The 54,433-nt window shown below is 63.1% G+C and carries 59 protein-coding genes and 1 pseudogene (1 of these 60 cut by a window edge); 26 read left to right on the plus strand and 34 right to left on the minus strand.

The genetic code is table 11. The annotated features are described in order from the left end of the window. Both AC1DX4_RS07400 and ubiA read left to right on the plus strand, forming a co-directional pair. Window positions 1–634: the 3' portion of a LysR family transcriptional regulator gene (locus tag AC1DX4_RS07400; RefSeq protein WP_477219681.1), read on the plus strand. Its footprint begins 278 nt before the window's first position; only the last 634 of its 912 coding nucleotides appear in the window; its start codon lies off the left edge, out of view; it ends in the stop codon at window positions 632–634. 68 nt (window positions 635–702) lie between these two features. After that, window positions 703–1,686, plus strand: coding sequence for a 4-hydroxybenzoate octaprenyltransferase (gene ubiA / locus AC1DX4_RS07405; RefSeq protein ID WP_477219794.1), 984 nt, complete (start codon window positions 703–705; stop codon window positions 1,684–1,686). A gap of 97 nt (window positions 1,687–1,783) precedes the next feature. Here the strand turns inward: ubiA and AC1DX4_RS07410 are convergent, their stop codons facing one another. The 3 genes from AC1DX4_RS07410 to AC1DX4_RS07420 all read right to left on the minus strand — a co-directional run bounded on the left by AC1DX4_RS07410 (window position 1,784) and on the right by AC1DX4_RS07420 (window position 4,949). Next, window positions 1,784–2,350: a DUF6101 family protein gene (locus tag AC1DX4_RS07410; RefSeq protein ID WP_027041425.1), complete on the minus strand. Its 567-nt coding sequence runs from the start codon at window positions 2,348–2,350 to the stop codon at window positions 1,784–1,786. A 184-nt stretch (window positions 2,351–2,534) separates the two neighbouring features. Beyond that, window positions 2,535–3,965: an FAD-binding oxidoreductase gene (locus tag AC1DX4_RS07415; RefSeq protein ID WP_477219682.1), complete on the minus strand. Its 1,431-nt coding sequence runs from the start codon at window positions 3,963–3,965 to the stop codon at window positions 2,535–2,537. Between the two features lie 9 nt (window positions 3,966–3,974). Further along, the gene (locus AC1DX4_RS07420; protein WP_477219683.1) at window positions 3,975–4,949 is read right to left on the minus strand and encodes an L-threonylcarbamoyladenylate synthase; all 975 of its coding nucleotides are present in this window, start codon (window positions 4,947–4,949) and stop codon (window positions 3,975–3,977) included. A 177-nt stretch (window positions 4,950–5,126) separates the two neighbouring features. Between AC1DX4_RS07420 and AC1DX4_RS07425 the strand changes: the two genes are divergently transcribed. Together AC1DX4_RS07425 and AC1DX4_RS07430 are read left to right on the plus strand one after the other, a co-directional pair. Next, a complete protein-coding gene (locus AC1DX4_RS07425; protein ID WP_477219684.1) occupies window positions 5,127–5,570 on the plus strand; it encodes a hypothetical protein in 444 nt (147 codons plus the stop codon). A 197-nt stretch (window positions 5,571–5,767) separates the two neighbouring features. After that, a complete protein-coding gene (locus AC1DX4_RS07430; protein WP_477219685.1) occupies window positions 5,768–6,157 on the plus strand; it encodes a hypothetical protein in 390 nt (129 codons plus the stop codon). Between the two features lie 78 nt (window positions 6,158–6,235). Here the strand turns inward: AC1DX4_RS07430 and AC1DX4_RS07435 are convergent, their stop codons facing one another. Next, complete coding sequence (locus tag AC1DX4_RS07435) at window positions 6,236–6,589, minus strand: ATPase (protein ID WP_477219686.1); 354 nt, start codon at window positions 6,587–6,589, stop codon at window positions 6,236–6,238. A 110-nt stretch (window positions 6,590–6,699) separates the two neighbouring features. Continuing rightward, window positions 6,700–9,078, minus strand: a complete 2,379-nt coding sequence (gene glyS, locus AC1DX4_RS07440) for a glycine--tRNA ligase subunit beta (protein WP_477219687.1) — start codon at window positions 9,076–9,078, stop codon at window positions 6,700–6,702. A 191-nt stretch (window positions 9,079–9,269) separates the two neighbouring features. Between glyS and AC1DX4_RS07445 the strand changes: the two genes are divergently transcribed. Further along, a complete protein-coding gene (locus AC1DX4_RS07445; RefSeq protein ID WP_477219688.1) occupies window positions 9,270–9,446 on the plus strand; it encodes a hypothetical protein in 177 nt (58 codons plus the stop codon). A 3-nt stretch (window positions 9,447–9,449) separates the two neighbouring features. Here AC1DX4_RS07445 and AC1DX4_RS07450 read toward each other — a convergent pair whose 3' ends face one another. Then, window positions 9,450–10,370, minus strand: coding sequence for a glycine--tRNA ligase subunit alpha (locus tag AC1DX4_RS07450; protein ID WP_171878178.1), 921 nt, complete (start codon window positions 10,368–10,370; stop codon window positions 9,450–9,452). Between the two features lie 287 nt (window positions 10,371–10,657). Here AC1DX4_RS07450 and AC1DX4_RS07455 point away from each other — a divergent pair, with 287 nt between their 5' ends. Continuing rightward, window positions 10,658–11,119, plus strand: a complete 462-nt coding sequence (locus AC1DX4_RS07455; protein ID WP_477219689.1) for an N-acetyltransferase family protein — start codon at window positions 10,658–10,660, stop codon at window positions 11,117–11,119. Window positions 11,120–11,188: 69 nt separating this feature from the next. Here the strand turns inward: AC1DX4_RS07455 and AC1DX4_RS07460 are convergent, their stop codons facing one another. From AC1DX4_RS07460 to AC1DX4_RS07480, 5 genes are all read right to left on the minus strand, one after another. Beyond that, on the minus strand, window positions 11,189–12,964 hold the full coding sequence (locus AC1DX4_RS07460) for a tetratricopeptide repeat protein (RefSeq protein ID WP_477219690.1): 1,776 nt from the start codon (window positions 12,962–12,964) through the stop codon (window positions 11,189–11,191). Between the two features lie 183 nt (window positions 12,965–13,147). Continuing rightward, window positions 13,148–13,585 (minus strand): DUF1284 domain-containing protein, encoded by a 438-nt coding sequence (locus tag AC1DX4_RS07465; RefSeq protein WP_477219691.1) that lies wholly within the window; start codon window positions 13,583–13,585, stop codon window positions 13,148–13,150. Next, entirely contained in the window at window positions 13,582–14,175 is a 594-nt protein-coding gene (locus tag AC1DX4_RS07470; RefSeq protein WP_477219692.1) for a biotin transporter BioY, read from the minus strand. Before AC1DX4_RS07470 ends, AC1DX4_RS07465 begins: the two co-directional genes overlap by 4 nt. A 176-nt stretch (window positions 14,176–14,351) precedes the next feature. Then, a complete protein-coding gene (locus tag AC1DX4_RS07475; RefSeq protein ID WP_477219693.1) occupies window positions 14,352–15,020 on the minus strand; it encodes a GntR family transcriptional regulator in 669 nt (222 codons plus the stop codon). 105 nt (window positions 15,021–15,125) lie between these two features. Then, on the minus strand, window positions 15,126–16,142 hold the full coding sequence (locus AC1DX4_RS07480) for a polyprenyl synthetase family protein (RefSeq protein ID WP_172231524.1): 1,017 nt from the start codon (window positions 16,140–16,142) through the stop codon (window positions 15,126–15,128). Between the two features lie 204 nt (window positions 16,143–16,346). Here AC1DX4_RS07480 and AC1DX4_RS07485 point away from each other — a divergent pair, with 204 nt between their 5' ends. The 6 genes from AC1DX4_RS07485 (at window position 16,347) to moaB (ending at window position 20,095) form a co-directional block, all read left to right on the plus strand. Beyond that, on the plus strand, window positions 16,347–16,571 hold the full coding sequence (locus tag AC1DX4_RS07485; protein WP_027041409.1) for a putative signal transducing protein: 225 nt from the start codon (window positions 16,347–16,349) through the stop codon (window positions 16,569–16,571). Continuing rightward, window positions 16,571–17,371 (plus strand): tRNA1(Val) (adenine(37)-N6)-methyltransferase, encoded by an 801-nt coding sequence (locus AC1DX4_RS07490; RefSeq protein WP_477219694.1) that lies wholly within the window; start codon window positions 16,571–16,573, stop codon window positions 17,369–17,371. Before AC1DX4_RS07485 ends, AC1DX4_RS07490 begins: the two co-directional genes overlap by 1 nt. Before the next feature lie 79 nt (window positions 17,372–17,450). Next, window positions 17,451–18,311 (plus strand): S49 family peptidase, encoded by an 861-nt coding sequence (locus AC1DX4_RS07495; protein ID WP_477219695.1) that lies wholly within the window; start codon window positions 17,451–17,453, stop codon window positions 18,309–18,311. Window positions 18,312–18,451: 140 nt separating this feature from the next. Continuing rightward, window positions 18,452–18,637, plus strand: a complete 186-nt coding sequence (locus AC1DX4_RS07500) for a membrane protein (protein ID WP_027041406.1) — start codon at window positions 18,452–18,454, stop codon at window positions 18,635–18,637. A 5-nt stretch (window positions 18,638–18,642) separates the two neighbouring features. After that, window positions 18,643–19,563 (plus strand): 4-(cytidine 5'-diphospho)-2-C-methyl-D-erythritol kinase, encoded by a 921-nt coding sequence (locus AC1DX4_RS07505; RefSeq protein ID WP_477219795.1) that lies wholly within the window; start codon window positions 18,643–18,645, stop codon window positions 19,561–19,563. Beyond that, window positions 19,550–20,095, plus strand: a complete 546-nt coding sequence (gene moaB / locus AC1DX4_RS07510) for a molybdenum cofactor biosynthesis protein B (protein WP_477219696.1) — start codon at window positions 19,550–19,552, stop codon at window positions 20,093–20,095. The genes AC1DX4_RS07505 and moaB overlap by 14 nt, the downstream gene beginning before the upstream one ends. 3 nt (window positions 20,096–20,098) lie before the next feature. On the opposite strand, the gene AC1DX4_RS07515 is transcribed toward moaB, so the two are convergent. Then, complete coding sequence (locus tag AC1DX4_RS07515; protein ID WP_477219796.1) at window positions 20,099–21,073, minus strand: hypothetical protein; 975 nt, start codon at window positions 21,071–21,073, stop codon at window positions 20,099–20,101. A gap of 146 nt (window positions 21,074–21,219) precedes the next feature. Beyond that, the gene (locus tag AC1DX4_RS07520) at window positions 21,220–21,747 is read right to left on the minus strand and encodes a glycosyltransferase (RefSeq protein ID WP_477219697.1); all 528 of its coding nucleotides are present in this window, start codon (window positions 21,745–21,747) and stop codon (window positions 21,220–21,222) included. Window positions 21,748–21,897: 150 nt separating this feature from the next. Here AC1DX4_RS07520 and AC1DX4_RS07525 point away from each other — a divergent pair, with 150 nt between their 5' ends. Then, window positions 21,898–23,052, plus strand: coding sequence for a PA0069 family radical SAM protein (locus AC1DX4_RS07525; protein WP_477219797.1), 1,155 nt, complete (start codon window positions 21,898–21,900; stop codon window positions 23,050–23,052). A gap of 151 nt (window positions 23,053–23,203) precedes the next feature. After that, on the plus strand, window positions 23,204–23,899 hold the full coding sequence (locus AC1DX4_RS07530; protein WP_477219698.1) for a ribonuclease HII: 696 nt from the start codon (window positions 23,204–23,206) through the stop codon (window positions 23,897–23,899). Window positions 23,900–23,993: 94 nt separating this feature from the next. Here AC1DX4_RS07530 and AC1DX4_RS07535 read toward each other — a convergent pair whose 3' ends face one another. The 6 genes from AC1DX4_RS07535 to AC1DX4_RS07560 all read right to left on the minus strand — a co-directional run bounded on the left by AC1DX4_RS07535 (window position 23,994) and on the right by AC1DX4_RS07560 (window position 28,157). Continuing rightward, the gene (locus tag AC1DX4_RS07535) at window positions 23,994–24,485 is read right to left on the minus strand and encodes a F0F1 ATP synthase subunit B (protein WP_477219699.1); all 492 of its coding nucleotides are present in this window, start codon (window positions 24,483–24,485) and stop codon (window positions 23,994–23,996) included. Window positions 24,486–24,495: 10 nt separating this feature from the next. Then, a complete protein-coding gene (locus tag AC1DX4_RS07540) occupies window positions 24,496–25,095 on the minus strand; it encodes a F0F1 ATP synthase subunit B (protein ID WP_477219700.1) in 600 nt (199 codons plus the stop codon). A 62-nt stretch (window positions 25,096–25,157) separates the two neighbouring features. Beyond that, window positions 25,158–25,382 carry a F0F1 ATP synthase subunit C gene (locus tag AC1DX4_RS07545; RefSeq protein ID WP_013896722.1) on the minus strand — a complete coding sequence of 75 codons (225 nt, stop codon included), beginning with the start codon at window positions 25,380–25,382 and terminating at the stop codon, window positions 25,158–25,160. 84 nt (window positions 25,383–25,466) lie between these two features. Then, entirely contained in the window at window positions 25,467–26,225 is a 759-nt protein-coding gene (locus AC1DX4_RS07550) for a F0F1 ATP synthase subunit A (protein ID WP_477219701.1), read from the minus strand. Between the two features lie 84 nt (window positions 26,226–26,309). Further along, window positions 26,310–26,717, minus strand: coding sequence for an AtpZ/AtpI family protein (locus AC1DX4_RS07555; protein WP_477219702.1), 408 nt, complete (start codon window positions 26,715–26,717; stop codon window positions 26,310–26,312). A 255-nt stretch (window positions 26,718–26,972) separates the two neighbouring features. Then, a complete protein-coding gene (locus AC1DX4_RS07560) occupies window positions 26,973–28,157 on the minus strand; it encodes a cell wall hydrolase (protein WP_477219703.1) in 1,185 nt (394 codons plus the stop codon). Between the two features lie 289 nt (window positions 28,158–28,446). Between AC1DX4_RS07560 and AC1DX4_RS07565 the strand changes: the two are divergent. Both AC1DX4_RS07565 and AC1DX4_RS07570 read left to right on the plus strand, forming a co-directional pair. Next, window positions 28,447–28,902: pseudogene (locus tag AC1DX4_RS07565) on the plus strand (acyltransferase family protein); the annotation flags it as partial. Between the two features lie 22 nt (window positions 28,903–28,924). Further along, the gene (locus AC1DX4_RS07570; RefSeq protein WP_477219802.1) at window positions 28,925–29,371 is read left to right on the plus strand and encodes a hypothetical protein; all 447 of its coding nucleotides are present in this window, start codon (window positions 28,925–28,927) and stop codon (window positions 29,369–29,371) included. 208 nt (window positions 29,372–29,579) lie between these two features. Here the strand turns inward: AC1DX4_RS07570 and AC1DX4_RS07575 are convergent, their stop codons facing one another. Beyond that, window positions 29,580–30,929 (minus strand): MFS transporter, encoded by a 1,350-nt coding sequence (locus AC1DX4_RS07575; protein ID WP_477219704.1) that lies wholly within the window; start codon window positions 30,927–30,929, stop codon window positions 29,580–29,582. 120 nt (window positions 30,930–31,049) lie between these two features. Here AC1DX4_RS07575 and AC1DX4_RS07580 point away from each other — a divergent pair, with 120 nt between their 5' ends. Then, window positions 31,050–31,970 (plus strand): LysR substrate-binding domain-containing protein, encoded by a 921-nt coding sequence (locus AC1DX4_RS07580; RefSeq protein ID WP_477219705.1) that lies wholly within the window; start codon window positions 31,050–31,052, stop codon window positions 31,968–31,970. Window positions 31,971–31,999: 29 nt separating this feature from the next. Here AC1DX4_RS07580 and der read toward each other — a convergent pair whose 3' ends face one another. Together der and AC1DX4_RS07590 are read right to left on the minus strand one after the other, a co-directional pair. Further along, window positions 32,000–33,439, minus strand: a complete 1,440-nt coding sequence (gene der, locus AC1DX4_RS07585; protein WP_477219706.1) for a ribosome biogenesis GTPase Der — start codon at window positions 33,437–33,439, stop codon at window positions 32,000–32,002. 63 nt (window positions 33,440–33,502) lie between these two features. After that, window positions 33,503–34,168: a tetratricopeptide repeat protein gene (locus AC1DX4_RS07590; protein ID WP_477219707.1), complete on the minus strand. Its 666-nt coding sequence runs from the start codon at window positions 34,166–34,168 to the stop codon at window positions 33,503–33,505. A 240-nt stretch (window positions 34,169–34,408) separates the two neighbouring features. Between AC1DX4_RS07590 and AC1DX4_RS07595 the strand changes: the two genes are divergently transcribed. Further along, window positions 34,409–35,416 carry a polysaccharide deacetylase family protein gene (locus tag AC1DX4_RS07595; protein WP_477219708.1) on the plus strand — a complete coding sequence of 336 codons (1,008 nt, stop codon included), beginning with the start codon at window positions 34,409–34,411 and terminating at the stop codon, window positions 35,414–35,416. A gap of 30 nt (window positions 35,417–35,446) precedes the next feature. Here the strand turns inward: AC1DX4_RS07595 and sbmA are convergent, their stop codons facing one another. The 3 genes from sbmA to AC1DX4_RS07610 all read right to left on the minus strand — a co-directional run bounded on the left by sbmA (window position 35,447) and on the right by AC1DX4_RS07610 (window position 38,320). After that, window positions 35,447–36,706, minus strand: coding sequence for a peptide antibiotic transporter SbmA (gene sbmA, locus AC1DX4_RS07600; protein ID WP_477219709.1), 1,260 nt, complete (start codon window positions 36,704–36,706; stop codon window positions 35,447–35,449). Between the two features lie 114 nt (window positions 36,707–36,820). Further along, window positions 36,821–37,978, minus strand: coding sequence for a YbfB/YjiJ family MFS transporter (locus AC1DX4_RS07605; protein WP_477219710.1), 1,158 nt, complete (start codon window positions 37,976–37,978; stop codon window positions 36,821–36,823). Window positions 37,979–38,095: 117 nt separating this feature from the next. Further along, window positions 38,096–38,320 carry a hypothetical protein gene (locus tag AC1DX4_RS07610; RefSeq protein WP_477219711.1) on the minus strand — a complete coding sequence of 75 codons (225 nt, stop codon included), beginning with the start codon at window positions 38,318–38,320 and terminating at the stop codon, window positions 38,096–38,098. 96 nt (window positions 38,321–38,416) lie between these two features. Between AC1DX4_RS07610 and AC1DX4_RS07615 the strand changes: the two genes are divergently transcribed. The 3 genes from AC1DX4_RS07615 to AC1DX4_RS07625 all read left to right on the plus strand — a co-directional run bounded on the left by AC1DX4_RS07615 (window position 38,417) and on the right by AC1DX4_RS07625 (window position 41,047). Further along, window positions 38,417–39,331 carry a LysR substrate-binding domain-containing protein gene (locus AC1DX4_RS07615; RefSeq protein WP_477219712.1) on the plus strand — a complete coding sequence of 305 codons (915 nt, stop codon included), beginning with the start codon at window positions 38,417–38,419 and terminating at the stop codon, window positions 39,329–39,331. 82 nt (window positions 39,332–39,413) lie between these two features. Beyond that, a complete protein-coding gene (locus tag AC1DX4_RS07620) occupies window positions 39,414–40,670 on the plus strand; it encodes an aminopeptidase (RefSeq protein ID WP_477219713.1) in 1,257 nt (418 codons plus the stop codon). Window positions 40,671–40,693: 23 nt separating this feature from the next. Next, window positions 40,694–41,047 carry a DUF488 domain-containing protein gene (locus tag AC1DX4_RS07625; protein WP_477219714.1) on the plus strand — a complete coding sequence of 118 codons (354 nt, stop codon included), beginning with the start codon at window positions 40,694–40,696 and terminating at the stop codon, window positions 41,045–41,047. 224 nt (window positions 41,048–41,271) lie between these two features. Here AC1DX4_RS07625 and AC1DX4_RS07630 read toward each other — a convergent pair whose 3' ends face one another. Beyond that, a complete protein-coding gene (locus AC1DX4_RS07630) occupies window positions 41,272–41,625 on the minus strand; it encodes an ArsC family reductase (RefSeq protein WP_477219715.1) in 354 nt (117 codons plus the stop codon). Between the two features lie 168 nt (window positions 41,626–41,793). Between AC1DX4_RS07630 and AC1DX4_RS07635 the strand changes: the two genes are divergently transcribed. Further along, on the plus strand, window positions 41,794–42,150 hold the full coding sequence (locus AC1DX4_RS07635; protein ID WP_477219716.1) for an ArsR/SmtB family transcription factor: 357 nt from the start codon (window positions 41,794–41,796) through the stop codon (window positions 42,148–42,150). Next, window positions 42,147–42,626: an SRPBCC family protein gene (locus AC1DX4_RS07640; RefSeq protein WP_477219717.1), complete on the plus strand. Its 480-nt coding sequence runs from the start codon at window positions 42,147–42,149 to the stop codon at window positions 42,624–42,626. Before AC1DX4_RS07635 ends, AC1DX4_RS07640 begins: the two co-directional genes overlap by 4 nt. A gap of 93 nt (window positions 42,627–42,719) precedes the next feature. Here the strand turns inward: AC1DX4_RS07640 and AC1DX4_RS07645 are convergent, their stop codons facing one another. From AC1DX4_RS07645 to AC1DX4_RS07680, 8 genes are all read right to left on the minus strand, one after another. Then, window positions 42,720–43,073 (minus strand): SnoaL-like domain-containing protein, encoded by a 354-nt coding sequence (locus AC1DX4_RS07645; RefSeq protein WP_477219718.1) that lies wholly within the window; start codon window positions 43,071–43,073, stop codon window positions 42,720–42,722. A 113-nt stretch (window positions 43,074–43,186) separates the two neighbouring features. Next, window positions 43,187–43,870 carry a 2'-5' RNA ligase family protein gene (locus AC1DX4_RS07650; RefSeq protein WP_477219719.1) on the minus strand — a complete coding sequence of 228 codons (684 nt, stop codon included), beginning with the start codon at window positions 43,868–43,870 and terminating at the stop codon, window positions 43,187–43,189. Between the two features lie 19 nt (window positions 43,871–43,889). Next, window positions 43,890–45,317 carry an aldehyde dehydrogenase family protein gene (locus AC1DX4_RS07655; protein ID WP_477219720.1) on the minus strand — a complete coding sequence of 476 codons (1,428 nt, stop codon included), beginning with the start codon at window positions 45,315–45,317 and terminating at the stop codon, window positions 43,890–43,892. Between the two features lie 39 nt (window positions 45,318–45,356). Further along, window positions 45,357–46,442, minus strand: a complete 1,086-nt coding sequence (locus tag AC1DX4_RS07660; RefSeq protein WP_477219721.1) for an ABC transporter ATP-binding protein — start codon at window positions 46,440–46,442, stop codon at window positions 45,357–45,359. Beyond that, entirely contained in the window at window positions 46,432–47,040 is a 609-nt protein-coding gene (locus tag AC1DX4_RS07665) for a cupin domain-containing protein (protein WP_477219722.1), read from the minus strand. Before AC1DX4_RS07665 ends, AC1DX4_RS07660 begins: the two co-directional genes overlap by 11 nt. A 211-nt stretch (window positions 47,041–47,251) precedes the next feature. Further along, window positions 47,252–48,319 carry an ABC transporter substrate-binding protein gene (locus AC1DX4_RS07670; protein ID WP_477219723.1) on the minus strand — a complete coding sequence of 356 codons (1,068 nt, stop codon included), beginning with the start codon at window positions 48,317–48,319 and terminating at the stop codon, window positions 47,252–47,254. 25 nt (window positions 48,320–48,344) lie between these two features. Further along, window positions 48,345–49,166 carry an ABC transporter permease gene (locus AC1DX4_RS07675; RefSeq protein ID WP_477219724.1) on the minus strand — a complete coding sequence of 274 codons (822 nt, stop codon included), beginning with the start codon at window positions 49,164–49,166 and terminating at the stop codon, window positions 48,345–48,347. Beyond that, window positions 49,163–50,047, minus strand: a complete 885-nt coding sequence (locus AC1DX4_RS07680) for an ABC transporter permease (protein WP_477219725.1) — start codon at window positions 50,045–50,047, stop codon at window positions 49,163–49,165. Before AC1DX4_RS07680 ends, AC1DX4_RS07675 begins: the two co-directional genes overlap by 4 nt. Before the next feature lie 351 nt (window positions 50,048–50,398). Here AC1DX4_RS07680 and AC1DX4_RS07685 point away from each other — a divergent pair, with 351 nt between their 5' ends. The 3 genes from AC1DX4_RS07685 to AC1DX4_RS07695 all read left to right on the plus strand — a co-directional run bounded on the left by AC1DX4_RS07685 (window position 50,399) and on the right by AC1DX4_RS07695 (window position 54,208). After that, window positions 50,399–51,550, plus strand: a complete 1,152-nt coding sequence (locus AC1DX4_RS07685; RefSeq protein ID WP_477219726.1) for a fumarylacetoacetate hydrolase family protein — start codon at window positions 50,399–50,401, stop codon at window positions 51,548–51,550. 103 nt (window positions 51,551–51,653) lie between these two features. Then, window positions 51,654–53,183 (plus strand): sugar ABC transporter ATP-binding protein, encoded by a 1,530-nt coding sequence (locus tag AC1DX4_RS07690; protein WP_477219727.1) that lies wholly within the window; start codon window positions 51,654–51,656, stop codon window positions 53,181–53,183. Next, window positions 53,180–54,208, plus strand: a complete 1,029-nt coding sequence (locus tag AC1DX4_RS07695) for an ABC transporter permease (RefSeq protein ID WP_477219728.1) — start codon at window positions 53,180–53,182, stop codon at window positions 54,206–54,208. Before AC1DX4_RS07690 ends, AC1DX4_RS07695 begins: the two co-directional genes overlap by 4 nt. Window positions 54,209–54,433 lie beyond the last annotated feature (225 nt).

The raw sequence follows: 54,433 nt of genomic DNA on the forward strand, positions 1-54,433 counted from the left end.
CGAACTGGTGCTGGGGTGCTTCGAGGATCTGGCGCCATTCTTCGCACCGGCGCTGCTCCGCGCCTTTTCCGAACGCTATCCCGCGGTGAAAGTCGTCGTTCGCGACGAGACGTTCGAGACGCTTGGGCGGCGGCTTGGCGATGCGGCAATAGATCTCGGCCTCACCTATGATCTCAGCTTGCCGACACATTTCGCGCGCATCCTGCTGCACGAACTTCGCCCGCATGCGCTGTTGCCGGCAAGCCATGCGCTGGCGGACCAACCATCGGTCAGCCTGGCGGACCTCGCCGCCTATCCGCTGATCACGACGGATCAGCCGCACAGCTGGCAGCACATGCTCGACCTGTTCCGCAGCCGCGGCCTCTCGCCGGTCGCCGACAGGGCGACAAGTTCGTTCGAACTTCAGCGCAGCATGGTGGCGAACGGTTTTGGCGTCGCGGTCAGCTACACCCGCCCGCATGGCGACCGCAGCTATGACGGCCTGCCCCTGATCTGCAAGCCATTGTCGGACCCGCTGCCGATGCAACGGATCATCCTCACCTACGACACGCATCAGCGCGTGTCGAACGCGGCACTGGCATTCGTCGAGACGGCGAAAGACTGGTTTTCCAAGCGCGACATCTTCACCGCGTGACGGGTTGACGGTCACCGCTCATCCGCTTGCCGCTTGACGGTTTCCGCGGCTGCTGCCACTCCATGGGCATGGAACCGATCCAGTCGAAAGCCGCCCAGGGCCGTGTTGCCGATGCGCCGAACGGCCATTGGGTCTACCGCGTGCTGCCACGCTCGATCTGGCCCTATGCGCAGCTTGCGCGATGGGACAGGCCGATCGGCTGGCAATTGCTTTTGTGGCCATGCTGGTGGTCGGCCGCACTCGCCGCGAGCGCCTATCCGCGCCCCGGCGACCCGCTGCTCTCGCTGCTGCCGGCGCCATGGTATCTCGTGCTGTTCCTGGTCGGCGCCATCGCCATGCGCGGCGCCGGCTGCACCTACAACGACATCGTCGACGAGGGCATCGACAACCAGGTCGAACGCACCCGCTCACGGCCGCTGCCGTCAGGCCAGACCACGCGCCGGCGGGCCTGGCTGTTTCTTGTGCTGCAAGCCCTGGTCGGCCTTGCCGTGCTCCTGCAGTTCAACAGCTTCGCCATTCTGCTCGGCATCTGCTCGCTGGCGATCGTCGCCATCTATCCATTCATGAAGCGGATAACCAACTGGCCGCAATTGTTTCTCGGCCTTGCCTTTTCCTGGGGCGCGCTGATGGGATGGGCGGTCGAGTTCGGCGATCTCGATGGCCCCGCCGTGATGCTCTACATCGGCTCGATCCTGTGGGTGATCGGCTACGACACGATCTATGCGCATCAGGATAAGGAAGATGACGCCATTGTCGGCGTGCGCTCTACGGCACGGCTGTTCGGCGACAACACCAAAGCGTGGCTGGCCGGGCTTTATGGCGGCACGCTGATCTGCTTCGCCATCGCCTTCGCGTCGGCGCAGGCGCCGGTGGTGGCGCTCGCCGGACTGATCGCCGCCGGCGCCCATATGGCCCGGCAGATCGCGGTTCTGGATATCAACGATCCCGACCAATGCCTGCGGCTGTTCCGGTCGAACAACCAGGTCGGCTGGCTGATCTTCCTTGGCCTGCTTGGCGGCGCATTGTGGGTGGCGCTGAAGCCGCTGGTCTAGCGGCCCTTTTTCCACGCCCTGGCCCTTCGCAGGCTCAGGGCGTTCGAAGCTCGAAAAGCCAAGCAATTGGCTTTTCGTTCGCTACGCGAACAGTTTCTCACTCCCTTGAAATGATCTCCTGGCCGTCGATGACCAGCCTGAGACCGAGGTTGCCGGCCCTGCGGCGGGCGAGGAAGCGAGGACGGCGTGTGTTGGAAACACGGCCCTTGCGGCGATCCTGCGGCGGCAGCGTCTTGATGGCGGCGCCAAGCGATTCTTCCAGGGTGCGGGCAACGCCGTCCGATTCAATGAGGAGCATCGGCAGACGGTAGGCATCGGCCCAGGCGCGCCAGTCGGCGGCGACGTCTTCGAGATCGTCTGCCACCAGCAACGGCACCGACAGCATCGGATCGTTGTGCAGGAGTTCCAGGGTCACCGTGACATTGCCATCCGGATCCTCCATTGCGCGGGCGGCAACGCCGCGGAACGCATTGGCAGGCAGTGCGATGATCGCCGGCACGCCGCTCATCTCGAGCAGGCGACGGATCACGGCGCCGCGGTGGTCGATGGTGAACGTCACGTCGCCATAGTCGTCGCGCGTGGCGTAGCTAACCACCTGCGGCAGGCGGAATGGGTCGAGGCGCATGTTGCGTCCCGCCCAGACTGGCTTCAGTCCAGTGTTCATAGAGTGCCTTCCTGTCTGTCTCCTGAGAGCCGGTGTCCGGTTCTCTCCGGGCCAGTTTTCCCGGCCTCGTTATGGGGAAACAGTAGCGCGGGCTCCTTACCGCCGCGCTTAAGAAAGTCGGTTAAATTTTGCTGATCTCAGGGATGGTTATCGGAATGCCACCGACCACAAGATGTTGAAAGGATCAGATAACCTTACCGGGATTCATGATGCCGGCCGGATCGAAGGCCGCTTTTACCCTGCGCATCAGATCGATGGCCATTGGCGGCGCGGTGGCGATCAGTTCGTCGCGCTTCAACTGGCCGATACCGTGCTCGGCCGAGATCGATCCATGGAAGGACCGCACGACATCGTGCACGGCCTTGTTCATGGGATGATAGAGGGCGAGAAACGCCTCGTCGTCGCCGTCGACGGGCCGCGAGATGTTATAATGGAGATTGCCATCGCCCATATGGCCGAAGCAGACCACGCGGGCGCCGGGGCAGACCCCTTCCACCACGCCGGCCGCCTTGTCGATGAACTCCGGGATCGCGGCTGTCGGCACCGAGATGTCGTGCTTGATCGAAGCGCCCTCGGGCTTCTGGCACTCGGGCAGCGTCTCGCGGAAATTCCAGAAAGCGTCGCCCTGGGCAAGGCTTGCCGAGACTACTGCGTCGCTGATGATACCTTGCTCGAGCGCTTCGCCCAGAATCTCCTCGATCAGCGCCCTGCCGTCTTCCTCGGAACGTCCTGAAGAGACCTGCATCAGCACATACCATGGCCAATCATCGGCCAGCGGCCGCGTGATGCCTTGGCCATGCTTCAGCGTGAAGTCGTAAGGCCTTTTACCGATCAGCTCGAAAGCGGTGAGCGAGGCGCCGGCCCGGTCCATCGCCAAGGTAAAGAGCGACAGCGCCGCCTTGGGCGACGACATGCCGGCAAAAGCGACCTCCCTGCCCTTCGGCCTCGGGAAGAGCTTCAAGACAGCGGCGGTGATGATGCCGAGCGTGCCTTCGGCACCGACGAACAGATTCTTCAAATCGTAGCCGGTGTTGTCCTTCTTCAGCTTGCGCAGATCGTCGAACACCTCGCCGGTCGGCAGCACCACTTCGACGCCGAGGCAGAGTTCGCGCGCATTGCCATAGGCAAGCACGCCGGTGCCGCCGGCATTGGAAGAAAGGTTGCCGCCGATCTGGCAGGAGCCTTGCGCGGCGAGCGTCAGCGGAAACAGCCGGTCGGCGGCATCAGCCGCCTCCTGCAGCGTCTGCAGGATGACGCCGGCCTCGACCGTCACCGTGTTGGACAGGACATCGATCTCGCGAATACGGTTCAGCCGCGACAAGGACAGGATGACCTCGCGGCCGGATCTGTCCGGCACCTGGGCGCCGACCAGACCGGTGTTGCCGCTTTGCGGCACGATGGGCGTTCCGGTCTCGGTCGCCAGCCGCATGATCCGGCTGACCTCGTCGACACTGCCCGGCCGCAGCACCAGCGATGTCGCGCCGTGCCAGAGTCCGCGCCGTTCGATGAGATAAGGCGCGATGTCCTGCTGGTCGCGCAGCGCGTATTTTTCCCCGACGATCGCCGCGAAACGGTCGATCAGAGCGGGGTCGAGTGTCTTTGGAATTTCGGTCATGTGGGAAAACTACGGTGTGGGCTCAGTGTTGTCACGAGGGGCGGCGGCACGCGAGAGCCGGTCGTTGATGGCCTCGCCAAGCCCATCGAAGGGAATTTTCTCGACCGCGATGGTGCGCGCGCCGCTGCCATCGAGATCCTGCATATAGGCGAAAAGATTGCTCGCGGCTTCGCGCAGATCGCCAGATACCGACAAATTGCGAAAGGCAGCCGCATGGTGCCAGCCTTCAGCCCGCTGGCCGCCGAAGCCGAGCAACGCTTCGTCCTTGCCAACCGTACCGGCATTGAGCCGCATCGCGGCACCTGGCGCATAGTGCGAGGCAAGCATGCCCGGCGCCTCGACCCCCGCCCCTCCGCCGCGCAACAGAGCCATGCCGATGGCCGCTTCGATCTCCTCGGCGGCAATGCCGCCGGGCCGGAGCAGGCGCAGTCCTTCGCCTTCGGCCTTGACGATGGTCGATTCCAGTCCGACCGGCGTCGCGCCGCCATCCACCACCAGCTTGATGCGGGCGCCGAGATCGGCCGCCACCGCTTGCGCCGTCGTCGCGCTGATCTTGCCGGATGAATTGGCGCTGGGTGCGGCAAGCGGACGGCCGAGTTTTGCTATGAGGTCGCCGCCAAAACCCCTCGGCATGCGCAAGGCGATCGTATCGAGCCCGGCGGTGACCAGCGGATGAATGCCGTTGCCTAACCGCTGCGGCAGCACCAGCGTCAGAGGACCCGGCCAGAAGGCCAGCGCCAGTTTCCTCGACAGCGGATCAAAGACAGCGATGCGCTCGGCCATGTCCATGTCGGCGACATGGGCGATCAGCGGGTTGAAGCGCGGCCGACCCTTGGCTTCGAAAATGCGCGCCACGCCGATGCCATTGGTGGCGTCGCCGGCAAGCCCGTAGACGGTTTCCGTCGGGATAGCGACGACATCGCCGTCCTGGAGCAGTGCCAGCGCCCGCTCCAACGCGTCGCCAACGGCAAGTATCTCAGCCACTCTCGTCACCTCGCAGATGGCGGCTGCGTAGTACGATGGCGGCTGTTGGGCAAGCCGGCTGTTCGGCAAGAGAGGGTCTTGGCGATTTATCAATTCCTAAAATGCTATGTTTCCGCGAAAGCCGGTATCAATTCCGGTCCGCTACCATCCGGGCTTGGGCAAAGGGGAGTGGTCATCGTGTCTGTGCGTATCTTGCTGGGGATCACCCTGGCGGCGTTGAGTGGCGGAGCTCAGGCCTCGTCCCTCATCTTTCCCGGCCCGCCGGCCGAGACGCCCTCCATCCTCATGCTGAAGGCAGCCGATATCAAGGCAAGCGATGTGTTGTCCGTCGTTGCGCTCGGTGAGCCGGACGTTACCTATGAGAAGGTGGCGGCAATCCCCAACGCGCCTGAGCCACGGCACGGTTTCATGCCAGGCCCGATGATCATTCGTGGCGGCGTCGTCGGCGGCGACTTCTCGACACCGACGCAAGGCAAGGCACCGGCCGCGGCCACCACCGCTGCTCCTGCTCCAGCCCAGGCGACCGCCTCGGCGGCTCCGGCGCCGGGCACACAGAAGAAGCCGGCCGCGCCGGCACCTGCACCGACAGCGCCCGTTCCCGGGGTCGGCAAGGTCAAGTAGCGGTCAGCGAACGGACGGACTGGCCAGATCGTTGACAGCTTGACGGCGCCCGGCGCACCATTGTCGCGCGAGCTCGTCCTGGCCTATCTGGCTGCTCAACTCTGCCGCCTGAATTTGGCCAAGCGATTCGGGCAAAGGCGATTCAGGCAAAGGGGCGGCTCTGGCAAACGGGTTTCGTCGTTCAAAGGGGGGTGATCATGAGAATATCCAAGACCGTTACCGTCGCCGGGCTTCTGCTGGCGTCGTTGCTGGGCGCCAGTGCTGCGCAAGCCGATGACATGCTGGGATCCTATGTCGCGCGCATTTCCGATCGCGATCATCAGGCGAGCGACGGCTATGCGCTGGACAGCGCCGCGCAGATGGTGCGGCAGGACCGCGCCAACTGGCACAAGTTCCATCGCCGCGACAGCGACGATGAGGCGGATGCCTGGTTCAGGACCAACGACCAGCGCGCCGATCTGCAGCGCATGCTGGAGCGTCCCGGCGCGATGAGTTCCTCGACCAAGCGCGCCATCGTCAATGGCGAACCGCTGATCCAGGTCGACGTCTACGAGGACAGCGTGCGCGTCAGCATCCTGGAGAACTGATCCCGTAAGGCTCCGGGAACAAAAAAGAGGGCGGCGCTGATGCGCCGCCCTCTTTTTTCGACAGAACCAGATTGAAATTCAGACTGCTTTTTCCTTGTCGTCGTCCTCTTCGGACTCGCCGTCTTCGGATTCTTCTTCGCCTTCAGCGTCATCGCCTTCAGCCTTTAGGGCATCATCGGCGTCGTCTTCGTCTTCGTCCTCATCTTCGCCGTCATCGCCCGAGAGCGTGGCGGCTTCAGCATCGTCTTCGTCGGACTCTTCACCGTCTTCGTCGTCGCCTTCTTCTTCGTCGCCGTCCTCGTCATCAGACTGATCGGCGGCTTCGACCGTAGCGGCGGCGGCATGATCGAGGGCGGTTTCGGAAGCGGTTTCAAGCGCCTCGACAGGAGCCGAGGTTTCTTCAGTCACTTCGATTTCGTGATCGGAATTCATGGAAGCCTCCGTTGGGTTGGGGAACATGTCCCTTTTGCCACGGAGAGATCATCGTCATATGACTGTAAGCCGGCTCGAACGGCCGGCTCGCAGATATTTTTCCTGGGCTCTCAACCGGCGATTTTTGCGAAATCCGCAACTTGACCAGTGGCCGCACGAATGCGGGCGAGCAGCGCCAGACGGTTGGCACGTACGGACAAGTCCTCATCATTCACGAGAACACCCTCAAAGAATGAATCAACTGGTTCGCGCAACACGCTAAGCGCCAGCATGGCAGCGGAAAAGTCTTCGTTATGAATCGCTTCGCCGGCTTGCTTCTCGGCCTGATTCACCGCCGCAAACAGCGTTTTCTCGGCATTCTCCTTGAATAGAGCCGGCTCAACGGTTTCGGCGACCGCCGTTTTCTTCTTCTCCTCTGCAGCCAGAATGTTGGCCGCACGCTTGGTCCCGGCGAGCAGGTTCTTGCCGTCCTCGGTATCGAGGAAGGAGCCCAGCGCTTCGACGCGGCGGACGATCTGCAGGAGGTCGTCGGACTGCGGCGTGATGACGGCATCGATCAGGTCGTGGCGCGCGCCCTGGTCGCGGAGGTAGACTTTGAGGCGGTCGTGGAAGAATGCAACGAGGTCGGCGATGAATGGCGACAGCGATGCATTGAGCTCCATCAGACGCTGGCCATCGAAAAACTCTCGCTCTTGATCGGCGGAGCCAAAAGTTTCTGCACTTGCGTTGGCCAGCCCGCCTTTCAACAAATTGGAGATCAAGCCAGCTTCGGACAACAGCTGGCTTGCCCCCTTGTAGTCGCGAATGCGGGAATCGAGCATCGCGACGACGCCACGGCTCTCAGCGCCATCGCCTTTTTGTTCGTATACGGCGAGAGCCGATGAGACCGCGGCCGCAATGGCAATGCCCAACGAAAGCTTGAGCTTGTTTTCCAGAACGATCCTCACCACACCCAGCGCGGCACGGCGCAGAGCATACGGGTCCTTCGACCCCGTCGGCTTTTCATCGATGGCCCAGAAGCCGACCAGCGTATCCAGCTTGTCGGCGAGCGCGACAGCGACCGACACGGGATCGCTCGGCACATAATCTGACGGGCCCTGCGGCTTGTAGTGTTCCTCAATGGCAGCGGCCACGGATGGGTGTTCGCCCTGGAGCAGCGCGTATTTGCGGCCCATGGTGCCTTGCAATTCGGGGAACTCGCCGACCACTTCGGTGGTGAGATCGGCTTTGGCGAGAACGGCTGCGCGAGCGGCGAGCGCCGGGTCAGCGCCGACGATCGGCGCCAGATCCTCCGCCAATCGCCTGATCCGCTCCACCCGCTCGCCCTGCGTGCCGAGCTTGGCATGGAAGGTCACATTGAGATGGTCGAGCCGGGCCACGCGCTGGTCGAGCGGCTTTTTCAGATCGAGCCCGAATTTTGCAGCCGATGCTTCGAGCTGGCCGAGATCGGGCAGATCACCCTGGTCCGTCGTCCAGAAATAGAGCGCGTCGGACAGGCGGGCGCGCACCACCTTGCCGTTGCCGTGCGCGATCTCCTTGCCGCCGTCCCTGGCTTCGATGTTGGCGGTGAGGATGAAGCGGTTGGACAACGCCTCGCCTTCACCCTGCGGGCGCGTGACAAAGCACTTCTGGTTGGCGCGGATGGTCAGCCGGATCACCTCGGCCGGAATGGCGAGGAATGCCTGCTCGAACTCGCCCATCAGCACGACAGGCCATTCGACCAGTCCGGACACCTCTTCCAACAAGCCTTCGTCCTCGACCAGGTCGAGCCCGTTGGCGAAAGCAAGATTGCGGGCGTCGGCGAGGATGATCTCCTTGCGGCGGTCGGCGTCGAGCACGACCTTGGCGGCCTCCAGCTTGCTCACATAATCGTCGAAGCGACGCACGGTGATTTCGCCCGGTGCGAGGAAGCGGTGGCCGTAGGTGATGTTGCCGGCGCGGATGCCGTCGATCTCGAAATCGACCACGACAGGCTCCTCGGTCTCCGGGCCGAAGGTGCACAGGATCGATTGCAGCGGCCGCACCCAGCGCAGCGAGCCCGGCTTGGCCGAGGCCGGCCCCCAGCGCATCGATTTCGGCCAGGGAAAATTGCGGATGATGCCAGGCACCAGTTCGGCGACGATCGCTTCGGCCGCCCTGCCCGGCTTCGAAATGTGGGCGACATAGAAGTCGCCCTTCTTCGGGTCGGAATGGACATGCGCCTCGGCGACAGAAGACAGGCCGGCCTTGCGCAGGAAGCCCTGTACCGCCTGCTCGGGCGCTGTCGTCGACGGCCCTTTGATCTCTTCGCTTATATCTTTGGAGCGTGCCGTGAGACCCCTGATATCGAGCGTCAGACGCCGCGGCGTCCAGTACTCGCGCGCCGCCTCGTAGGTCAGCCCTGCCTCGACCAGACCGTCGGTCAGCATCTTCCTCAGATCACCCGCCGCCTTGCGCTGCATGCGGGCGGGAATCTCTTCCGAGCGGAGTTCTAGAAGCAGGTCAGGCATTGGTTGAGGCTCACGCGACAATGGTGAGCGCGGCATAGCAACTCGGCTGGCCGCTGTCACCCTTTCCAGAAATTTTGACCGCCCTGTCGGGACGCGGCGACCCCACCCGTCCTTGGATCAAAGATTTCCATGAACCGAACGCAGCGCTGAAGCGACACACGCTCAGGCAGGGAACACTTGGCTGAACGATCATGAAAACGGCATCCAGACTTCTGCAGATCCTCGCGCTCAGCGCCTGCTTCACCGCTCAGGTCCACGGTGCCTTCTCGATGCCGGGTGTAAGACAGGCGCTGCGGACGATGGCAGGGCAGAACGGCCAGATCCTGTCGCCGATCAACGCTTCCCTCGAATTGATGAAAGGTGCCTGAAGCTCAGGCCGCCAATCCACCCGCCTGCGTCTTCAAAAACGCCTCGCCGCAGGCCTTCGCCAGATTGCGCACCCGCAGGATGTAGCTTTGCCGCTCGGTGACCGAGATCACGCCGCGCGCGTCAAGCAGATTGAAGACATGGCTGGCCTTGATGCACTGGTCATAGGCGGGGAAAACCATCTTGTGCATCGGCAGATTGTCGTTCGACGCCGGCGCGCCGGCATCGAGCAGCGCCTTGCACTCGGCCTCAGCGTCTTCGAAATGCCTGAGCAGCATCGCCGTGTTGGCATATTCGAAATTGTGGCGCGAATATTCCTGCTCGGCCTGCAGGAAGACGTCGCCATAGGTGACCTTTTCGGCACCTTCACGGCCGTTGAAGTTGAGGTCGTAGATGTTGTCGACACCTTGCACATACATGGCCAGCCGCTCCAGCCCGTAGGTCAGTTCGCCCGCCACCGGCGCGCATTCGATGCCGCATACCTGCTGGAAATAGGTGAACTGCGACACTTCCATGCCGTCGCACCAGCATTCCCAGCCAAGCCCCCAGGCGCCCAGCGTCGGGCTCTCCCAGTCGTCCTCGACAAAACGGATGTCATGCAGCAGCGGATCGACGCCGATCGCCTGGAGCGAGCCGAGATAGAGCTCCTGCAGGTTCGGCGGGTTCGGCTTCAGGATCACCTGATACTGGTAATAATGCTGCAACCGGTTCGGGTTCTCGCCATAGCGGCCATCCTTGGGACGGCGCGAGGGCTGGACGTAGGCGGCGTTCCAGCGCCGGGGGCCGAGCGCACGCAGCGTCGTTGCCGGGTGAAACGTGCCGGCGCCTACCTCCATGTCGTAGGGCTGGAGGATGACGCAACCATAGGCCGCCCAGTAATTGTGCAAGGTCAGGATCAGCCCCTGGAACGAGCGGCTGGGGTGCATATGGGCGGGAAGTTCAATCGTCACGGGTGGCCTCGACAGCAAAGGCTAGAGCCTGTCCTTTGAGCATGATCTTTCCGAAAACCGGTACCCACTTTTCGGGATCATGCTCTTGCGGCACGTCCTAGAGACACGGCGGCGAAGCGTCAAGCAAGGCGCGTGGGATGCTGCCGCCGTAAGGGTGCCGCGCAACGTTGAAGGTTTTGCCGGGAACTGGCCCATTGCCGACCTCGGGAGGCTGCGGTCTGCTTCGTCCCCTGCAGCCCACAGCAACGACGACAGGTCCAGTCATGTCCAATTCCATCATCGTCCGCCCGGTCACGCGACAGGATTTCGACCGATGGCTGCCGCTGTGGGACGGCTACAACGCATTTTATGGCCGCTCCGGCGAGACGGCGCTGGCGAGCGAGATCACCGCGATGACATGGTCGCGCTTCTTCGATGCCTATGAGCCGGTGCATGCGCTGGTTGCCGAAAGCGACGGCCAACTGCTCGGCCTCGTGCACTATCTCTTCCACCGCAGCACGACGGCGATCGCGCCGAATTGCTATTTGCAGGACCTTTTCACCAGGCAGGCGTCGCGGGGGAAAGGCATCGGCCGGGCGCTGATCGAAAGCGTCTATGAGCGCGCCCAGGCAGCCGGCTCCGGGCGAGTGTACTGGCTGACGCACGAGACCAATGACACGGCAATGAAGCTCTACGACAAGGTCGGCGAACGCTCCGGCTTCGTCGTCTATCGCAAATTATTTTGAGGACGGCGCGCCCTCCAAACGAAAACGGGGCTCCGAAAGAGCCCCGTCCGCATTCCAAACAAGCCGATTTCACCCCTTCGGGGCAGGCACCGGCTCGGGCTTGACCTTCGGGGTTTCCTGCGCCGTGTTGGACTCGATCGGCGGCAGGCCCTTCAATAGCTTCTGCTGCAAGGTGGCCAGCACATCGGGATCGGGCTTCAGGTCGCGGGCCTGGTTCCACTGGAAGGTCGCTTCCAGCTTGCGGCCGACGCGCCAGTAGGCGTCGCCGAGATGGTCGTTGAGAACCGGATCTTCCGGCTTCAGCGACACGGCGCGCTCCATCTCGCGCACGGAGTCATCGAACCTGCCCATGCGGAAATAGGCCCAACCCAGCGAATCGACGATGTAACCGTCGCTCGGCCTGAGATCGACGGCCTTCTGGATCATCGCCAGGCCTTCCTTGAGGTTCGTATTCATGTCGACCCAGGAATAGCCGAGATAGTTCAGCACCTGCGGCTGGTCTGGCTGCAGCTCCAGCGCCCGGCGGAAATTCGGCTCGGCCTTCGGCCATTCCTTCAGCCGCTCATAGGCGATGCCGCGCTGGTAGAAGATGTTCCAGTTGGCCGCGGTCGGCGTCTTCAGCACCTCGACGGCCTTGTCGTAGAGATTGGCGGCCGAACGGAAATCGTCCTTCGAGGAATAGACCCCGCCAAGCGCCAGATAGGCGCGCATGTCGTCGGGATGAGCCTCGACAAAGGCCTTCAGATGGGTGATCGCCTCATCATGGCGGTCGAGATCGGCAAGGTTGAGGCCAAGCTGCAGGTCCGAAAGCTCCTTCAGCGGCGAAGAATCAGGGATGCGTCGATAGAGCGCGATGGCGCCCTCGCCGTCCTTCAGCTGTTCGGCGACGGCGGCGAGTTGCACAAGAGCCGCATCGCTGTCAGGCCTGAGCGCCAGGGCATATTGCAGGTAAAGGCGGACGAACGGCTCGCCGCCGCCACGGTTGAGCGCGGTGGCGAGATCGAGCAGGATTTCGGAAGCACCGTCGGACGGACCGGAAACGAAGGGCGCGATCTTGTCGCCCTTGGCGATCCTGTCGCGCAGGGCGACGATTTCCAGTTTGCCCGGCGAAAACGTTTCGGCCTGGTCGAGCACCGAGATTGCCTTGGCCTTGTCGCCCTTGCGGGCCAGGAACGAGGCGTAGGCCTGGGCATTGCGCATCCAGGTCTCGGGCGCGGCACCGCCAGCGGTGGTATCCTGCATCGTCGCGGCGTAGATCGCCTCGGCCTTTTCAGGCATGTTGGAGGCGTCGGCGATCAGGGCGCGGTGGAAGGATTTGAACAGGCCGAACCAGTCCGGCCCCTGAAGCTTGTCGATCGACGCCATCGCATCGCTGGCCTGGCCGGCACCCTGTTCGGCCCAGCCGGACATGACGCCCGAGATCAGGCGGTCGAGATCGGATTCCAGCGACAGCTTTAGCCAGTACTGCGCCTTGGTGAAATCCTTCTTGTGGAAGGAATCAGCCGCCAGCGCCAGACGCGAGAAGCGCTCGACATCGGGCACTTCCTTGAGCTTGTCGGCATAGACCAGGGATTCGTCGAAGCGGCCTTGCGCGATCAGCGACAGCATCAGGCTCTGCTGCAGGGCGATGTCGCTCGGATTAAAGGCCAAAGCCTGCTTGTAGTAAGCGATGGCGCTGTCGAGGTCGTTGTCGCCTTCCGCGATCCGGGCAGCCAGATAGGCGCCCGAGAACGACGAGATCTTGACCGGTTCGGTGGATTGCTTGGCATAGGCTGGCAAAGCCGAAATCGCCATGCCCGTCACAATTGCCAGCCTTGTCAGCCAGCGCGCACGTCCTTGCTGCATCGTATCCCTTTCAGCCAGGCGCCATCTCCGCATCAGCGGGATCGACGTAGACTCGATCTTTCCGGGCAAAGCATGGCCTTTTTGGGGTCGCGCTTCAATCCGCCTGAAATTCACAATCGGGTCAGCCGATTAACAAACCATGGCTGAAGGGGACATTCGATCACGGAAAGGCCGGCGTCAAGGTCAGCACGGCACGGCGGGTCGCTGCACCTTCGTGTCGGGAAAGCCACCGGCCGCTATCGTGCTGCACAGCTCGTTCCACTCGCAGCCGCCGCAAGCCTTGCGTACGCCGCCAACGGAAAACGCCTGTCGCATCCGCGCCAGGATTGCCGCATCGAGATCGAGGCGGATGCCGGCCTGGATTGGCCGGTCCAAGAGATCCCCGACATCGCGTGCAGCAAGCCCGTCCCGTTCAACGACGCTCTCGTTGAGACAATGCGGTTCCGGCTCGTCGAGCAAAGGCGCGCAGATGTCGTCTGGACCGGAAACGAGGAGAATGTCCTCGCCCCGGCTCAGGCGCTCCGCGATCCCATCATAGTTGGCGGTGAAAGCAGGGCTGTATCCCTTGCCCACATAGGTGAGCAGGCAAAGGAGGTGATGGGCGCGCAGCCTGATCGTCACGGATTGGCCGGCTTTGCCTTGCCGCCGCGAAGCGCCATCAGTGTCGCCGCACCGAGCGCCGACTTGAGCAAGCCGCCGACGATGAACGGCAGGAAGCCAAAGGTAATGGCCTGTTCGGTTCCAATCATGACCGCGAGCCATGCGGTTCCCAGCACCAGACAGGCCAGATTGCCGAGCAGCATGGCAATGAAGGCGAGCACGACGCTGTTGCCATTCCAGCCGCGTTCTGCCAGCCAGCCGACCAGCGCGCCGACAACCGGGAAAGCGAAGAGATAACCGCCCGTCGGCCCGACGAAATGCACTACGCCGGCGGCCCCCCCGGACAGAACCGGAAAGCCGACAGCGCCCTCGACCAGCCACGCGGCGATGGTGATGGCGCCAAGCCGCCAACCATAGAGCGCACCAATCAGCGTTACGGCGAAGGTCTGCATGGTGATGGGAACCGGCACCATCGGCACTTCGATGTAAGATGACAGCGCCAGGAACAGCGTACCGAGCACGACGGCGCCGGCCTGCCAGGCGAGCGAGCGATCCTGGAGCCGGAGCGGGCTGAAGGACGGCTTGCTGGACGTGAATGCGATGTCTGTCATGAGGATTCCTTCGGTCGATTTCAAATTATAGATAATTTCTGCCTTCGATCTATTATCGAATCCACATTTTCGCTGACATAGCAACCCTTCCCACGACAAAGACCGCCCGACCTGCGTCGCGACACGCTTCAGATCATCATTTTATGGACGTCGTGCCCACGTTTGGGCGACATGTATCAGCCCACGATCGCGAAGGCTTCGCGCGTCGCGCCGGAGGCCGTCTTGACCGGCTTGCGGCCAATCCACTGGACATGCCGCCCCAGCGTCGCGGCCGCCGATTCGGTGTTTCCTTGCCGCAAGGCGGTCAGGATCGCCCGATGATCCTGATCGGTGCGCGTCTCCCACTCCGAACGCCATGCCGCGAACAGGAAGCGGGCGCTGGCGGCATGCAGATCGTCGATGGTGGCGAGCAGGCGCGGCATGGCGCATGGCGCCAGGATCAACCGATGAAAGGCGCGGTTGGCTTCCTCCCATGACCGGACGTCGCGGGATTTGTCGCCGGCTTTGGTCGCTTCTTCGGCGAGATCGAGAATGGCTGATGTCAGATGCGGAGCGGCATGGCGCAGCGCCAGCACTTCGAGTGCTGCCCGCATCTCGGCGACTTCCTTGACCTCGCCGAGATCGAAGGCGGCGACGCGCACGCCGCGGCGCGGCTCGCTGACGGCCAGCCCTTGCGCCTCAAGGCGACGGAACGCCTCGCGCACCGGAACATGGCTGGTGTGGAACTCCTCGGCGACATGATCCTGGCGCAGCCGGGCGCCAGGCTCGATCGCGCCAGAGATGATGCGGTCCGCCAGCACCTTGCTGATGCGCACCGCGATGGTGTCGTCCGTGCCCTTTGCCATGTTTTATAGATAATTTGCCGCGGGGCTGCTTGTCGAGACGGTGAGCCATGTTCGCCGACGTTCTCCCCAGCACAAAGCCAGGGGAAACTCCGGAGAAAGCCGGCCTCAGTTCACCCGGCTGATGCAGAAATCGATGACGTCGATCAGCGCCGATTTCTGCGGCGTTTCTTCCAGCGGCGCCAGTGCGTCGCGGGCGATCTCGCCGAAATGGCGGGCGCGGCCGATCGTGTCGGCGATGGCGCCGTGGCGGGTCATCAGGCCGATCGCCTTTTCCAGGCCCGCGTCATCGACGACATTGTCCTCGATGGCGCGTTTCCAGAAGGTGCGCTCGGCCTTGGTGCCGCGCCGGTAGGCGAGGATGACCGGCAAGGTCACCTTGCCCTCGCGGAAATCGTCGCCGACATTCTTGCCGAGATCCTTGCTGGTGCCGCCATAGTCAAGCGCATCGTCGATGAGCTGGAAGGCAAGGCCGAGATTCATGCCGTAGGAGCGCAACGCCGCGCGGTCGTTGCGGGTCGCCTGGGCGATGACCGGGCCGACTTCAGCGGCAGCAGAAAACAGCGCGGCGGTCTTGGCCTTGATGACGGCGAAGTGCTCGTCCTCGGTGGTTTCGAGGTTCTTGGCGGCGGCAAGCTGCATGACCTCGCCCTCGGCGATGATCGACGCGGCGCTCGACAGGATGTCGAGCGCTTCGAGCGAGCCGACATCGACCATCATGCGGAAGGCCTGGCCGAGCAGGAAGTCGCCGACCAGCACGCTCGCCTGGTTGCCCCAGATCATGCGGGCGGTCTTCTTGCCCCGCCGCATGCCGCTCTCGTCGACGACGTCGTCGTGAAGGAGCGTCGCCGTGTGCATGAACTCGACCGAGGTGGCGAGCTTGACATGGCCCTCGCCGGAATAGCCGAACATCTGCGCGGCGGCGAGCGTCAGCATCGGTCTGAGCCGCTTGCCGCCGGACGAGATCAGATGGTTGGCGACCTCCGGGATCATCTCGACGTCGGAGCCGGCCTTGGACAGGATCAATTCGTTGACGCGGCCCATATCGGCGGCCGTCAGATCGATGAGATCCTTGATGGAGGCGGGTTCCCGCTTCCCGTTTTCGATGTTGAGAACGACACCCACGACAATCACTCCCGTCTTGGTACAACGCGTGCGACGGCACCCTTAGTCCCGATACGGACTCTAGGGCGGCGGACACGGCCACGGCAAGTGGCGAATTGGCGCGGCGTTGGTGACAGGCCTGTTAACCGAGCCGGAGGGAGCGCGGCTCTGCCCCCGGAAGCGCCGCCCGTTTACATCAATAGCGCAAACTGCGAGTTTCACACGATGATAGAACTTGTCCGCACCAACGATGCCGTGATCATCTCCTTTGTCGAATCGCTCATGCGCGACGCCGGCATCGCCTGCTTTGTCGCCGATCAGAATATGAGCATTCTCGAAGGGTCGATCGGTCTTTTGCAGAAGCGCGTCATGGTCGACGCCGATCAGGCCGATGCCGCGCGGCGTATCCTCAGGGATGCCGGCATCGCCAACGAAATCCGCACAAAATAATGTCGGCCGCACCAGCCGCCCTCGCCCCGGACACGCCGGCCCATACGGTCGATGCCTTTCATCGCGGCCGGTTCTGGCTTGTGCAGCCCAAGCATGGCGGCCACCGCGCCGGCATGGATGCGATGATGCTGGCGGCGGCCGTGCCGTCCGGCTTTGGCGGACGCCTCGCCGATTTCGGCGCCGGCGCCGGCGCTGCCGGCCTGGCGGTGCTGTCACGTTGTCCGGCTGCCCAGGCCGTGCTTGTCGAACGTGCGCCGGAAATGGCGGCCTTCGCATCGGCTACCCTTGCCCATCCCGGCAATGCCCATCTCAGCGATCGCGCCTCGGTGCTCGTCGCCGACGTCGCGGTTTCAGGCCAGGCCCGAGCGGCAGCTGGTCTAGCCGACAATGACTTCGACTACGTCATCATGAATCCGCCTTTCAACGCCGCCCGGGACCGCGCCACGCCGGAGCGCCTGAGAAAGGAAGCCCATGTCATGGAGGACGGGCTGTTCGAAAGCTGGATCCGCAGTGCGGCGGCGGTGGTCAGGCCGCGCGGCGGGTTGGCCGTCATCGCGCGGCCCGAACAGCTCGCCGCCATTCTCGACGCGATATCAGGCCGTTTCGGCGATGCCGAGATGCTCGCCGTCCACCCTCGCCCCGACGCTGCAGCAATCCGCATCATCGTGCGGGCGGCACTCGGGGCGCGTGGAAAACTCGCCATCCGCCCGCCTTTGATGCTTCACGCCCAGTCGGGCAATGGCCCTGACGAACGCAGCGAAATGATCACCAATGGTCTCGCCTCGCTGTTTGGAGATTGAGCTATTCCTGACCGCCGCATTGCCGTTGACCGGGAAATCCCTACATGCCTGCAACCCATCGACCGGAGACCGTGCCCTCGTGAAACGCCTTTTCAACCGACTGCTGCCGAAATCCTGGCGCTCCACCGTCGTCGTCATTCCGGTCATCCGGCTGCACGGCACGATCATGTCGGGCGGCCAGTTCCGGCAGAATCTGTCGCTGGCCTCCACCGCCGGCCTCATCGAGAAGGCGTTTTCGTTCGACGCGCCGGCGGTCGCCGTTTCGATCAATTCGCCCGGCGGCTCGCCGGTGCAGTCGCGGCTGATCTTCAAGCGTATCCGCGACCTGGCGAGCGAAAAGAACAAGAAGGTGCTGGTCTTCGTCGAGGACGTCGCAGCCTCCGGCGGCTACATGATCGCGGTCGCCGGCGACGAGATTTTCGCTGATCCGTCGTCCATCGTCGGTTCCATTGGCGTTGTCTCGGCCTCGTTCGGTTTCCCGGAGCTGATGAAGAAGATCGGGGTCGAGCGCCGTGTCCACACCGCCGGCCAGAACAAGGCTGTGCTCGATCCGTTCAAACCCGAGAAGAAGGAGGACATCGAGCGGCTGAAGGCGCTGCAGCTCGAGGTGCACGAGACCTTCATCGATCTCGTCAAGGAGCGGCGCGGCACCAAGCTGAAGGACGATCCGGACCTGTTCACCGGCTTGTTCTGGACGGGCAAGAGAGGTCTGGAACTCGGCCTGGTCGATGCGCTTGGTGACATGCGCACGGTGTTGAAGACCCGGTTCGGGGCGAAGACCCAGCTCAGACTGGTCTCGGCGCCGCGTGGTTTCCTCAGCCGCTTCGGCCTGTTCGGCTCGAGCAAGGGCTTTTCGGCGCCCGATATCGCGGCGGCTGCCGCCAGCGGCGTCATCGATGCGGCGGAAGAGCGCGCGCTGTGGGCTCGCTTCGGGCTTTGAAAACCGGACAAAACCGTCTAGCATGAAGGCTTGAAATGCTATGCATGCCGTTTTCCCTAAACCGGACACAGTTTTGGGCGGCGTGCATTAACCGACCCGACCGGCCGCCTTCGCCGGCCCAGCGTGGCAGGAGTTGTGACATGCCGCAGATCATTTTCTTCGCCGTCGTTGGCGTCGCCGCCTATTTCGGCTACCGCACTTTCGTGCGTGAAGCCGAGCGCGTGACGGCCAAGGTGCGGCGCACCGAAAAGCAGGCGGCCAATGGCGCGATGGGAACGCTGGTCAAGGATCCGAAGACCGGCGAGTACCGGCTGGCCAAGGACTGAGCATCATTTCGCTTACATCAGTTGCGGCGGACACCGACGCCGGCGCGCGGACCTGGCATGCGCATGCCAAGATCAATCTGGCGCTGCATGTCACCGGCCGGCGCCCCGACGGCTATCACCTGATCGAAAGCCTGGCGGTGTTCACGCGTTTTGGCGACCGGGTCGAGATCGCCCTCACCGACAGCGATGCGTTTACCGTGTCCGGCCGTTATGCACCGGCGGTTCCCCTGGACGCCAGCAATCTCGTGCTGAAAGCGCGCGATGCCTTGCGAAGGGCGGCCGGCCTCGAGCGAACCTCGCCCGTGTCCATAAAACTCGAAAAGAACCTGCCGGTGGCCTCCGGCGTCGGCGGCGGGTCGACCGACGCTGCCGCCGTGCTGCGCGGACTGGCGCAGACCTGGGGCCTGGACATGGACGATGCCGGGCTGGCGCGGATCGGCCTCTCGCTCGGCGCCGACGTGCCGATGTGCATGGCGGCAAAGCCGCTGGTGGCGCGTGGCATTGGTGACGAGTTGTCGATGGTGCCGGACTTTTCGGCGCTGGGACTGGTGCTGGTCAACCCCGGCACGCCGGTCTCGACGGCGGATGTCTTTGCGGCACTTTCCCGCCGCGACAACGAACCCCTGCCGCCGCTGCCGCGCCGCATCGATTTTCACAGCCTGCGCAACTGGCTGGAGATCACCCGCAATGATCTCGAACCGGCAGCCCTTGCGATGCAGCCGGCCATAGGCCGGGCGTTGTCGTGGCTCAACAAGGCCGGCTCGGGATTTTCACGCATGTCCGGATCGGGCGCGACCTGCTTCGGCCTGTTCGAGACCGGCAATGTCGCCAAGCGCGCGGCAGCCGAGATTCGCAGTCGCCAGCCCGACTGGTTCGTCGCGGCGACGCGCAGCATCGCCTCGGAGGGAGCTGATGGCCAGAATTGACGAGAGCCGTTCGTTCATTCCCGTGCGCATCGCGGTGCTGACAGTTTCGGACACGCGCAGCCTTGCCGATGACAAATCCGGCCAGACGCTGGCCGACCGCATCACCGAGGCCGGCCACATCCTGGCCGCCCGCGATATCGTCACCGATGACCGCGACAAGATCCGCGACACGGTCCTGGCGTGGTCGCGGGACAAGGATATCGATGTCGTCATCACCACAGGCGGCACCGGCTTCACCGGGCGTGACGTGACGCCGGAGGCGCTGGAGCCGATCTTCGAAAAGCGCATGGACGGCTTTTCGGAAGTGTTCCACCGCATCTCCTACGACAAGATCGGCACGTCGACGATCCAGAGCCGGGCGACCGGCGGCGTCGTCAACGCCACCTTCGTCTTCGTGCTGCCGGGCTCGCCCGGCGCCTGCAAGGACGCCTGGGACGGCATCCTCAAGGCGCAGCTCGACTATCGGCACATGCCCTGCAACTTCGTCGAGATCATGCCGCGCCTGGACGAGCATCTGCGGCGGGGCAAATAGCCATCACCGGATGACCGGTTCGCCATGAAAGCGCCGGCGCGAGGGGCGCGAAACACCGAAGCCGACTTCCATCATCAGCCGCGGCGTGCGCGCCGGCACGGTGCCCATGTGGAAACCGAACGGGTCCTCGACGAAGCCGAGGCCAGCCTCTCCGGTCAAGGTCACCGGGCTCTGCTCGCCATAGACGTCCAGCACCTCCTGGGCGGGATGGCCAACCAACAGGGTGAGCTGATGCTTTATGGCGCGCTTGTTATGGCTGCCCCTGACATAGACATGCGGACCTGTGTCGGCGTCGACGGGCTTGAGGTAGAAGAAGAATTTCAGCATGCGCCAGTCGTCGAGGTCGAAATGATATTTGCCGAGCGAGGCAAGGTTCTTGTCGGCGTCCGAGGCCTCGCCGGTCGGAAAGCTCCACCAGACGCGCGTCGTGATCAGTTTCGCCTGGCCACCAAGGTAGTGCGCGGCAACGTCGAGAAGCAGCGGATCGCGCTGTATGGCGAATGCCGCCGGACAGTCGAGGATGCGCTCGAAATAGTGCCCGCTGAGCAACGAGCGGCCCAGACGTTTCTCGGCCTGCGCATGTTCGCCCGGCATGAATTCCAGACGGCGGTCGAAATTGCCGAAGCAAGGCGTACGCCCCGCGAAATCAGCAATCTCCTCATGGATCTCCGGTGGCAGTACCAGGCCTGAAAACAGGCCGTCGGAACGCAGCGCGTCGACCACCGCCGCCCGCTCGACACCGGAAAACATCGTATCCCCAATAGTTTCGGCAGGACGGGCGCGTTTTGCACCCAGCCAGTGCATGCGGCGCCCAGGCATGGTGCGCGCCAGCATGAACATCGGCAGCCAGGCAGGGTTTTCGCGAAGGTCCGTGAGATAGGTCGGAATGCGCACGGCAATGCGCCGCAGCAGGCTGCCATTGCGCGCAATGGCCTCGAGACTGGCAGCACCGGATTTGTCAGGGGTTGAAAGGTTCATCGGGTCCTCGTCCATGAGCGTGACACCCGATGCCGCATCGGTGTTCACCACTCGCATGACCCAAACCCAATTCACCCGCTTCCAGGGAAGGCTAACCCCACGTCAGATTTTGTGCAATGCACAATGAACAGAGCACCCGCAAAAACTCACTTCGGGGCGCGGTGCTGCTGCTTCGGCGGCGCCACCCAGATCTCAGCGTCGAGCCTCTTTGTCGCCAGGCCGCGCGCCAGCGCTTCGGCGCTGCCGGCGCTCTTGGACAAGGACGCGGCCTGCCGCTTGCTGATCACCAGCCCGTCGGCGAGCGCACGATTTCCTGAAAAGACCCGAGCCAGGAACGGCGTGCGGCTGCCGCGCACCCTCGAGAATCGCGCCGCCATGGTTTGCCTGCCGGTGTGGACGACGACCGCTTCGATCCAGCCCTCCACCAGACGCGCCCCCGGCTCCAGCAGCAACAGCCAGTCACCCTTGGCCAGCCGGATGCCGGCGGCGATGCCGCCGCTTGCCACATAGTGGCAGCCGGCATGCTCGGCGACATGATGCGTCTGGTCGGTGGAGCCGGTGTCACAGACGATCACGTCGCGCACCACGCCCTCGACCGCGCCGCCAATCAGCGAGGCGAGCGTACGGGCGAGAGCCTCTTCGTCATTGCGTGTTTCGATGAGAACACTGAGCATGTTTAGCCGAATAGCGGAAAGCCGAGCACAGCGCCAGTTTTTGCGGCGCAGCATAAAAAGTTCTTGCTTTGTTCTCATCGACAAAATAGGAATAATTTCATGAACAGAGCGATTCGAAACAACATGGACAGTCCCTGGGAGCGGGCCAAGATGGAACCGATCGTGCGTGCCGACATTGCAGCTTTCGGAGCAGGACGCGCCGAAATGGCCAATGCGATGATCGAGCAGAGTGGCATGCGCATCCGTCCGGACCGCAATCGCGGCCGGTCGGCGGGCATCAATCCGTCCGGCCGCTTCGAACCCGTCAGCCGGCACGTCTTCGACGATGGCTGGAGTTCGCTGGAGGAACTGCCGCCGTTCAAGACCGAGGTGCAGGTGGAAAAGCCGCGCACCATCATCACCCGCAACGAATCGCCCGACATTTCCTTCGACCGGTCGATCAATCCCTATCGCGGTTGCGAACATGGCTGTGTCTATTGCTTCGCGCGGCCAACGCACGCCTTCATGGGCCTGTCGCCGGGCCTGGATTTCGAATCCAAGCTGTTCGCCAAGCCGGATGCGGCGCGGTTGCTCGACAAGGAGCTGTCGAAGGACGGCTACCAGCCGCGCACCATCGCCATCGGCACCAACACCGACCCCTACCAGCCGATCGAGAAACAGTACCGGATCATGCGTGAGATCCTCGAAGTGCTGGAAGCCCGTGGCCATCCGGTCGGCATCGTCACCAAGTCCGCTTTGGTGACGCGCGATATCGACATATTGTCGCGCATGGCCGAACGTGGGCTGGCCAAGGTGGCGCTGTCGGTGACGACACTGGACCGCATGCTGGCGCGCACCATGGAGCCCCGTGCGTCGACACCGACAAAGCGGCTGGAGGCGATCCGGCAGCTCTCGGATGCCGGCATTCCGACTTCGGTCATGGTGGCGCCGATCATCCCAGGCCTGACCGACCAGGAAATGGAACGGATCCTCGATTCGGCGTACGCAGCCGGCGCACGCGAGGCGGGTTATGTCGTGCTGCGCCTGCCACTGGAGGTCAGCCCGATCTTCAAGGACTGGCTGCTGCGCCACTATCCCGACCGCTACCGCCACGTGATGTCGCTGATCCGCTCGATGCGCGACGGCAAGGATTACGATTCGGAATGGGGCAAGCGCATGAAGGGCGCCGGACCTTACGCCTGGCAGATCGGCCGGCGCTTCGAGATCACGGCCAAGCGGCTCGGCCTCAATGCCGAACGGCGCACGCTGCGCACCGACCAGTTCATCGCGGCTGGAAAGGACCAGGAACAGCTGATGCTGCTCTGAAAATACAATTCGCCGTGGCGGTTTGACCTGCCACGGCAAGAAATCCCGTCCGGCCTGCCCCGGCCTGCAGACGGTGCCCTCCCGGTCCGGCGCCCCACCCGACCCGGAGGGACTTGCGGAGAATCGGAGCCGATGCGAACCTCGCCGCAACATGGCTCGCGCGCGTTCCGATTCTCCGCTTCTCTTCGAAATCGTCGAGAAACCCGATTTCTCCTTCGAGACGAAGGCGATGGCCGAAGGCCTATGGCCAGTCGCCGGCATGGATGAGGCCGGTCGCGGCCCGCTCGCCGGACCGGTCGTCGCCGCAGCTGTTGTGCTCGACCCCGCCAACATCCCCGAAGGTCTCGACGATTCCAAACGGCTCAGCCATTTGCAGCGCGAGGCGCTGTTCCTGCGCATTCTTGGCTCCGCGCAGGCGGTTTCGATGGCCTCGATCAGCGCTGAAGGCATTGACGGCAGCAACATCCTCAAGGCGAGCCTCGAGGCGATGCGCCGCGCTTTGGTCGGGCTGTCGGTGCGGCCGAAGCTCGCGCTTGCCGACGGACGCGATGTGCCGCCGGGGCTGCCATGCGACGGCCGCGCGCTGATCAAGGGCGACCAGCGCTCGCAATCGATCGCCGCCGCCTCGATCGTCGCCAAGGTGATGCGCGACCGCATGATGTGCGGCTGCGGCAACCACCACGACCGCTACGGCTTCGAAGTCCATATGGGCTACGCCACCGCCCGTCACCGCACGGCGATCGAGGCGCATGGCCCGGTTGCAAGACTGCACCGCGTGTCGTTTGCGCCATTCAGGCTTGATGGCGCTGAGGTGGTTGAGGAAGAGGGCTTGGCCGGGCTGGATTGAGCGCCAGCCTTATCTCTCGGAGATTGGCGTCAACGCCCAACAAAAAAGCAGCCAGGTTGCCCGGGCGGCTTTTTGATTTCCAAATGTTGTCAGCTCAGTTGAGCTTGGCCTTCACATCCGCGAGCGATGCCTTGAACAAATCGGCTCCGGCCTTGACGTCGACCTTGGCGGCGAGCAATGCGCGGGCGGCCTCGACGGCGATGTCGACGGCGCTGGCACGGACTTCAGCGACCGCGTCACGCTCAGCCTGGCCGATCTTCTGTTCGGCAAGCGCGGTGCGCCTGGCGACATAGTCCTCGGACTTCTTGTGAGCATCGGCGGCGAGCATTTCGGCTTCGCGCTTGGCGGCCGCAACGATGTCGGCGGCCTCCTGCTCGGCTTCCTTGCGGTTCTTCTTGTACTGGCCGAGCAACTGCTGGGCCTCGTCGCGAAGCTTGCGGGCTTCATCGAGCTCACTGCTGATCCTGGCGGCGCGGGCGTCGAGAGCCTTGGCGATCAGGCCGGGCACCTTGATGTAGATGGCGACGCCCAGGAAGATGATCAGGGCAATCGTGGCCCAGAGCGTTGCGAGAGATGTAGCGTCCATGATGCGCTCCTCACCGGGCCACGGATTTGACCGCGGCCGCGATCTCGGCCTTGCTGGCCTTGCCGCCGACCAGGGCCTCGACGATCGCCGAAGCGGTGTCCTCGGCAATGCTGCCGACTTCCTTCATGGCATTGGCCTTGATGGAAGAAATGCGTGCCTCGGCCTCGCCCAGCTTCTCGTCGAGCGCCGCCTCGATCTTCTTGCGCGCGGTCTCGGCTTCCGCCTTGGCCGCATCGGCGGCCTGCTGGCCGATCGAATTGGCGTTCTTCTTGGCTTCCGCCAGTTCCTGCTCGTAGGCAGCAACAGCGGCGTCGGCCTCGCCCTTCAACTTGCTCGCCTGATCGAGATCCTGGCTGATGCGATCGTTGCGGACATCGATGATGCCGCCCACGCGCGGCACCACGACCCGCTTCAGGAAGAGGTAGAACAGCCCAAAAGTGATCGCCAGCCACAGAAGCTGCGACGGGAAGGTCGCAGGATCGAACGGCGGAAATGCACCATGCGCTTCGGCAGGCACGCCGGTGGTGGAGTGCGTGTCGCCTCCGGTCGCGGCGTGGCTGGTATCGGCAGCAGGCGCGGACTCTTGCGCAAAGGCAGATGTCACGAACATGGACTATCCCCAGATATCAGGCCCGCCGCTTGCGCGGCCGGCCTGTCCAATCTTCCCAAAGCTCAGCCGAACAGAGCCAGCAGCGCGATGAGAAGCGAGAAGATGCCCAGAGCTTCGGTCACAGCGAAGCCGAAGATCAGGCGGCCGAACTGGCCGTCAGCAGCCGACGGGTTGCGCAGCGCGCCCGAGAGGTAGCTGCCGAAGATGTTGCCCAGGCCAATGCCCGCGCCACCCATGCCCAGGCAAGCGATGCCGGCGCCGATGTACTTTGCTGCTTCTGCGTCCATTTGTTCAACTCCTTTGGATCTGAAAATTCCGTTGGTATTCCATCCGGCGCCAATGTTGGAAACTTTTGGGCCGGAAACTCTTGGTCAGTGCCCAGGATGCAGGGCGTCGTTGAGATACATGCAGGTCAGCACCGCGAAGACGTAGGCCTGCAGGAAGGCGACCAGTAATTCGAGCGCCGTCAGCGCCACCGCCATGGCCAGCGGCAGGATCGAGCCCGCGATGCCGACCGCGCCGAGCGCGGAGAGGCTGACGACGAAGCCCGAAAACACCTTCAGCGTGATGTGGCCGGCAAGCATGTTGGCGAACAGACGAACCGAGAGGCTGACCGGGCGCGACACGAAGGAGATGACTTCGATCAGCACCACCAGCGGCAGCAGGAACACCGGCACGCCATGCGGCACGAACAGCTTCAGGAAACCGAGACCGTGCTTCATGAAGCCATAGACCACCACGGTTCCGATCACCAAAGCGGCGAGGCCGAAGGTGACGATGATGTGGCTGGTGATGGTGAAGAAATAGGGGAACAGGCCGAGCAGATTGGCGACCAGCACGAACATGAACAGCGAGAACACGAAGGGGAAGAACTTCATGCCCTGCGTGCCGGCGGCATCGCGCAACATGTTGCCGACGAATTCGTAGGCCATCTCGGAGATCGACTGCAACCGGCCGGGAACCAGGCTGCGCCTCGACGTCGTCAGAAACAGGAACCCCGCGGCGACAACCACGGTCGCGACCATGAACAGTGCCGAATTTGTGAAGGACAGGTCGTAGCCGCCGATGTTAATCGGAACCAGCTTGATGATATGGAACTGGTGGATCGGATCGACCTTGTCAGCTGCCACGTTTTAACCCCGTCAATGCCGCGTACGGCCAAATTATCATTGCCGCATAAGGGCGGCTATTTCCAAATGCCGCCTGAAGGGCGGTCATTTCCTGTCGTCCCGGCCAGAGCGCGATTTATCGCCCTGTCCGAATTCTGCCACAACGCCCGCGGAACGCATGACATTGAGCACGCCGGCGCCGAAACCAAGCAGCAGGAAAACAATCAGACCCCACGGCGATGTCCCCGCCATACGGTCGATGATCCAGCCGATGCCGGCGCCCACCACCACGCCAGCGATAAATTCACTGGAGAGTTTGACCGCCTGGCCATATCCGGCCGCACTGCCCGCTTTCGCGTCGTCTTTCCCCTCGAGCCGGTTCGGCAGCCTTGTCGCAAGCGATGCTTCAAGTTCACGCCGACGTCGCTCAAGATCGTCGTCGCGGATGCCGGTTTCATGCTGATTGCCGCGGCCGGTTTCTCCGGTTCCGTCTGGCCCATTCTTGTCGGCCATCGCAACCCCCCTGCCCGGTCAGACCGTCACCGTCCGTCCGCTTCTAAAGTCGCCGGCAACATAGTTAGAGGGGTTGCGCCCGTCAAGCCACGGGCGGAAGTTCATTGCCATGTATTTTAGGCAATAAAATCAATCAATTAGAGAGGTGCGACATCGTGCCCGTCGCGATGATGGGGATACGTTGCGCGAATCCCCCTGGCAATGGCTCGCTGATCGAGCCTATGGCCGATGGAAAAGACCAGCGGCCGACGAACCTCAGCTCCAGCCGCCGCCATAGGTGCGGTAGAAGATATGCAGGCCGATCTTGGTCATCTTCTGCATGGTGCGCGCCCAGCCCGGATGGACATATTGGGCATAATAATGGGTCGACGATCCGACCTCCGGGATGAAGATCTTGCCGGCCGTGACCGCCATGGCGATGTCCTGCGCGGTCTTGTAGGCGACGGGGCTATCGATGCGCTTCTTCCTGCCGTCGCAAGCGAAGGAGAACTGGCAACGGTTGAACCAGCTGTCGTTTTGATAGACGACGCCGCAGATCGAATTGGGATAGGCCGGATTGCGGACGCGGTTGAGGATGACCTGGGCAACGGCAGCCTGACCGCGCACGGATTCGCTCCTCGCCTCGAAATAGATGCCATTGGCCAGGCATGCCTGTTCCTTTTTGGAGAAGACACTCTCTGGCAGCGGGTTCTGGATCCACCAATGGTCGCCCTTGGCCATCGGCGGAATGAAGCGGCCATTGTTGGGCTCTTCATCCTGAAGCAGAACTTCGAAGGGCGAGGCCTTGGCATAGTCCGGCTCGGATTGCGCATAGGCTGTCGCCAGCACATCCGGATGATCGTTGTTGACCAGGGCGGCGAGCATGGCCGGCACGCCGGGATCCGGCTTCTTGTCCTCACGCGCATGGAACGCCGCGGCGATCTGGATTTCCTTGCCTTTGATCTGCGGCTTGGCGAAAGCCATCTTCAGGTCGCCGTCCATGCTCGGCCGCATCAAGGAGGAGGTCCGCTGGAAGATCGACCCGGCGTTGAAGTTCTTCGGCGGTGCAACGGGTGACATCTGAACGATGCGGCCCTTCTTGTCGGCGCGCATCACGCGATCCTCGTCGGGCGAGCCGCTGACCTTGCCGCCCTTGCCGCGAAACGACACGTTGCCGACACCAGCCAGGTGAATGCCCGATCCGGAGATCGAGCCGGTGACGTCGGAATCGACGAACGGCATCTCGGCGGCATGGGTCGAGCCGGCGACGGATCTCTCGACATAGGAATTCCAGCGCGCGGTCGGCGATTCGAGGCCGGAAACGAGGCTGGTCATGTCCTGGTAGGCGGCGACGGTCGGGAAGCCGATCCAGATGCCGAGACCGATGATGAACGGAGATACGAAGCTGCGTTTCTTCTCACCGGCGGCGGCAACAAGCCGCTTCAACACACGTCGATGCACGGAACACTCTCCAGGAACGCCACTGACCCCACTGGAGAGCAAAATGATGCATTAACCTTGATGGGACGTTAACGGGATCGATCGGGTTTTCTCAGTCGGCTCAAGGTCGTGGTTTCGAAGTCGGGCGGTTTTGCGGCGGGATGCGACGGAACACCCGCCGATCCGCGTTCACGGAACCGGCCTTAACCGGATATCCATATTCCAACCATCACAATGGAGCTGTTCGAAACAGCGGCCGCGCAAGCCGAGCGACGAGGCAACGGTCGTGGACACTACAACCGCAAACGGCGTGAACTCGACAGAGCCACCCGGACGCCCCCAGCTTCATAATCTGACGGCCCTGCGGGCTTTTGCGGCCCTGTCGATATTCATCCATCATCTAAAGGTGTTTGGAATCGATGCGTCTCAATCCATCCGTAACATGGATCTGGAATGCGCCGTCTCGTTCTTCTTCGTCCTGTCGGGATTCGTGTTGTCATACAGTTTCGCAGGGCGTTTCCTTGACTGGCGCGATGTAAGACACTTTGTCTTCCAGAGATTTTTCAGGCTCTGGCCCGTTCACATGCTGTGTTCCTTTGTTGCCCTGGTGACGCTTCATGAACCGGCAAGCCTTCTCACCGCATATCTGACGACGACGCTCCAGAGCTCATGGATTCCGACCTACGGCACGGCCTATGCCTACAATGGCGTTTCATGGTCGATATCGGTCGAGTTATTCTTCTACCTTCTCCTGCCGTTCATTCTGATCCTGAGGCCCAACCAGATCCATGCTGGTGGTTTGCGGCTGGACCCTTGCCGTCCTCGGCCTGCTTGCGTTCACGGTGGTTTTGCCCGGTCCGGTATTTCCGCCTTCTTCCGAACGACCGTGGCTGGATTTCTACGTTACGGACGCATCCTTCGTTCAACTTTTTCCACCTCTACGCATGGTGGAATTCCTGTCGGGGATAGCTGTCTATCAATTGTTCAGACTTCGGCGCATCCCCGCCGGCTGGTTGGCGTCCGCTCAGATTGCGGCAATCGCCTGCCTGGTGCTTTATGCCGGCGTGCATGACGAGATCACGCGGTTCTTCGCCAATCATGCATCGGTCATGGCGTCTGCAGCTTATCGCGAATATGGGATGTATCCGGTATTCGCTGCCTTGGTCTATGTTTGCGCACCAATCCGGCGTGGTGACGCGCGTTCTATCTTGCCGCCCGTTGATTTTCTGCGGTGAGATCAGTTTCGCATTTTACATGATTCATCAAATCGTCGTTTTCAACATGGCCTACAACTACGAGTTCGATAAGCACTACGGTCCAATAGCGGCCACAATTTCGGCAGCGATATTGAGCCTTGGCCTTTCGGTCATCCTCCATCGAACGGCGGAAAAACCCGCCATCGCCTGGGCCAAACTGCGGTTTCCGATGTCCAGGCGCGCACCTTCATCCCAGGCTGTGCCGTTGGCCGCCTTGGTTTGACTTGTCTGAAACTGATCGGGCTGCGACCGGCCGCAGGAAGATCGGCCACGCGATCAGCGCACAGATGGCGGCCGACAGCCAGACGCCGGACCATGACCAGAGGTGCAGCAGCCCTGGAATGGCCACCGGCACCAGGAAGAAGCCGACGAAGACGAAGGTGTTGGCAAGACTGAGCGCGGTTCCGACATGGCCGGCGCCGGCAAGCGTGGCGAGCTCGGTGTAGGCGACGCCGTGCCAGGCGGAAACCGAGATACCCGCGACAATCAGCACCAAGGGGAGGACAGCGATCAGGAAAGACTGGCCGCCAGGCATGGCGGGGCTGGCCAGGACCATCAGCCAAAGCACAGCGAAGGCCAACCCGCTGAGCGCACTGCATGCGCGCAAAAACTGGCGGCGATTGCCATGGCGGTCGGTAAAGCGGCCGCTCCAGACGCGCATGACCATGGCGCCGACCTGCACCGCGGCGAGGCTCGCGCTCATCGCTGCCGTCCCCAAACCGGCGAAGTCGTGCAGGAACACCGACGCGAAAGTGAGCACCGCCACCTGCGGGAAGCAGAGCAGGCCGATGGCGGTTGCGATGCGCCAGACCTCGATGTTGCGCAGCGGCGCTGGTCCGGCCACATCAGGCGAAACGACGTGAGCCGCTGCCGGCGGCTCATGCAGCCAACGCCAGGCAAACAGGGCGGAAAGAGCTGAGGCGCCCGCCAGCAGCCCGAACACCGCGGAAAAGCCGAAAGCCAGCGCAAGCGACGGCAGGACAAGCGCGCCGAGGCCGCCGCCAAGCGGCACCGCCGTCTGCCTTATGCTCATGGCAAAGCCGCGCTCGCTTTCCCGGAACCAGCCCATGATGGCACGGCCGCTCGAGCCGTTGACACTGCCGCCGAGCAGTCCCGTAACGAGCAGGCTCGCCGACAGCAGCATGACATCGGGGATGCCTGACCTTGTCGGCACGACGAGCATGGCCATGGCAAGGAGCCAGGCGGCCGTCGCGCCAAGCCCGATCAGAAGCACCCGGCGATCCCCCCAGCGATCGGTGAGCAGGCCCCAGGGCAGTTCGCTGAGCGCAACGCCCAAGCCGAGAAGCCCGAGCGCCAGACCAAGCTCGGCATTGCTCAGGTGATAGCCCTGACGAAGCACCACCGCCGTTGCCGGTATGCCGGCGAACGTGGCTGAAAAACCAGCGTTCGCGGCGACGCCTATGCCCAGGACCTTCCAGCGATGGCCGGGACTGAATACCCTCTCGGCAGGACCGGCAGCCTTGTCTTTCAGGATTTGTGTTGGCTGTTGGTCGGCGCAGTCGACGATGGCGGACATGATTTCATTCCCGTGGTGGTCCGGTGGTCCAGACCTTGACGCCATCTCTCTATCGCCATAAATCCATCCTTAAAATCAGGAAGTTTTTGACTATCGATCCTGAAAAGTAGGACATTTGCTATGCAACGCGTGACATTCGACCTCGACGTTCTCCGCAGTTTCGTCACCGGTATGGAGCTCGGCAGCTTTGCCAAGGCCGCCGACCGGCTTGGCCGGTCGACCTCGGCGGTCAGCGCGCAGTTGAAGAAACTGGAAGAACAGGCGGCGACGCCGATCTTTCGCAAAGCGGGGCGCGGCCTGGCCTTGACGGAGGCCGGTGAGACCATGCTCGGCTATGCACGCCGGCTGCTCGAATTGAATGACGAGGCGGCGGCGGCCATCCATGATGTCGAGCTGGAAGGATGGGTGCGGCTCGGCCTGCAGGAGGATTTCGGCGAAGCTGTATTGCCCGATGTGCTCGGCCGCTTCGCCCGCGCCCACCCGAAGGTCAAGATCGAGGCCAGGATCGGGCGCAGCCACGATCTCGCCGAAAGGGTGATGTCAGGTAGCCTCGACATCGCACTCGCCTGGCACAGCGGCCAGACGCTGCCCTACAGCGAACACATCGCCGATGTCCCGATGCGCTGGATCGGCCCGGCCAAGCGCATCGAGACCAGCCTGTGCGACGGCCAGCCGCTGCCGCTGGTGGCGCTTGAGGCGCCATGCCTGTTGCGCACGGTGGCGACGGAAACGCTCGACCGCGCCGGCCTGCCTTGGCGCATGGCCTTCTCCAGCCCGAGCCTGGGCGGCATCTGGGCGGCCGTCGCGGCTGGTCTAGGGCTGACGATCCGCACCGACATCGGCCTGCCGGCCAGTGTCAACGCGATGACGCCGGAGATTGCCGGTCTGCCGGCGCTGCCCAAAATGGCGTTGTACCTGCATAAGAGGGATGCCGAACCCGGGCCGGTGGCGGCCCGCCTCGCCGACATATTGCTGGATGCGGCGCGGCAGGCATTGCCCAACAAGGCGCGGACCAATGCCGGCTTGCGTGCCGTGGCCTGATCGGACGAACGCCAGATGGCCGCCGATACTCAGCCGCGCTTCTTGGCCCGGCCGGCGAACGGGTTGTCCGAGGTGCGTAGCGCGATGCGGATCGGCACGCCCGGTATGTCGAAGGCTTCGCGCAGGCTGTTGGAGAGATAGCGCACATAGGATTGCGGCATCGCATCCGGCCGCGAGCACTGGACAACAAAACCCGGCGGCCGCGTCTTGGCCTGGGTGACGTATTTGACCTTCAGCCGGCGCCCGGCAACGGCGGGCGGCGGATGATGCGCCAGTATGGCTTCGAGCCAGCGGTTGAGCTTGCCGGTCGAGACGCGGCTGTTCCAGACCTTGTGGGTCCTCAGCACCGCGTCCATCAGCTTGTCGAGGCCGCGTCCGGTCTCGGCAGAGACCGGCACGGCCTGGATGCCGCGGCACTGCGGCAGCAGCCGCTCGGTCTTCTCGCGCAGTTCCGCCAGCAGCTCCTGCGGATGATCGATCAGATCCCATTTGTTGAAGGCGATCACCGGCGCCCTGCCCTCGCGGATGATCAGGTCGGCGATCTGCAGATCCTGCTTCTCGAAGGGGATGGTGGCATCGAGCACGATGACGACGATCTCGGCGAAACGGATGGCGCGCAAGCCATCCTGCACCGACATCACTTCGAGCTTCTCGTGAATCCTGGCCTTGCGGCGCATGCCGGCCGTATCGAACAGTTTCAGGCGGCGGCCATGCCAATCCCAATCGACCGAAATCGAATCGCGGGTGATGCCGGCTTCCGGTCCGGTCAAAAGCCGCTCCTCGCCGATCAGCGCGTTGATCAGCGTCGACTTGCCGGCGTTCGGGCGGCCGACGACGGCGATGCGCATCGGCTTGGTGTCGTCGTAGCTATGCACATCCTCGGCGTCCGGATCGGCAATGTCCTCGCCGATCAGCACCTCGGTGGTGGCGATCTCGTCGTCTTCGCCCTCTTCCTCTTCACCGAAGGCACGCGCCTCGCCGAGCGCTGCAATGACCGCATCGCGCAGATCGGGCATGCCCTGGCCATGTTCGGCGGAAACCGGGATCGGCTCGCCCAGCCCGAGTTCCCAGGCCTCCAGCATGCCGCCCTGCGCGCCCTTGGCCTCGGCCTTGTTGGCGACCAGCACGACCGGCTTGCCGGATTTGCGCACGATCTCGGCGAAGGTCCTGTCGTCGGGCAGCAGGCCGGACTTGGCATCGATGGTGAAGAAGATCAGGTCGGCTTCGCGGATGGCGATCTCGGTCTGCGCGCGCATGCGGCCCGGCAAGGTCGAAGCACCGGCGTCCTCGAAACCGGCGGTGTCGATGACATCGAAATGCAGGTCGTAGAGCTTAGCGGCATGGACGCGACGATCGCGGGTGACACCCGGCGTGTCGTCGACAAGCGCCAGCTTCCTTCCCACCAGCCGATTGAAAAGGGTCGATTTGCCGACGTTAGGTCTGCCGATGATGGCGACTTTGAAGGTCATACGGTCCTACAATCATGCATGTCGTTGTCCCAAAACCGTTGCACACTTTTGGGCGACATGCATTTACGACGCATTGCCCGAGCCGCGGATCAGCTCGGACATCAGCGTTGCCCGCTCGCGGGTGTTGCGTGGGGCGCCGTCATCGGCGGCGATCTGGTCGAACAGTTTCAGCGCGTCCTGGGTCTTGCCTTCCTTCCAGGCGGCAAGGCCGAGCGCCTCGCGCGCCGTGTGGCGAAGCGTGTTGGTGTCCGATGTCAGCGCCTCGACGCGGCTGGACACGTCGGCGAAAGAGCCGTGATCGACGAGCAGGAGCGCTGCCCGGAGCCGCGCCATATCGCGAATGCCCTGGGGAATGGCGGTGTCGGCGGCGACGTCGTCGAAATCCTTGACGGCAGCGGCGGTGTCGCCCTTGCTCGCCTTGACGGTGGCGGCACGCATGCGGGCAAGCAGCGGATAGGCGCCGTAGCCGTCCTTCTCCAGTTGATCGAGCGCGGCCAACGCATCGTCGTTCTTGCCGTCATTGGCAAGCTTCAAGGCCTGCGAGAAGGCATCGCCGGAGCGGTTGGCGCGCGTCTCGTCCCAATAGCGATAGCCGACGAAAGCGGCGGTGCCGAGCACCACGAGGATCGCAATGACAAGCAAGGCCGGGCCGAAACGGTCCCAAAGCTTCTGCGCCTGCTCGCGACGCATCTCGTCGTTGACTTCACGGATAAAACTGTCGTCGGACATCAATCAAAACCAATTTTGCCCCGGGCCGGGGCGGTTCATGAGCCCGCGTTTTAGCGAAATTTTGTCGGCATGGAAGGGGTTCAAGCGGAAAATCGCCTAATCCCCAGGTGCAAACGGATGTTTGCCCCGGGGTCAAGCCGATGTTTGCCCCGGGGCAAACGGATGAAAGGGCCAACCGCACCCACGCCACATTTCGGGGATAGCCGGCTTGCTGACCGTCAGGAGCCCGTAAGTTTGCCGATGCCTTGTTTGTCTCGCGTTGCTGCGTTTTCGCTTGCCTCGCTCGCCACCGCAGGCGTGGCCCTGGCCGATCCGCCCGCGCCACCAATGCCGGCAAAGCCCAAGCAGGTGGTCATCATCTCCTTCGACAGCGCCCGCGACATCTCGCAGTGGAAACGCAGCCGCGCGCTGGCGCAGCGCACCGGCGCGCATTTCACCTATTTTCTCTCCTGCGTCTTCCTGCTGTCGCCGGAGACACGCATGGAATACACCGCGCCCGGCAAAACAGCCGGGAAATCGAACATCGGCTTTGCCGCCTCAAAACAGGAAGTCGCCGAGCGGCTGGAACAGATTGGCCTTGCCGCGCACGAGGGGCACGACATCGCCAGCCACGCCTGCGGCCATTTCGACGGCAAGGATTGGAGCAAGGCCGAGTGGCTGAAGGAGTTCGCCTCCTTCGAGCACATTCTTGAGAACGCCTATGCGATCAACGGCATTGTGCCGGAACCGCAGGGCTGGCGCGATTTCGCCAGGCATGCGGTGGTCGGTTTCCGCGCACCCTATCTGTCGACAAGCAAGGCGCTTTACGAAGCGCTGCCGGCCGCCGGCTACCAGTTCGACGCCAGCGGCGTTTCACAGGGGCCTGCCCAGCCGCCGACCGTTGGCGGCATCACACGCTTTTCCCTGCCGCAGATTCCGGAAGGACCGAAATCCAGGCCGGTGATCGCCATGGATTACAATCTCTATATCAGGCATTCCGGCGGCTTCGAGCGGCCGAGCAAGGCGGACGAGTTCGCGGACCGGACCTATCAGGCGTTTCGCACTGCCTTCGACGCGCAGTATCAAGGCAAGCGGATTCCTCTGGAACTCGGCTTCCACTTCACGCTGATGAATGACGGCGCGTACTGGAACGCGCTGGAGCGCTTCGCCGGCGAGGTCTGCGTCAAATCAGATGTCGAATGCATCAGTTTTCGCGATTATGTCGCGCGGCAGGATGGCGGCCAGAAGCAGGCCTCGGTTGGCGGCTGAGCCGCCAACCCGGTTCGCATCAAGTTTTTCTTAGGCCGGATCTTCGGCACCCTGCCTTGCCAGGTAACGCTGGTCGATATCAGGCAATGGCTCGCCTTGCAGCGTCGCTTCGAAGGCGCGCAGGCGCTTGTGGACAGACTGCAGTTCGACGATGGTCGACCAGGAGGTGAGCAGGAACTGCAGCGAACCCGTCACCTTGCCGAAGGCGTTCGAGATCTGGTTCAGCGCGCCGAAGGTTATCTTGTGTGCAACCAGCGAAGGACCCAGGATCAACAGCGAGAAAATGTTGTCAGCTTGCAGGTAGGTGTACCGGACGACGTTGAAATAGATGTAGTGGAAATAGAGCCTGAAATAGTTGTGACGAACATTCTCGAACAGTTCGGCGGTGGTGGCCGGCTGCGCCCTGTCCGCATGATCCTCGCCATAGACCAGTTCCTTACGATACGCGGCTTCGACGCGCTGGTTGCGGAACTGCAGCCCCGGAAGTTTCAGGCCGGCAACCATGACCGAGATGGTTCCGAACAAGCACCAGGCAAGCGCTGCAATCACCAGAGGCTGCGGGACTGCGCCGATGATCGGCAATTCGCTGATATGGGCCTGCAACTGGATCATGACCGGCAGGAAGGCGATCAGGGTCATGATCGACTGGACGAAGCTGGAGCCTAGATCCTCCATGATCTGCGAGAACCGCATCGTATCTTCCTGGATACGCTGCGAAGCGCCCTCGATATGCCGCAGCCTGCCCCAGTTCTCGATGAAATAATTGTTCATCGCCGTGCGCCAGCGGAAGATCCAGTGGCTGACGATGAAGGCATTGACCACCTGCACATTCATGCCAACCAGCGCGAGCCATGAGAAGTCAGCCAGTCCGGTGTAGAATTCGCCATTGGTCGATTTTCCGGTCCCCGACATCAGGCCTTGCACGTAGTCAAAGAACGGGCCGTACCAAGCGTTGACGGCAACGCTGACCTGCACATTGAAATAGATGAAAAACAGGATGACCGCAGTCATCAGGATCGACCAGCGCTGCCATGGATGCGGTGAGTACCAGCTCCAGAACGCGTAGAAGACGAGCACGCAAAACGCGAAGTAGAGATAAAACCAGAGGAACGGCTTCGATACGAGGATGGCGATGCCGATGATGGGCGGGGCGTCGGCAGCCGCCGGTGGCATCCCGAACACTGCGCCCAGTTGCTCCCCGCCGAAAAACCAGAACAGGATTGCCGCAAGGCTCCAGATGGCGGCCGAAGAGAAAAACAGCTTCGGCTGCGGGAAGAAGGATACGAACACTGTGGCGAATTCCTTGCTCGGTGGGCAAATCAGCTGACGTCGGCGGGCATAAAGTCACACATTAGGGGGAAAGAAAATGCCTGCCCGATGCCCGGTGCAGAGCAAGACCACAAATCATGGCGATTTTGGCGCGGCCGACCATGTGACGATGCCGGACACGACCAGAATGGCCGCAGCGACGATGGAAGCCAGGAAGAAATTCCCCGACGCCTGCGCCAAAAGGCCGGCTGCGATCGGGCCGATGATCTGGCCGAGGCCGAACGAGGCCGTCATCAACGCAAAGATGCGCCGGGGCGCCTTTGGCGCCTGCTGGCGCGCGGCCTGCAGGCCAAGCGCGGTAATGGCAATGAAGGTGCCGCCGAGCAGCAAACCGCCAAGCAGTGGCCCCGAATATCCGCCAAGCGCCACGCTGGCGGTGACGCCGATGACTTCGATGAAGCACGCCAACGCATAGGCGGCGTAGAGCCCGATCCGTCCGGCGATCTTCTGCCACAGCCAGGTCGAAGGAAAACCCGCAAGTCCGGCGACCAGCCACACCATGGCTTCGAAGACGCGACTGCCGCCGCCTTGGCGAACGATGGCGACCAGGAATGTCGCCGTCACCACATAGCCGAAGCCAAACAGGCCATAGGCGACGATGATCTTCATCAGCGACCGGTCTTTCGGCAGCGCGGGCTCGCGGACCGCTTCGCCGCTGGCGAGCGGACCTTCATTCACCAGCAGTGCCACGACCACGAAGCCACAGGCCGAAATCGCCGCCGACCACAACCAGCCCGCCGCCCAGCCGGCATGCTCGGTGACCAGCACCGCCATCATCGCGGCCGAGATGGCGATGCCGATGCCGACGCCGCCGAAATGCCACGCCTGCAGGTCGCCGCGACCGGCAGCATTGATATGGCTGAAAACGATGCTGGCCATGAACACCATGACGAAGGCGCTGGCCAGACCGGCCAGAAAGCGGATGACGAGAAAGGCGACCATGGCATCGGTCAGCCCCATCAAGGCCGCAAGGACGGCGCTGGCGCCAAGACCGCCCAGCATCAGCAGGCGCTCGCGGCCATGCGCCCAGCCGCCCGCCGCCACCAGCGCGCCGACGAGGTAGCCGAGATAATTGGCAGACGCGATCCACCCGGCATTGGCCGGCGAGAGGTGCAGCTCTTCCATCATGCCGGGCAGGATCGGCGTGTAGACGAAGCGGCCGATGCCCATGGCGACGGCCATCGCAACCATGCCGGCGACGGTGAAGCGCAGCGCTGTTGAGGCCGATGCCATTGCAGCGCACAATAAATGCAGGGATCGCTGAAACAATCGCCTTTCGTTGGGCCAGTGGGCCTACAGCGTGTCGCGCCAGCTCGAGTTTTCCTTAAGCCGAAGAGTGCGGGAATCCGCTCAGCAGCGCCCACCGAAACCGGCTTGCAAGGAAGCGGTCTCGTGCACGGTTCGCCGCGCCGTCAGCCTGAACGGCACGTCGCCAAGTTCGCGCTCCGACATCGTGTTCAGGACGGGGTGCGAAAGCGGATCGGTGAGCCATTTGAGCTTGTCGCTCTCGGAGCCACGCTCATACGGCGTGCCCCCAGCGAACAGAACCTTAAGCGATGACAGCACCCTTAACATTTCCGGCTCCACGGGTCTCTCTCCCATCAACAAAGTCTGCCGTTTCGGCGCGTCTTTCAATTGAGATTTCAGACGGAACAGTTTAGAAAATCTCAAATGGCCATGCTCAACCGCGTTCACCTCAACGGCCTTCGCGCCGTCGAAACAGTTGCCCGTCTCGGCTCGCTCGCAGCGGCCGCCGGCGAGCTCAACGTTTCCGTCAGTGCGGTCAGCCAGCAGATCAGCCGCACCGAAAAGCAGCTCGGCCAGGCGCTGTTCGAGCGCACGGCAAGCGGTCTCGTGCTGACCGAATTCGGCGCCGTCTTCGCGACCCGTCTCGGCACGGGATTTCGCGAGCTTGCCCAGGCCGTGGCGCTGGCCGACGAGGCGACGCAATGCACATTGGTGGTTTCGGTGGCGCCGGCCTTCGCCTCGAAGTGGCTGCTGCCCAGGCTATCGCGTCACTTCGACCGCCATCCCAACGTGTTGCTGCGCATCGACGCTACGGTGCGGCTCACCAATCTCGACCGCTCCGACGTTGACATCGCCATCCGGCTTGGCGACGGCAAATGGCCAGAAGGGCGAGCGGAATTGCTCTTGGCGCAGGAAGTCTTTCCAGTCTGCTCGCCTGATATCGCCAGGAAACTGCAATCGATCGAGGATCTTGCCCAGACCTGCGCCATCACCGACGAGCGGGCGATGATCAATTGGGAGAGCTGGTTCTCGGCAGCCGGTGTTCCACCCGTCACCTTCCAGAAGGGCGCGCGCTTCACCGATCCGATGCTGTGCCTGGAATCAGCCATTGCCGGCCATGGCGTGATGCTGGGCTGGCAGTTGCTGGCGGCCGATGCGCTGGCCGACGGGCGGCTGGTGGCCCCATTCGGCATCCGCGCCCAGAGCGGTCTCGGCTACTGGCTGGTGACCTCGTCGGCCAAGGCGGAGAGCCGCAAGATCCGGGACTTCAAGGCCTGGATCAAGGAAGAGATCGCGGCGACGATGGCGCAGTTCGGGTCACTCGAAAGCGCGGCCTGATCTGGCCGAGCGCAATCGCGGTGGAAAGGATGCCGGCTGCGGTCTATGTAAGACCAGATCAAACATCATGGCAGGCAGGATCATGACCACACATTCGCGCGGCGTTTCCGCAACGATCGACCCGGTGAAGCTCGACAGGCTGGCGGAAGTCGCCATCAAGGTCGGGCTGCAATTGCAGCCCGGACAGGATCTGGTGCTGACCTCGTCGATTGCGGCCCTGCCGCTGACCAGGCGAATCGTCGAGCATGCCTACAAGGCCGGCGCCGGTCTGGTGACGCCGATCTTCAACGACGACGAGATGACGCTGGCGCGCTATCGCTTCGGGGCGGACGCCGGTTTCGACCACGCCGCCGGCTGGCTCTATGAAGGCATGGCGAAGGCCTTTTCCAACAATGCGGCGCGGCTTGCCGTGCGCGGCGAGGATCCATCGCTGCTGTCGGCGCAGGATCCGGCCAAAGTGGCGCGCGCCAACAAGGCCAATTCGATGGCCTACCAGCCGGCGCTGGAAAAGATCACCGGCTTCGACATCAACTGGAACATCGTCGCCTATCCGGACCTCGCCTGGGCCAAGCAGGTTTTCCCTGGCGATGCCGACGATGTTGCCGTGGTGAAGCTCGCCGATGCGATCTTCGCGGCGTCGCGGGTCGACGTGGAAGACCCCATCGCAAACTGGACGGCGCACAATGCAGCGCTGCGCGGCCGCACCGAATGGCTGAACGGCCATAATTTCCACGCCCTGCATTTCACCGGACCGGGCACCGACCTGACGGTCGGACTGGCCGACGGCCATGAGTGGATGGGCGGCGCCTCGACAGCCAAGAACGGCATCACCTGCAACCCCAACATCCCGACTGAAGAGGTGTTCACCACGCCGCATGCGCGTCGCGTCTCGGGCCATGTCTCCTCGACCAAGCCGCTGTCCTACCAGGGCACGCTGATCGACGATATCTCGGTGCGCTTCGAGGATGGCCGGATCGTCGAGGCCAAGGCCTCCAAGGGTGAGGATGTGCTGAAGAAGGTGCTCGACACCGATGAGGGCTCGCGGCGGCTGGGCGAAGTGGCACTGGTGCCGCATTCCTCGCCGATCTCGGCCAGCGGGCTGCTGTTCTTCAACACGCTGTTCGACGAGAACGCCGCCTGCCACATCGCGCTCGGCCAGTGCTATTCGAAGTGCTTCGTCGACGGCGCCTCGCTCAGCCAGGACGAGATCGCGGCGCGCGGCGGCAACAAGAGTTTCATCCACATCGACTGGATGATCGGCTCGGACAAGATCGACATCGATGGCGTCCACAAGGACGGCCGCAAGGTGCCGGTGATGCGCAAGGGCGAGTGGGCCTGAGGGTGACCACCTAGGGAGGTCGAATGGCTTTCGACCTGATGGTCAAGCGGATTTACGAGCCGCCCGCTCCCGATGACGGGCAGCGTGTGCTGGTCGATCGCATCTGGCCACGTGGCGTCAGCAAAGAGCACGCTGCACTGGCGCTGTGGCTGAAGGAGATCGCGCCGAGCGATGAGCTACGCAAATGGTTCGGACACGAGCCGGCGCGCTGGGCGGAGTTTCGGAAGCGGTACGGAGCCGAGTTGGACGGGAATGAAGAGGCGGTGACGCAACTGCGCGGGCTGCTGAGTAAGGGCAAGGTGACGTTGCTCTACGGCGCGCATGATGAGGCGCATAACAATGCCGTGGCGCTGGCGGGGTATCTGCGCGCAGGTTGAGGCGCTCGGAACCTTCGCAAGCAGGCGGGCCAGCGCCCCCCTCTGTCCTGCCGGACATCTCCCCCACTTGGGGGGAGATCGGCAGCTTCGGCGCTTTGCCCAATCCTGCGACGTTGGCGATTGGCGAAATCGGCGACGGTATCCAATCTCCCCCCCTAGTGGGGAGATGTCCGGCAGGACAGAGGGGCGCGCTGGCCCGCGACGGGCGAAGGTGAAGATCCGCTCTACTTCCCACCCACCGCCTGCTCATAGGCCTCCGGCTTGAACCCAACCAGAACCCCGTCGCCAACCTCCAACACCGGCCGCTTGACCATTGTCGGTTTGGCCAGCATCAGCGCCTTGGCCTTCTTCTCGTCAAGCCCGGCCTTGTCCTTGTCAGCCAACTCGCGGAACGTCGTGCTGCCCTTGTTGAGCAGCTTTTCCCAGCCGACCTTGCCGACCCAGCCATCCAGCCGCTTCGCGTCCAGCCCCTCCGCACGAAAATCGTGGAAACGATATGGTACTTCATGGCTCTCCAGCCAGACGCGCGCCTTCTTGACCGTGTCGCAGGTGGTGATGCCGTAGATGGTGATCGTCAAAGCGCGCTTCCCTTGAGCTGGCAGTCGAATCCGTCGCACAGCCTAAAACCGCCCTTCTCGCTTTGCCAGCGCCCAAGCCCGCAACTCGGGAATTTTCCGGCTTGCCAATACTAAGGAATTTTCCTAAGTATTTTTGAGACACTTGTGACGGCGCAGTAGGATCGACCCATGACAAGCCTCCAGACCGCCAATCCGAGCCTCCCGCCCATCGATGGCATCTTCCGCGCGCTTGCCGATCCGACGCGGCGCCGCGTCGTCGAGAGGCTGAACCGCAGCCCGGCCTCGGTCAGTGAGCTGGCGCAGCCTTTCGAGATGGCGCTGCCTTCCTTCATCGAGCATCTCAAGGTGCTGGAAGGCTGTGGGCTGGTGCGCTCGGAAAAGATTGGCCGCACCAGGACCTATCAACTGGCGCCCGAGCCGCTTCAGCTCGCCGAGAACTGGCTGGCCGAGCAGCGCACGCTGTGGGAGCGCCGCCTCGACCAGTTCGACGCCTATGTGATGAGCCTCAAGGAGCAGGAAAAATGAGCTATCCCTTCAAGCCGGATCCCAGACTGGACCTCGTGCTGGAGCGCGTGCTCGACGCGCCGCGCGAACTGCTATGGCGGGCCATGACGACGCCGGAGCATGTCAGGCAATGGTTCACGCCCAAGCCATGGCTGATCACCGATTGCGAGATCGATCTGCGGCCAGGCGGGCTGTTCCGGACACGCATGCAGTCGCCCGACGGCAAGGAGGTCAGCGATCGCCATTGCTGCTATCTCGACATCGTGCCGAACGAGCGGCTGGTGTGGACGGATGCACTGCTGCCGGGCTACCGGCCGTCAGGCGAGCCCTTCATCACCGCCGTCATTTCCCTCCAGCCGGATGGCCGGGGCACGCGTTACACCGCCACCGCCATCCACCGCGACGAGGCGACCCGCAACAACCATGAAGAGATGGGTTTCTTCGATGGCTGGGGCACGGTGGCCGATCAGCTTGCGGAGTATGTGAAGACGATTTGAGCGTCACATGGCGGCCGGGGATTGCCTCGGCCGCCATGCTTGTTTCTCCTGTAGCGAAGAGAGCAAGCTCCGAGGACGGAGCCGTTTTCCGGCTCAGTAGTAAAAGCGCTCTTCCGTGATCTTGCCGTTCTTGACCGTATACAGGCCGACTTCATCCATGGTGGCACGCTCGCCGGTGGCCTTGGGCGTTACGTCGAACTTGAAGCGCACGGCGAACTGGTCGCCGTTGACATAGGGGCCCTCGACCGAGCCACCGTGGACTTCGTGATTCTCTTGCCACCATTGGCCCTTTTGCTTGAGAGCCTCTTTGCCACGGGCCACGGCCATTGGCCCTTCCATGGCTTCGTAGCTGACGATGTCGTCGGCGTTGTATTTCTCGCCAGCACTGGCGTGATCACCCTGCTGGAGCAGCTCGGTGAAATCCTTTGCAATATCCGCGATGGTCATCTGTGTTCCTCCTGTTCAGACGCATTGCAAATAGGGAACGGCCGACTGGTCAACCACCGTCAGACCGCTTGGTAGCTGACAATCCATGTCAGGACGAACTGACCGCTTCATGACTACGACGCCCCTATCAAGGGCCAACGGTCCAGGAAGAGGTATTTTGTCAGGCCGCGCAGGCTGTGAACGAAGATGAAATCCTTGGCAACGAAGCTGATCCGTTCGATGGGTTGCCGGGGGACAAACTTCTGATCGTAAGCGAGTGTCAGATGCGGAACGAAATGATCCGACGCTTTGAGCCCATTCGCGAGCATCTCGGCGCCAAGCAATTTGTGGAGTTCGAAAACCGGCCCATCTTCGGCCAGAAGCACAAACGGTCGATGCGGTGGCTTGCCTCTGGTTGCCGGGCGACCGGAGAAACTGCCAACATGGCCAAAGGTAATTTCAAAGGCAGGCATATGGACGTGCTGGCCCGCTCGTGATCCGGCAAAGATGGTCTTCGACCGCAGCCGTTTGTAATCGCCAGCATGCTGCACGCTCAGGTGAAACCGTTCAACCGACAGAAGCGATCCAACTATTCCATACTGACTACAAAGCTGCCTCTGCAGATCGCCGAAGAGATCATAGCACTGGGGCTGCAAGAACAGCCCGAAGAAGGCGCGATCTGGCCGTTTCGGCCGGCGCGGCGGCACTGCTATGCCGAAATCGAGTTCACCTTGCCGATACATACGCACACGCCTGGCGAAGAACGCTCCTGTTTTGCTCTGACAATAGAACAAAACAGGAACAAATCTTTGAGTCAAGCGTAGATTGATCCGAAGCCTACGCCCCGTAGCCGATGATGCCCTTGACCTCGAGGAAATCGTGGATCGCCCAGTCGGCATATTCGCGGCCGTTGCCCGACTGCTTGTAGCCGCCGAACGGCGCGAACGTGTCCCATTCCGGATAGTTGATCGAGACCTGCCCGGCGCGCAGCTGTCCTGCCACCTTTCGCGCATGGTCGATATCGCCAGACTGCACATAGGCGGCGAGGCCGTAGACCGTGTCGTTGGCGATCTTCACCGCGTCGTCGTCGTCACTGTAGGAGATGACCGACAGCACCGGGCCAAAGATCTCTTCCTTCTCGATGGTCATGCCTGGCGTCACGTGGCCAAACACAGTCGGCCTGACATAGTAGCCGCGGTTGAGATGTTCCGGCCGGCCGGGGCCGCCGGTGACCAGTGTGGCGCCTTCCTTGATGCCGGCCTCGATCAGCCGCTGGATCTTGTTGAACTGGAGCTCGCTGACGACCGGGCCAAGCTTGGTCTGTTCATTGCGCGGATCGCCGACATTGTGTGCTTCGGCCGCCTTCTTGGCGATGGCCAGCGCCTCGTCATGACGCGCGGCCGGGACCAGCATGCGCGTCGGCGCATCGCAGGACTGGCCACTGTTGCCGAAGCAACCCTCAACGCCCTTGCGCACCGCCGTTTCGAAATCGGCGTCGGGCAGCACAATGTTGGCCGACTTGCCGCCGAGTTCCTGCGCCACGCGCTTGACCGTCTCGGCAGCTGTCTTGGCGACGATGATGCCGGCGCGGGTCGAGCCGGTGAAGGACACCATGTCGACATCGGGATGGCCGGCCATGATCTGGCCGACATCCGGACCCGTGCCGTTGATCATGTTGTAGACGCCCTTCGGCGTGCCGGCGGCTTCCATCACTTCGGAGAAGACGATGCCGCTGATCGGCGCGATCTCGGACGGCTTCAGCACAACGGTGCAGCCGGCGGCAATCGCCGGCGCCACCTTGCAGACTATCTGGTTGAGCGGCCAGTTCCACGGCGTGATCAGCGCGCAGACGCCGATCGGTTCCTTGACCACCATGGTGCCGCCGCGCTTCTCCTGGAATTCATAGTCCTCCAGCGCCTTGATGGTGGCTTCCATATGCGCCCTGCCCGCCCAGGCCTGCGCCTCGCGCGCCCAGGTGATCGGCGAACCATTTTCCTGACTCACGGCCTGGGCGATGTCCTCGAAGCGTTCGTTGTAGACTTCGAGGATGCGCTTCAACAGCGTCAGGCGCTCGGCCTTGCTGGTCTGCGAGAAGGACGGAAAGGCGGCCTTGGCGGCGGCAACGGCCTTGTCGACATCGGCCTTCGAGCCGACGGAAATTTTCGTATAGGCCTCTTCGGTGGACGGGTCGATGACATCAAGCGTCGCCGGCACCACGGGTGCCACCCATTTGCCGTCGATGAAGAAGTTGAGATGATTGCTCAAAGGGAAAGACTCCGATGTTTTGGGAAATGGATGGTCAGCCTATGCGGAGAGCATAGGGCAGTTGGCGCCACGCCGCAGGCTGATATGCGCCACGTCGCCGACGCTGAATTGAAAACCCTCGGCCTGGCGCGGCGCATCGATGACAACAGGTGCGCCTTTCTCGAGTTCGGCATGCAAGCGCAGCGTGCGGCCGTGAAAGACAATGCTGTTGACGCGCGCCGGCGCGGTGCCGGGCGTGGCCTCGGTCGCCGCCAGCAAGTCCTCCGGACGCACGCCAATGGTGCGCACCTCGCCTTCGCCAGGTGACTGGCCGGTTTCAGAAACGGCCTCGAGCGGCAAAGTGCCGGCGGCGAACCGCAGGCGGTCGCCATCGCGGCCGACAAAACGCGATTGCAGGAGATTCATGGTGCCGATGAAGCTGGCAACGAACTTCGTGGCGGGCCGGTCATAAAGCGTCGCCGGCGGGGCGATCTGCTCGATGCGACCCTTGTTCATGACGACGATGCGGTCGGAGATCGACAGCGCCTCGGTCTGGTCGTGGGTGACCATGACGAAGGTGGTGCCAAGCCGCGATTGCAGCCGCTTCAGTTCGACCTGCATCTGCTCACGCAGATGCGCGTCCAGCGCCGACAGTGGCTCGTCGAGCAACAGAACGCGCGGCTCGCAGACGATGGCGCGGGCGAGCGCGACACGCTGGCGCTGGCCGCCCGACAGTTCCAAGACGCGGGCGCCAAGCTTGTCGGCGAGACCGACCATGTCGAGGGCTTCACCGACGCGCTTTGCCTGCTCGGCGCCAGTCAGTTTGCGCAACGACAGGCCGAAGCCGACATTTTCGGCGACGTTCATATGCGGAAACAGCGCGTAGTCCTGGAACACAGTGTTGACCGGCCGGTCGAAGGGCCGGAGGGCCGTGATATCACGGCCGTCGAGCAAAACCTTGCCGGTCGACGGGCTTTCGAAGCCGGCGATGACGCGCAGGCTGGTGGTCTTGCCGCACCCCGACGGCCCGAGCAGCGTGATGAATTCACCGCTGATAATGTCGAGATCGACGGCGTCGAGCCCGACGATGCCACCGGGAAAAACCTTCGAGACAGTTTGCAGCCGGACGAGTGGATCAGGCGCCATCGCGAACCTCGGACGGTTTCGTGGTGTTGACCCACAGGATCTGGCATTGTTCGAGACCGGGATTGCGGAAGGCATGCAACAGCGTGCTCTTGAAGGCAAAGCTGTCGCCGGTTTTCAGCCCGTATTTCGTCGAATCCACCACGAGTTCGACCTCGCCTGAAAGCACGTAGCCGAACTCATGGCCGGCATGGGCATAGGCTTCCGCCGTGCCGCCGCCAGCTTCCACCGTCACCAGCATGCCGGTCAGCGTCGCGCCCGGCGGCGACAGCAGCGCCTTGGCGATGCCTTCCGACTTCACGGGAATGGCGCGGCGGCTGTTGGCACGCACGCAATAGAGATCGTTGACAGCATCATTGCCGTCGGCAATCAGCGCCGACGGCTCGATGTCCAGCGCGGCGGCCAGCGGCCAGATCACCTTGACGCGCAGCGAGGACATGCCGCGCTCGATCTGGCTCAGCGCACCGATCGACACGCCGGCTTTTGCCGCCAGTTCGGCCAGCGACAGGCGGCGCTCAAGCCGCAGCGCCCGCACGCGCCGGCCGACGCGAACATCGGCATCGTCCTTGGGTTTCTCGGCGGCTTCGTCAAGAACATCCATGCATTCGTCCTCGTTGCAGTCACTTTGTTGGAGCGCGGCGTAGCGTCGCCAGGCTCCCCCTTCTCCCCTTGTGGGAGAAGGTGTCGCCGAAGGCGACGGATGAGGGGTGCTCCAGCTTGGCAAGGACGGCGATCCGTCACCCACCCCTCAACCGTCTCGGCGCTGCGCGCCGATCCACCTTCTCCCACAAGGGGAGAAGGGGGAACCAGCCTCAGCCTCCCGCCTTCACCTTCTCGAACATCTTGGCCACATCGTCATTCTGCTTCATAGGTCCGGTGAAGATGGTAGTCTTCAGCATCACTTCCGGATCGGACGGCAGTTGCAGCTTCTCAAGTTCATCCTTCGCCACGCCGGCAAAGGCGGTCGAGAGCGAGCTGCCATAGCCGTAGGACTGGATCAGGAATTTGCCCGAATCGGCATCCAGCCGGCTGTTGATGAAGTCATAAGCGAGATCGACATTCTTGGCGTCCTTCAGCATGACGAAGCCGCAGGCCCAGGTCAGCATGCCTTCCTTGGGCTTCATGAATTCGACCGGTACGCCCTGCTTCTTGAGCGAGGTGGCGGACGCGTTCCAGGTCATGGCGGCGACCAGTTGACCGCTGGCCAACGCCTGCTCGACCGAGGTCATGTCGGTGGTGTAGCTCGACAGCAGCGGGCGCTGTTCGCGCAGCTTTGCCGCGACTTTGTCCATCTGCTCGGGCGTTATGTCGAACGGATTGACGCCGGCGAGCAGCGCGGCAACGATCGGCGTGTCATGCACGGCGTCGATGGTTGCCATGCGACCGGCATATTGCTTGTCCCACAGAAGGTTCCAGCTCGCTTCCGGGTTCTTCACCAGGTCGGTGCGGTAGAGGATCGAGGTGTTGCCCCAGTCCCATGGCACCATCCAGACCTTGCCGTCGCCGGCCTGCAGATCGGGCAGGTTCTTGAACACCGGGAAGATCGAATCCCAGTTCTTGATGCGCTTGGTGTCGATCGGCTGCAGCAGGCCTTCCTTGTTCCAGCGCGCCACCTTGTCGTAGCAGGGATGCGCGATGTCAGGCCTGAAGCCGGCCTTGACCTTGGTGAAGGCGTCATCGTCGTCGCCGAAGATCGAGGCCTCGACGCCATCGGGGTGGGCGGCAAGGAAGCTCTTGTTGAAGTCGGGCAATTCGTAGCCCGACCAGGTGAAGTATTGCAGCTTCTCGGCGGCCAGCGCCACGGTCGACGACAGTGCGAGCGCCAATGCGGCGAGGCCGGCCCGGGCCTTGTGTCCAGTTATCGATTTCAGAAATGCCATTTTCGTTCTCCTCTCATTGTTGTGGTCAGGCTGTATTGCGGCGCGTCGCGCCAAGCCCGCGATGACGCAGGATCTCGGCTGTACCGGCGACGATGAAGGACACGGCCAGGATCACCGTCCCGAGCGCCATGACTGTCGGCAGCGATCGGGGAAAGCGCAGCTGGCTCCAGATGTATAGCGGCAGGGTCGGCTCGGTGCCGGCGAGGAAGAAGACGACGATGAATTCGTCGAAGGAGATCAGGAAGGCAAGCATGAAGGCCGACAGCACGGCCGGCAGGCTGAGCGGCAGCATGACGCGCCGAAACGTCGTCCAGTCGGAGGCGCCGAGGTCGAGCGCCGCCTCGCGAACCGTCTTCGGGATGGCGGCGAAACGGCTACGCATGATCACCACGGTGGTCGGCAGCGCCACCAGTATGTGGCCGAGCACGATGGCTATGCGCGATGGTCCGAGGCCAACGAGATTGATGAGGATCAGCAGCGATATGCCGACGATGACGCCGGGAATGAGGATCGGCAGCCGGGCGATGGCGCTGATGGTGGCGGCAAGCGGCGAGCGGCCATAGAGGTCCATATAGGACACGGTGATGCCGCACAGCGTCGCGCCGGAGGCGGCGATGGCGCCGATCACGAGGCTGTTCAAGAGCGCACCCGACAGCGCCGGATTGCCATAGAGCGTCTCGTACCATTGCAGCGTGAAACCCTGCAGCGGAAACGCAGCCTGGATGGAATCGTTGAAGGAGAACAGCGGGATCAGCAGGACTGGCAGATAGAGGAACACCAGATAGGCAAGCACGTAGAGGCCGAGCCAGCGGCCATCCGGTTTCGTGCTGGCGCGTTCCGTTTTCATGTTCGGCTGCCAAACCGGCGGTCGGCGCCGCGCGCGACCAGCACCACGACGAGGATGACCAGCATCACGCAAACCGAAAGTGCCGCGCCGAACGGCCAGTCATTGGCCTTGCCGAACTGCGACTGGATCAGCGAGCCGATCATGGTGCTGGTCGGGCCACCGACCATTGCCGGGGTGACATAGTCGCCGACCGTCGGCACGAAGACCACGAGCGCAGCCGCCAGCACGCCTGGCATGGAGTTCGGCAGCACGACACGGCGGAACGCGGTGAACGGCCGCGCGCCAAGGTCGGAAGCAGCCTCGAGCAGCGATTTCGGGATGGTGTCCAGCGCCACATAGATCGGCAGGATGGCAAACGGCGCGTAGGCGTGGGCGAGCGTGACGACGACGGCGGCCGGAGTGTTCAGGAAAGCCAATGTCGGCTGAGACCAGATACCGCTTTCGATCAGCGCCGAGTTCAAGACGCCGTTGTAGGCGAGCACGATCTTCCAGGCGAAGACACGCAGGAGATAGCTGGTCCAGAACGGCAGCGTCACCAGGAACAACAGCAGGCTACGCCGCCGCCCGGCATGGAAGGCAAGATAGTAGGCGACGGGATAGGCGGTGACGACGGTTGCGAGCGTCACCAGGCCGGCAATGACCAGCGAGCGCAGCGTCACCGTCCAGTAGAGCGGATCGGTGACCACGATGGCGAAGTTTTCGACGGTCAGCCCAACGCCGAGCAGCGAGCCGTCATTGCCGCGGAAGGCGAGGAACAGCACCAGGCCCAGCGCAAACAGGATGAGCAGGAAAGTGACCAGCGCCCCCGGCAGCAGCATGGCTAGCCGAAAGCCGGAGGAAGACCGGGCCTCTGACGCTTGCGTTGCAACTAGGGTCGACATCGACCTGCCCACCAAGAATTTGAAATTTGCTAAGACTTTTTCATATTCATGAAACTGTCAAGCGGAATCCTGCTGGAGGATGATGTGATCAACGTCTCAAGTTCGCCGAGACCGCAGCGACGCCGGGTTTGATGTGCCATATGAAAATCCATCGAAGCTTTCATGCTCTTGAAAACATTTTTCGGTTTCTGCGATGCCTGACGCACACCTGTCGACGAACGGCCGGAATTTCGCAGCCCAAACACAGCACGTTGGATCACCATCAATGGGATAGACCTTTGAGCGGAATCCGGTGAAAGTGCCGCGCCGATCCGGCAAGCCCGCATTTTCGATGATTAGAGGACCGCACGCATGACGAACCCGACGCATCTGCCCACCGAGGGCCTTTTTGTCGGCCGCGCCAAAAGCGCCTCGCATCCGCTGGTGGTCACGGTGCGCGACGGCACGGTCTTCGACATCACCTCGAGCGCGGCGCCGACCGTGCGGGACATCTGCGAGATGGCCGATCCGGCCGGGCATGTGCGCTCGGCCAAGGGCAAGCCGATCGGCTCGCTCGATGATATCGCGGCCAACAGTTTTCAGGCCACGCGCGATCCGGCAAAGCCCTATCTGCTCTCCCCGGTCGACCTGCAGGCGATCAAGGCGTCGGGCGTGACCTTCGTCGTCAGCCTGCTCGAGCGGGTGATCGAGGAACAGGCGCGCGGCTCGGCGGAAAAGGCCGACGCCATCCGCGCCGACATTGCCGGGCTGATCGGCCATGATCTGTCGAAGCTCAAGCCCGGTTCGCCCGCGGCGATGGAGATCAAGGCCAAGCTGATCGCCCGCGGCGCCTGGTCGCAATATCTGGAAGTCGGCATCGGCCCCGACGCCGAAATCTTCACCAAGTGCCAGCCGATGGCCTCGGTCGGCTTCGGCGCCGATGTCGGCCTGCACCCCGTCTCGACCTGGAACAATCCGGAGCCGGAGATCGCCATGATCGCCGCCTCAAGCGGCAGGATCGTCGGCGCCACCATCGGCAACGATGTCAATTTGCGCGACGTCGAAGGGCGCTCGGCACTGCTGCTCGGCAAGGCCAAGGACAACAATGCCTCCGCGTCACTAGGCCCGTTCATCCGCCTGTTCGACGACACGTTCTCGATCGACGATGTGAAGCAGGCCGTCGTGCGCCTGAAGGTCGAGGGCGATGACGGGTTCTCGCTGGAGGGCGCAAGCTCGATGGCCGAGATCAGCCGTTCTCCGGAAGAGCTGGTTGCCGCCGCCATGGGCCCGCACCACCAGTATCCGGACGGGCTGGCGCTCTATCTCGGCACCATGTTCGTGCCGTCGAAGGATCGCGGCGAAAAGGGCAAGGGGTTTACCCACAAGGTCGGCGACATCGTCACCATCTCGTCGGAGAAATTCGGCGCGCTGGTCAACCGTGTGCGGCTGTCGCCCGATTGCCCGCACTGGACCTATGGCGCCAGCCATCTGATGCGTGACCTGGCGAAGGCTGACCTTATCTAGAATCTGTCTAAAACGGCCGCAATCAACACAATTTTATGCGGAATCCCAGTGACGGCGGACGCAATCCACTTCAAGATCGCGGTGCGGTCGGGGGGCCGTTCCGATGTCCGATTCGCCGATCCTGTTCGTGCGCACCGTCGCCAAACGCTTTGGCGGCACGGTCGTGCTCGAAGACATGAACCTTATGGTCGAGCGCGGCTCGATCCACGCGCTGGTCGGCGAAAGCGGCGCCGGCAAATCGACGCTGACGAAAGTGCTGGCGGGCATTGTCCGGCCAGACCGTGGCATCATCGAATTTGACGGCAAGACCGCGACCATCGACAACCCAAATGCGGCGCGGAAGCTCGGCATTGGCGCTGTCCTGCAACAGCCGGGGCTGTTTCCCGAGCGCCCGGTGCTGGCCAATCTGTTCGTCAATCGCGAGCCGGTTCACAACGGGCTGATCTCGCGGCGCGAAATGGAGGCACGTAGCCGTGACCTGCTTCGCCAGCTTGGTCTCGATGTCGATGTCCATGCCCCGCTCGGCGATCTCGGATCCGGCGAACGGCAGTTGGTCGCGATCGCCCGCGCGCTTCTGGAAAATCCGAGGCTGCTCATCCTTGACGACCCGAATTCGGCGCTCGACCAGCGCCAGGGCGAGCGGCTGTTCGCGGTGCTGCGCGGGCTGAAAGCCAGGGGCATGAGCATGCTCTACGTGTCGAACCGGCTGGACGATGCACTTGCGATTGCCGACCAGCTGACGGTGATGCGCAACGGCCGTGACGTGTTGTCAAAGGCGCGGCAGGAGTTGACGGCTTCCGAGGAAGTGATGATCGGCCAGTTGCGCCAGTCGCTGTTCCCGCTGCCGCTCAGAGCCCTGCCTACGTTAGCCGGGACGCTGCGGCCGCAGGTCACAATCGACGGGCTCAGCGGCGGCAGACTGAATGGGATCAGCTTCACCGCCCGCGCGGGCGAGATTGTCGGGCTTGCCGGGTCCGGTGCGCAGGATCTGCTTGCCCTGTTGTTCGGGCTGCGCAAGGCACGCCAGGGCAAGGTGCGTTTTCCCGATGGCGATGGCTTGCCAAGAACGCAGACGGAAGCCGCACGGCGCAACATCTGCATGATTTCAGGCGAGCGCGGCAACGGGCTGATGCCGGAAAAATCCATCGCCTTCAACATGGCGAACGTCGTCGTCGGTGCGCGCGACTGGGGATCACGCTGGTATTCGCCCCAAGCAGCGCTCGGCCGGGCCGCGCGGCAGATCGAGGCGCTGCGCATCAGGAGCACGCCGGAAATGCCGGCGGGCTCGCTTTCGGCTGGTGGCCAGCAGAAGGTGATCATCGCCAAATGGCTGGAAATCGGCCCGCAGGTGGTGCTGCTCGATGAGCCGGCCCGCGGCATCGACATCGGCAGCAAGCAGGAGATCTACGCGCTTATCCGCCAGATGGCGGCCAGCGGCTGCATCGTGCTGCTGCATTCCAACGAGCTGTCCGAATTGACCGGGCTCTGCGATCGCATCTTGGCATTGCACCAGGGCAGGCTGGCCGGCGAAATCGCCGGCGACGACATGGATGTGGGCAGGCTTCTGAAGCTGATCACGGCAGGCAAACCTGCGGACGAAAACCGACAAACCAGCCGAGAGAGTGCAGCATGACCAGGACCGATACCGCGCCGCTGCTTGCCGGTTCCGCGAACCGTCGGCCTGGACGCCGTATTCGGCTGCCGGCCGAGACCGGTGCTGTCGTTGCCCTCGCCCTGTTGGTCGCACTGCTTGGCTGGCTGAGCCCCGCCTTCCTCGAACCGGCCAATCTGGTCTCGGTGCTGGGCCAGGCTGCTCTGCCCGGCCTGCTGGCGATCGGCATGGTGTTCGTGCTCGCCACACGCGAAATCGACGTTTCGGCCGGTGCGGTGTTCCATCTCTCAGCGACCTCCACCGCCTTGCTGATGGTTGCCGGAGTGGACCCCTGGCTTGCCGCGCTGGCGGGTGTCGCAGCTGGCGCCGGCCTTGGCCTGATCAACGGCCTGCTGGTGATCGCGCTGCGCCTGCCGGCTCTGCTGGTGACGTTGGGCACATGGTGGATGATCCAGGGCCTGTCGCTGGTCGTCGGCAAGGGGCAGACAATCGCACCGCCGGGCTCCGATGTCCTGGCCACGCTGTCGGGCAAGGCGTTCGTCATTGTGCCGGTGACAGGCATCGTCCTTGTCGTGCTGGCGCTGGCGATGCATGTCGTGCTTCACCGCACCCGTTTCGGCTACCGGGTCCAGGCTGTCGGCAGCAATCCGCAGGCTGCCGCCCATGCCGGCATTCCAACAGGCAAGGTCAGGGTGCTGACGCTGGTGCTGATGGGTGCGATGGCCGGGCTTGCCGGCGTGATCCATGTCGGTGCCCAGGGCGCCATTGCCCCCGGTGACGGCAGCACGTTCGCACTGCTGGCGATCGCGGCGGCGATCATTGGCGGCACATCGCTTTCGGGCGGCAACGGCAGCGTCATGGGTGCCGCGATCGGCATGCTGGTGCTGCAGACGATCCTGAGCGCCATGACCTTGCTTGGCGTGGATGCGATCTGGGCCGCCTTCACCACCGGCGCCCTGGTCGTGCTTGCCCTCGCGGTCGATCGGCTGGTCAGGCTGTGGCGCGATCGGCGCACAGATCGCGCCCGGGACAATGCGTTCGGCTGAGCCTCGACGCCAATCATCCGATCGCCCGGAAAAGTCATCGCAACTGATGCAATCTGATGGGTCTGCTGATGGCGTCGCGTCAGGCGCCAACTACATCTGCAGATGGAGGCTTGCCATCCGTCGAAAAAGGGAATGCTCTGAGGCATCCGAGCGGCGCTGGCAAAAGACGCAATCCGGCCGAAGCCGGAATAAGGGACGGATCATCTTCAACCGGGAGGAAATCAA

The organism is Mesorhizobium sp. P3_A8 (genome assembly GCF_056402995.1).

Excerpts from the sequence above, each read along its gene's own strand:
- AC1DX4_RS07660 (WP_477219721.1), bottom strand. The coding sequence starts at position 46,442 with ATGGCGCCTGATCCACTCGTCCGGCTGCAAACTGTCTCGAAGGTTTTT.
- AC1DX4_RS07460 (WP_477219690.1), bottom strand. The coding sequence starts at position 12,964 with ATGCAGCAAGGACGTGCGCGCTGGCTGACAAGGCTGGCAATTGTGACG.
- AC1DX4_RS07435 (WP_477219686.1), bottom strand. The coding sequence starts at position 6,589 with ATGAATTCCGATCACGAAATCGAAGTGACTGAAGAAACCTCGGCTCCT.
- AC1DX4_RS07430 (WP_477219685.1), top strand. The coding sequence starts at position 5,768 with ATGAGAATATCCAAGACCGTTACCGTCGCCGGGCTTCTGCTGGCGTCG.
- AC1DX4_RS07610 (WP_477219711.1), bottom strand. The coding sequence starts at position 38,320 with ATGTTAAGGGTGCTGTCATCGCTTAAGGTTCTGTTCGCTGGGGGCACG.
- AC1DX4_RS07530 (WP_477219698.1), top strand. The coding sequence starts at position 23,204 with ATGGCTCGCGCGCGTTCCGATTCTCCGCTTCTCTTCGAAATCGTCGAG.
- AC1DX4_RS07680 (WP_477219725.1), bottom strand. The coding sequence starts at position 50,047 with ATGTCGACCCTAGTTGCAACGCAAGCGTCAGAGGCCCGGTCTTCCTCC.
- ubiA (WP_477219794.1), top strand. The coding sequence starts at position 703 with ATGGAACCGATCCAGTCGAAAGCCGCCCAGGGCCGTGTTGCCGATGCG.
- AC1DX4_RS07450 (WP_171878178.1), bottom strand. The coding sequence starts at position 10,370 with ATGCACCCCAGCCGCTCGTTCCAGGGGCTGATCCTGACCTTGCACAAT.
- AC1DX4_RS07640 (WP_477219717.1), top strand. The coding sequence starts at position 42,147 with ATGAGCTATCCCTTCAAGCCGGATCCCAGACTGGACCTCGTGCTGGAG.
- AC1DX4_RS07410 (WP_027041425.1), bottom strand. The coding sequence starts at position 2,350 with ATGAACACTGGACTGAAGCCAGTCTGGGCGGGACGCAACATGCGCCTC.
- AC1DX4_RS07415 (WP_477219682.1), bottom strand. The coding sequence starts at position 3,965 with ATGACCGAAATTCCAAAGACACTCGACCCCGCTCTGATCGACCGTTTC.
- AC1DX4_RS07475 (WP_477219693.1), bottom strand. The coding sequence starts at position 15,020 with ATGGCAAAGGGCACGGACGACACCATCGCGGTGCGCATCAGCAAGGTG.
- AC1DX4_RS07515 (WP_477219796.1), bottom strand. The coding sequence starts at position 21,073 with ATGAACCTTTCAACCCCTGACAAATCCGGTGCTGCCAGTCTCGAGGCC.
- AC1DX4_RS07625 (WP_477219714.1), top strand. The coding sequence starts at position 40,694 with ATGGCTTTCGACCTGATGGTCAAGCGGATTTACGAGCCGCCCGCTCCC.
- AC1DX4_RS07470 (WP_477219692.1), bottom strand. The coding sequence starts at position 14,175 with ATGACAGACATCGCATTCACGTCCAGCAAGCCGTCCTTCAGCCCGCTC.
- AC1DX4_RS07580 (WP_477219705.1), top strand. The coding sequence starts at position 31,050 with ATGCAACGCGTGACATTCGACCTCGACGTTCTCCGCAGTTTCGTCACC.
- AC1DX4_RS07590 (WP_477219707.1), bottom strand. The coding sequence starts at position 34,168 with ATGTCCGACGACAGTTTTATCCGTGAAGTCAACGACGAGATGCGTCGC.
- AC1DX4_RS07670 (WP_477219723.1), bottom strand. The coding sequence starts at position 48,319 with ATGGCATTTCTGAAATCGATAACTGGACACAAGGCCCGGGCCGGCCTC.
- AC1DX4_RS07520 (WP_477219697.1), bottom strand. The coding sequence starts at position 21,747 with ATGCTCAGTGTTCTCATCGAAACACGCAATGACGAAGAGGCTCTCGCC.
- glyS (WP_477219687.1), bottom strand. The coding sequence starts at position 9,078 with ATGCCTGACCTGCTTCTAGAACTCCGCTCGGAAGAGATTCCCGCCCGC.
- AC1DX4_RS07485 (WP_027041409.1), top strand. The coding sequence starts at position 16,347 with ATGATAGAACTTGTCCGCACCAACGATGCCGTGATCATCTCCTTTGTC.
- AC1DX4_RS07645 (WP_477219718.1), bottom strand. The coding sequence starts at position 43,073 with ATGACCATCGCGGATATTGCAAAGGATTTCACCGAGCTGCTCCAGCAG.
- AC1DX4_RS07620 (WP_477219713.1), top strand. The coding sequence starts at position 39,414 with ATGACCACACATTCGCGCGGCGTTTCCGCAACGATCGACCCGGTGAAG.
- AC1DX4_RS07555 (WP_477219702.1), bottom strand. The coding sequence starts at position 26,717 with ATGGCCGACAAGAATGGGCCAGACGGAACCGGAGAAACCGGCCGCGGC.
- AC1DX4_RS07685 (WP_477219726.1), top strand. The coding sequence starts at position 50,399 with ATGACGAACCCGACGCATCTGCCCACCGAGGGCCTTTTTGTCGGCCGC.
- AC1DX4_RS07540 (WP_477219700.1), bottom strand. The coding sequence starts at position 25,095 with ATGTTCGTGACATCTGCCTTTGCGCAAGAGTCCGCGCCTGCTGCCGAT.
- AC1DX4_RS07575 (WP_477219704.1), bottom strand. The coding sequence starts at position 30,929 with ATGTCCGCCATCGTCGACTGCGCCGACCAACAGCCAACACAAATCCTG.
- AC1DX4_RS07500 (WP_027041406.1), top strand. The coding sequence starts at position 18,452 with ATGCCGCAGATCATTTTCTTCGCCGTCGTTGGCGTCGCCGCCTATTTC.
- AC1DX4_RS07455 (WP_477219689.1), top strand. The coding sequence starts at position 10,658 with ATGTCCAATTCCATCATCGTCCGCCCGGTCACGCGACAGGATTTCGAC.
- AC1DX4_RS07695 (WP_477219728.1), top strand. The coding sequence starts at position 53,180 with ATGACCAGGACCGATACCGCGCCGCTGCTTGCCGGTTCCGCGAACCGT.
- AC1DX4_RS07535 (WP_477219699.1), bottom strand. The coding sequence starts at position 24,485 with ATGGACGCTACATCTCTCGCAACGCTCTGGGCCACGATTGCCCTGATC.
- AC1DX4_RS07490 (WP_477219694.1), top strand. The coding sequence starts at position 16,571 with ATGTCGGCCGCACCAGCCGCCCTCGCCCCGGACACGCCGGCCCATACG.
- AC1DX4_RS07665 (WP_477219722.1), bottom strand. The coding sequence starts at position 47,040 with ATGGATGTTCTTGACGAAGCCGCCGAGAAACCCAAGGACGATGCCGAT.
- AC1DX4_RS07675 (WP_477219724.1), bottom strand. The coding sequence starts at position 49,166 with ATGAAAACGGAACGCGCCAGCACGAAACCGGATGGCCGCTGGCTCGGC.
- AC1DX4_RS07525 (WP_477219797.1), top strand. The coding sequence starts at position 21,898 with ATGGAACCGATCGTGCGTGCCGACATTGCAGCTTTCGGAGCAGGACGC.
- AC1DX4_RS07635 (WP_477219716.1), top strand. The coding sequence starts at position 41,794 with ATGACAAGCCTCCAGACCGCCAATCCGAGCCTCCCGCCCATCGATGGC.
- AC1DX4_RS07595 (WP_477219708.1), top strand. The coding sequence starts at position 34,409 with ATGCCTTGTTTGTCTCGCGTTGCTGCGTTTTCGCTTGCCTCGCTCGCC.
- moaB (WP_477219696.1), top strand. The coding sequence starts at position 19,550 with ATGGCCAGAATTGACGAGAGCCGTTCGTTCATTCCCGTGCGCATCGCG.
- AC1DX4_RS07690 (WP_477219727.1), top strand. The coding sequence starts at position 51,654 with ATGTCCGATTCGCCGATCCTGTTCGTGCGCACCGTCGCCAAACGCTTT.
- AC1DX4_RS07570 (WP_477219802.1), top strand. The coding sequence starts at position 28,925 with ATGCTGGTGGTTTGCGGCTGGACCCTTGCCGTCCTCGGCCTGCTTGCG.
- der (WP_477219706.1), bottom strand. The coding sequence starts at position 33,439 with ATGACCTTCAAAGTCGCCATCATCGGCAGACCTAACGTCGGCAAATCG.
- AC1DX4_RS07545 (WP_013896722.1), bottom strand. The coding sequence starts at position 25,382 with ATGGACGCAGAAGCAGCAAAGTACATCGGCGCCGGCATCGCTTGCCTG.
- AC1DX4_RS07445 (WP_477219688.1), top strand. The coding sequence starts at position 9,270 with ATGAAAACGGCATCCAGACTTCTGCAGATCCTCGCGCTCAGCGCCTGC.
- AC1DX4_RS07605 (WP_477219710.1), bottom strand. The coding sequence starts at position 37,978 with ATGGCATCGGCCTCAACAGCGCTGCGCTTCACCGTCGCCGGCATGGTT.
- AC1DX4_RS07615 (WP_477219712.1), top strand. The coding sequence starts at position 38,417 with ATGGCCATGCTCAACCGCGTTCACCTCAACGGCCTTCGCGCCGTCGAA.